62 protein-coding genes, 1 tRNA gene and 4 other annotated features (1 of these 67 running past the window's edge) are annotated in these 57671 nt (G+C 35.3%); of the genes, 9 read left to right on the top strand and 54 right to left on the bottom strand.

Features of this window, described 5'->3' with window-relative positions; all coding sequences use genetic code 11:
* The 3 genes from BMW29_RS04655 to zapA all read right to left on the bottom strand — a co-directional run.
* Nucleotides 1-264: the beginning of an endonuclease MutS2 gene (locus BMW29_RS04655; protein ID WP_092650844.1), read on the bottom strand. The gene continues 2100 nt to the left of window position 1, outside the view; 264 of the gene's 2364 nt are visible here — the first part of the coding sequence; its start codon is at nucleotides 262-264; its stop codon lies off the left edge, out of view.
* Between the two features lie 82 nt (nucleotides 265-346).
* Nucleotides 347-892: a CvpA family protein gene (locus BMW29_RS04650; protein ID WP_092650842.1), complete on the bottom strand. Its 546-nt coding sequence runs from the start codon at nucleotides 890-892 to the stop codon at nucleotides 347-349.
* 36 nt (nucleotides 893-928) lie between these two features.
* On the bottom strand, nucleotides 929-1234 hold the full coding sequence (zapA, locus tag BMW29_RS04645; protein ID WP_245706228.1) for a cell division protein ZapA: 306 nt from the start codon (nucleotides 1232-1234) through the stop codon (nucleotides 929-931).
* Between the two features lie 104 nt (nucleotides 1235-1338).
* Between zapA and rnhC the strand changes: the two genes are divergently transcribed.
* The gene (gene rnhC, locus BMW29_RS04640) at nucleotides 1339-2268 is read left to right on the top strand and encodes a ribonuclease HIII (protein WP_092650838.1); all 930 of its coding nucleotides are present in this window, start codon (nucleotides 1339-1341) and stop codon (nucleotides 2266-2268) included.
* Between the two features lie 77 nt (nucleotides 2269-2345).
* Here rnhC and BMW29_RS04635 read toward each other — a convergent pair whose 3' ends face one another.
* The 11 genes from BMW29_RS04635 to BMW29_RS04585 all read right to left on the bottom strand — a co-directional run bounded on the left by BMW29_RS04635 (nucleotide 2346) and on the right by BMW29_RS04585 (nucleotide 15537).
* The gene (locus tag BMW29_RS04635) at nucleotides 2346-3662 is read right to left on the bottom strand and encodes an APC family permease (protein ID WP_092650836.1); all 1317 of its coding nucleotides are present in this window, start codon (nucleotides 3660-3662) and stop codon (nucleotides 2346-2348) included.
* A gap of 138 nt (nucleotides 3663-3800) precedes the next feature.
* A complete protein-coding gene (pheT, locus tag BMW29_RS04630) occupies nucleotides 3801-6224 on the bottom strand; it encodes a phenylalanine--tRNA ligase subunit beta (RefSeq protein ID WP_092650834.1) in 2424 nt (807 codons plus the stop codon).
* Between the two features lie 6 nt (nucleotides 6225-6230).
* Nucleotides 6231-7277, bottom strand: coding sequence for a phenylalanine--tRNA ligase subunit alpha (pheS, locus tag BMW29_RS04625; RefSeq protein WP_092650832.1), 1047 nt, complete (start codon nucleotides 7275-7277; stop codon nucleotides 6231-6233).
* 59 nt (nucleotides 7278-7336) lie between these two features.
* Nucleotides 7337-7558 (bottom strand) — a binding site (T-box leader).
* A 69-nt stretch (nucleotides 7559-7627) separates the two neighbouring features.
* Complete coding sequence (locus tag BMW29_RS04620) at nucleotides 7628-7951, bottom strand: winged helix-turn-helix transcriptional regulator (RefSeq protein WP_425431587.1); 324 nt, start codon at nucleotides 7949-7951, stop codon at nucleotides 7628-7630.
* Nucleotides 7952-8060: 109 nt separating this feature from the next.
* Nucleotides 8061-9065 (bottom strand): hypothetical protein, encoded by a 1005-nt coding sequence (locus BMW29_RS04615; RefSeq protein ID WP_092650828.1) that lies wholly within the window; start codon nucleotides 9063-9065, stop codon nucleotides 8061-8063.
* Nucleotides 9066-9199: 134 nt separating this feature from the next.
* Complete coding sequence (locus BMW29_RS04610; protein WP_092650826.1) at nucleotides 9200-9706, bottom strand: HD domain-containing protein; 507 nt, start codon at nucleotides 9704-9706, stop codon at nucleotides 9200-9202.
* Nucleotides 9707-9812: 106 nt separating this feature from the next.
* Nucleotides 9813-10571 (bottom strand): TrmH family RNA methyltransferase, encoded by a 759-nt coding sequence (locus tag BMW29_RS04605; protein ID WP_092650824.1) that lies wholly within the window; start codon nucleotides 10569-10571, stop codon nucleotides 9813-9815.
* 139 nt (nucleotides 10572-10710) lie between these two features.
* Nucleotides 10711-11502 (bottom strand): DUF975 family protein, encoded by a 792-nt coding sequence (locus BMW29_RS04600; protein WP_092650822.1) that lies wholly within the window; start codon nucleotides 11500-11502, stop codon nucleotides 10711-10713.
* Between the two features lie 16 nt (nucleotides 11503-11518).
* Entirely contained in the window at nucleotides 11519-12598 is a 1080-nt protein-coding gene (locus tag BMW29_RS04595) for a M42 family metallopeptidase (protein WP_092650820.1), read from the bottom strand.
* A 148-nt stretch (nucleotides 12599-12746) separates the two neighbouring features.
* Complete coding sequence (locus BMW29_RS04590) at nucleotides 12747-14783, bottom strand: ABC transporter permease (RefSeq protein WP_092650818.1); 2037 nt, start codon at nucleotides 14781-14783, stop codon at nucleotides 12747-12749.
* Nucleotides 14770-15537, bottom strand: a complete 768-nt coding sequence (locus BMW29_RS04585) for an ABC transporter ATP-binding protein (RefSeq protein ID WP_092650816.1) — start codon at nucleotides 15535-15537, stop codon at nucleotides 14770-14772. The genes BMW29_RS04590 and BMW29_RS04585 overlap by 14 nt, the downstream gene beginning before the upstream one ends.
* Before the next feature lie 195 nt (nucleotides 15538-15732).
* On the opposite strand from BMW29_RS04585, the gene BMW29_RS04580 reads away from it, so the two are divergent.
* Together BMW29_RS04580 and BMW29_RS04575 are read left to right on the top strand one after the other, a co-directional pair.
* Nucleotides 15733-16410, top strand: a complete 678-nt coding sequence (locus BMW29_RS04580) for a response regulator transcription factor (protein ID WP_092650814.1) — start codon at nucleotides 15733-15735, stop codon at nucleotides 16408-16410.
* A gap of 12 nt (nucleotides 16411-16422) precedes the next feature.
* A complete protein-coding gene (locus tag BMW29_RS04575) occupies nucleotides 16423-17478 on the top strand; it encodes a sensor histidine kinase (protein ID WP_092650812.1) in 1056 nt (351 codons plus the stop codon).
* A gap of 154 nt (nucleotides 17479-17632) precedes the next feature.
* On the opposite strand, the gene nrdG is transcribed toward BMW29_RS04575, so the two are convergent.
* From nrdG to BMW29_RS04530, 9 genes are all read right to left on the bottom strand, one after another.
* On the bottom strand, nucleotides 17633-18199 hold the full coding sequence (gene nrdG, locus BMW29_RS04570; RefSeq protein WP_092650810.1) for an anaerobic ribonucleoside-triphosphate reductase activating protein: 567 nt from the start codon (nucleotides 18197-18199) through the stop codon (nucleotides 17633-17635).
* Between the two features lie 64 nt (nucleotides 18200-18263).
* Nucleotides 18264-20408 carry an anaerobic ribonucleoside-triphosphate reductase gene (nrdD, locus tag BMW29_RS04565; protein WP_177165672.1) on the bottom strand — a complete coding sequence of 715 codons (2145 nt, stop codon included), beginning with the start codon at nucleotides 20406-20408 and terminating at the stop codon, nucleotides 18264-18266.
* Between the two features lie 413 nt (nucleotides 20409-20821).
* Nucleotides 20822-21181 carry a 50S ribosomal protein L20 gene (gene rplT, locus BMW29_RS04560; protein WP_092650806.1) on the bottom strand — a complete coding sequence of 120 codons (360 nt, stop codon included), beginning with the start codon at nucleotides 21179-21181 and terminating at the stop codon, nucleotides 20822-20824.
* Between the two features lie 84 nt (nucleotides 21182-21265).
* The gene (rpmI, locus tag BMW29_RS04555) at nucleotides 21266-21466 is read right to left on the bottom strand and encodes a 50S ribosomal protein L35 (protein WP_092650804.1); all 201 of its coding nucleotides are present in this window, start codon (nucleotides 21464-21466) and stop codon (nucleotides 21266-21268) included.
* Between the two features lie 29 nt (nucleotides 21467-21495).
* On the bottom strand, nucleotides 21496-22017 hold the full coding sequence (gene infC, locus BMW29_RS04550; RefSeq protein WP_092650802.1) for a translation initiation factor IF-3: 522 nt from the start codon (nucleotides 22015-22017) through the stop codon (nucleotides 21496-21498).
* Between the two features lie 28 nt (nucleotides 22018-22045).
* Nucleotides 22046-22182: a sequence feature (ribosomal protein L20 leader region), on the bottom strand.
* 49 nt (nucleotides 22183-22231) lie between these two features.
* Nucleotides 22232-22780, bottom strand: a complete 549-nt coding sequence (locus BMW29_RS04545) for a cysteine hydrolase family protein (RefSeq protein ID WP_092650800.1) — start codon at nucleotides 22778-22780, stop codon at nucleotides 22232-22234.
* A gap of 24 nt (nucleotides 22781-22804) precedes the next feature.
* On the bottom strand, nucleotides 22805-23500 hold the full coding sequence (locus BMW29_RS04540; protein WP_092650798.1) for a 5'-methylthioadenosine/adenosylhomocysteine nucleosidase: 696 nt from the start codon (nucleotides 23498-23500) through the stop codon (nucleotides 22805-22807).
* A 14-nt stretch (nucleotides 23501-23514) separates the two neighbouring features.
* The gene (locus BMW29_RS04535; RefSeq protein WP_245706227.1) at nucleotides 23515-23781 is read right to left on the bottom strand and encodes a hypothetical protein; all 267 of its coding nucleotides are present in this window, start codon (nucleotides 23779-23781) and stop codon (nucleotides 23515-23517) included.
* Nucleotides 23774-24328, bottom strand: coding sequence for an NUDIX hydrolase (locus tag BMW29_RS04530; protein WP_092650794.1), 555 nt, complete (start codon nucleotides 24326-24328; stop codon nucleotides 23774-23776). Before BMW29_RS04530 ends, BMW29_RS04535 begins: the two co-directional genes overlap by 8 nt.
* Before the next feature lie 225 nt (nucleotides 24329-24553).
* On the opposite strand from BMW29_RS04530, the gene BMW29_RS04525 reads away from it, so the two are divergent.
* From BMW29_RS04525 to BMW29_RS04505, 5 genes are all read left to right on the top strand, one after another.
* Nucleotides 24554-25162, top strand: coding sequence for a 5-bromo-4-chloroindolyl phosphate hydrolysis family protein (locus BMW29_RS04525; protein WP_092650792.1), 609 nt, complete (start codon nucleotides 24554-24556; stop codon nucleotides 25160-25162).
* 48 nt (nucleotides 25163-25210) lie between these two features.
* On the top strand, nucleotides 25211-26398 hold the full coding sequence (locus BMW29_RS04520) for a toxic anion resistance protein (protein WP_092650790.1): 1188 nt from the start codon (nucleotides 25211-25213) through the stop codon (nucleotides 26396-26398).
* A 172-nt stretch (nucleotides 26399-26570) separates the two neighbouring features.
* Nucleotides 26571-26644: transfer RNA gene (locus BMW29_RS04515), tRNA-Arg, on the top strand.
* Between the two features lie 211 nt (nucleotides 26645-26855).
* On the top strand, nucleotides 26856-27176 hold the full coding sequence (locus tag BMW29_RS04510; protein WP_092650788.1) for a DUF898 family protein: 321 nt from the start codon (nucleotides 26856-26858) through the stop codon (nucleotides 27174-27176).
* Nucleotides 27177-27264: 88 nt separating this feature from the next.
* On the top strand, nucleotides 27265-27543 hold the full coding sequence (locus BMW29_RS04505; protein ID WP_092650786.1) for a hypothetical protein: 279 nt from the start codon (nucleotides 27265-27267) through the stop codon (nucleotides 27541-27543).
* 37 nt (nucleotides 27544-27580) lie between these two features.
* Here BMW29_RS04505 and BMW29_RS04500 read toward each other — a convergent pair whose 3' ends face one another.
* Entirely contained in the window at nucleotides 27581-27835 is a 255-nt protein-coding gene (locus tag BMW29_RS04500; RefSeq protein ID WP_092650784.1) for a hypothetical protein, read from the bottom strand.
* Between the two features lie 111 nt (nucleotides 27836-27946).
* On the opposite strand from BMW29_RS04500, the gene BMW29_RS04495 reads away from it, so the two are divergent.
* Nucleotides 27947-28423, top strand: coding sequence for a universal stress protein (locus BMW29_RS04495; RefSeq protein ID WP_092650782.1), 477 nt, complete (start codon nucleotides 27947-27949; stop codon nucleotides 28421-28423).
* A gap of 45 nt (nucleotides 28424-28468) precedes the next feature.
* On the opposite strand, the gene BMW29_RS04490 is transcribed toward BMW29_RS04495, so the two are convergent.
* The 30 genes from BMW29_RS04490 to BMW29_RS04345 all read right to left on the bottom strand — a co-directional run.
* A complete protein-coding gene (locus BMW29_RS04490; RefSeq protein ID WP_092650780.1) occupies nucleotides 28469-29659 on the bottom strand; it encodes an acetate/propionate family kinase in 1191 nt (396 codons plus the stop codon).
* 27 nt (nucleotides 29660-29686) lie between these two features.
* Complete coding sequence (locus BMW29_RS04485; RefSeq protein WP_092650778.1) at nucleotides 29687-30694, bottom strand: class I SAM-dependent methyltransferase; 1008 nt, start codon at nucleotides 30692-30694, stop codon at nucleotides 29687-29689.
* A gap of 336 nt (nucleotides 30695-31030) precedes the next feature.
* A complete protein-coding gene (rpmA, locus tag BMW29_RS04480; RefSeq protein WP_092650776.1) occupies nucleotides 31031-31315 on the bottom strand; it encodes a 50S ribosomal protein L27 in 285 nt (94 codons plus the stop codon).
* Nucleotides 31316-31344: 29 nt separating this feature from the next.
* Nucleotides 31345-31677 carry a ribosomal-processing cysteine protease Prp gene (locus BMW29_RS04475; RefSeq protein WP_092650774.1) on the bottom strand — a complete coding sequence of 111 codons (333 nt, stop codon included), beginning with the start codon at nucleotides 31675-31677 and terminating at the stop codon, nucleotides 31345-31347.
* Nucleotides 31678-31692: 15 nt separating this feature from the next.
* On the bottom strand, nucleotides 31693-32001 hold the full coding sequence (gene rplU / locus BMW29_RS04470) for a 50S ribosomal protein L21 (protein WP_092650772.1): 309 nt from the start codon (nucleotides 31999-32001) through the stop codon (nucleotides 31693-31695).
* A 15-nt stretch (nucleotides 32002-32016) separates the two neighbouring features.
* Nucleotides 32017-32100 (bottom strand) — a sequence feature (ribosomal protein L21 leader region).
* A 48-nt stretch (nucleotides 32101-32148) separates the two neighbouring features.
* Entirely contained in the window at nucleotides 32149-32880 is a 732-nt protein-coding gene (locus BMW29_RS04465; RefSeq protein ID WP_092650770.1) for an amino acid ABC transporter ATP-binding protein, read from the bottom strand.
* A gap of 10 nt (nucleotides 32881-32890) precedes the next feature.
* Entirely contained in the window at nucleotides 32891-33520 is a 630-nt protein-coding gene (locus BMW29_RS04460) for an amino acid ABC transporter permease (protein WP_092650768.1), read from the bottom strand.
* A 27-nt stretch (nucleotides 33521-33547) separates the two neighbouring features.
* Complete coding sequence (locus BMW29_RS04455) at nucleotides 33548-34339, bottom strand: amino acid ABC transporter substrate-binding protein (RefSeq protein ID WP_092650766.1); 792 nt, start codon at nucleotides 34337-34339, stop codon at nucleotides 33548-33550.
* A gap of 101 nt (nucleotides 34340-34440) precedes the next feature.
* Nucleotides 34441-34702, bottom strand: a binding site (T-box leader).
* Nucleotides 34703-34727: 25 nt separating this feature from the next.
* Nucleotides 34728-35522, bottom strand: a complete 795-nt coding sequence (gene minD, locus BMW29_RS04450) for a septum site-determining protein MinD (protein WP_092650764.1) — start codon at nucleotides 35520-35522, stop codon at nucleotides 34728-34730.
* Nucleotide 35523: 1 nt separating this feature from the next.
* Nucleotides 35524-36204 (bottom strand): septum site-determining protein MinC, encoded by a 681-nt coding sequence (locus tag BMW29_RS04445; protein ID WP_092650762.1) that lies wholly within the window; start codon nucleotides 36202-36204, stop codon nucleotides 35524-35526.
* Between the two features lie 14 nt (nucleotides 36205-36218).
* On the bottom strand, nucleotides 36219-36758 hold the full coding sequence (gene mreD / locus BMW29_RS04440; protein WP_092650760.1) for a rod shape-determining protein MreD: 540 nt from the start codon (nucleotides 36756-36758) through the stop codon (nucleotides 36219-36221).
* Between the two features lies 1 nt (nucleotide 36759).
* A complete protein-coding gene (mreC, locus tag BMW29_RS04435) occupies nucleotides 36760-37638 on the bottom strand; it encodes a rod shape-determining protein MreC (RefSeq protein WP_245706232.1) in 879 nt (292 codons plus the stop codon).
* Between the two features lie 145 nt (nucleotides 37639-37783).
* Complete coding sequence (locus tag BMW29_RS04430; RefSeq protein ID WP_092650756.1) at nucleotides 37784-38791, bottom strand: rod shape-determining protein; 1008 nt, start codon at nucleotides 38789-38791, stop codon at nucleotides 37784-37786.
* Nucleotides 38792-38971: 180 nt separating this feature from the next.
* Entirely contained in the window at nucleotides 38972-39649 is a 678-nt protein-coding gene (radC, locus tag BMW29_RS04425; RefSeq protein WP_092650754.1) for a RadC family protein, read from the bottom strand.
* A gap of 63 nt (nucleotides 39650-39712) precedes the next feature.
* On the bottom strand, nucleotides 39713-41011 hold the full coding sequence (locus BMW29_RS04420) for a bifunctional folylpolyglutamate synthase/dihydrofolate synthase (RefSeq protein ID WP_092650752.1): 1299 nt from the start codon (nucleotides 41009-41011) through the stop codon (nucleotides 39713-39715).
* Nucleotides 41012-41034: 23 nt separating this feature from the next.
* Nucleotides 41035-41469, bottom strand: coding sequence for a peptide-methionine (R)-S-oxide reductase MsrB (gene msrB, locus BMW29_RS04415; RefSeq protein ID WP_092650750.1), 435 nt, complete (start codon nucleotides 41467-41469; stop codon nucleotides 41035-41037).
* A 103-nt stretch (nucleotides 41470-41572) separates the two neighbouring features.
* Nucleotides 41573-42136 carry a Maf family protein gene (locus BMW29_RS04410; protein ID WP_092650748.1) on the bottom strand — a complete coding sequence of 188 codons (564 nt, stop codon included), beginning with the start codon at nucleotides 42134-42136 and terminating at the stop codon, nucleotides 41573-41575.
* A gap of 15 nt (nucleotides 42137-42151) precedes the next feature.
* Nucleotides 42152-44053: a DNA mismatch repair endonuclease MutL gene (gene mutL, locus BMW29_RS04405; RefSeq protein ID WP_092650746.1), complete on the bottom strand. Its 1902-nt coding sequence runs from the start codon at nucleotides 44051-44053 to the stop codon at nucleotides 42152-42154.
* Nucleotides 44054-44073: 20 nt separating this feature from the next.
* Nucleotides 44074-46671 carry a DNA mismatch repair protein MutS gene (mutS, locus tag BMW29_RS04400; protein ID WP_092650744.1) on the bottom strand — a complete coding sequence of 866 codons (2598 nt, stop codon included), beginning with the start codon at nucleotides 46669-46671 and terminating at the stop codon, nucleotides 44074-44076.
* A gap of 20 nt (nucleotides 46672-46691) precedes the next feature.
* Nucleotides 46692-47072 carry a YlbF family regulator gene (locus tag BMW29_RS04395; protein WP_092650742.1) on the bottom strand — a complete coding sequence of 127 codons (381 nt, stop codon included), beginning with the start codon at nucleotides 47070-47072 and terminating at the stop codon, nucleotides 46692-46694.
* Nucleotides 47072-47878 (bottom strand): TIGR00282 family metallophosphoesterase, encoded by an 807-nt coding sequence (locus BMW29_RS04390; protein ID WP_092650740.1) that lies wholly within the window; start codon nucleotides 47876-47878, stop codon nucleotides 47072-47074. Before BMW29_RS04390 ends, BMW29_RS04395 begins: the two co-directional genes overlap by 1 nt.
* Before the next feature lie 100 nt (nucleotides 47879-47978).
* On the bottom strand, nucleotides 47979-49541 hold the full coding sequence (gene rny / locus BMW29_RS04385; protein WP_092650738.1) for a ribonuclease Y: 1563 nt from the start codon (nucleotides 49539-49541) through the stop codon (nucleotides 47979-47981).
* Between the two features lie 251 nt (nucleotides 49542-49792).
* Complete coding sequence (recA, locus tag BMW29_RS04380; protein WP_092650736.1) at nucleotides 49793-50857, bottom strand: recombinase RecA; 1065 nt, start codon at nucleotides 50855-50857, stop codon at nucleotides 49793-49795.
* A gap of 139 nt (nucleotides 50858-50996) precedes the next feature.
* Nucleotides 50997-52244 (bottom strand): competence/damage-inducible protein A, encoded by a 1248-nt coding sequence (locus BMW29_RS04375; RefSeq protein WP_092650734.1) that lies wholly within the window; start codon nucleotides 52242-52244, stop codon nucleotides 50997-50999.
* Nucleotides 52245-52355: 111 nt separating this feature from the next.
* Complete coding sequence (gene pgsA / locus BMW29_RS04370; protein ID WP_092650732.1) at nucleotides 52356-52934, bottom strand: CDP-diacylglycerol--glycerol-3-phosphate 3-phosphatidyltransferase; 579 nt, start codon at nucleotides 52932-52934, stop codon at nucleotides 52356-52358.
* 34 nt (nucleotides 52935-52968) lie between these two features.
* Complete coding sequence (locus BMW29_RS04365) at nucleotides 52969-53859, bottom strand: helix-turn-helix domain-containing protein (protein WP_177165671.1); 891 nt, start codon at nucleotides 53857-53859, stop codon at nucleotides 52969-52971.
* A gap of 99 nt (nucleotides 53860-53958) precedes the next feature.
* On the bottom strand, nucleotides 53959-54684 hold the full coding sequence (gene ymfI / locus BMW29_RS04360; RefSeq protein WP_092650728.1) for an elongation factor P 5-aminopentanone reductase: 726 nt from the start codon (nucleotides 54682-54684) through the stop codon (nucleotides 53959-53961).
* 2 nt (nucleotides 54685-54686) lie between these two features.
* A complete protein-coding gene (gene yfmH / locus BMW29_RS04355) occupies nucleotides 54687-55979 on the bottom strand; it encodes an EF-P 5-aminopentanol modification-associated protein YfmH (RefSeq protein WP_092650726.1) in 1293 nt (430 codons plus the stop codon).
* On the bottom strand, nucleotides 55972-57240 hold the full coding sequence (gene yfmF / locus BMW29_RS04350) for an EF-P 5-aminopentanol modification-associated protein YfmF (RefSeq protein ID WP_092650724.1): 1269 nt from the start codon (nucleotides 57238-57240) through the stop codon (nucleotides 55972-55974). Before yfmF ends, yfmH begins: the two co-directional genes overlap by 8 nt.
* A gap of 231 nt (nucleotides 57241-57471) precedes the next feature.
* A partial coding sequence (locus tag BMW29_RS04345; RefSeq protein ID WP_177165670.1) for a transposase occupies nucleotides 57472-57671 on the bottom strand: 200 nt, incomplete at its 5' end.

The raw sequence follows: 57671 nt of genomic DNA, 5'->3' as shown, positions 1-57671 counted from the left end.
TTCAACACCACTTAATACAGCACCAATTTCTAATCGTTTAATATGAGGCTGAATATTATCCATTTTTGGAATGGGCATACCCCCTCTGATTCTTAATAACTTGACGCCATCTTCTGTTTCTTCTTGCCAATTTTGAATCTCTTCAAAGGTAGTAGCTGGCTCGAGTTTTACAATTTCCTCTTGTCCTAATGGTGAGGCTACATATTCTGTTAAATGCTGTTTGATTGTATCAAATGCTAATATTTGATTAATTTTCTTGTTCATTCCATTCACCTTCTTTTTGAACTTTTTTCTGCTACTTCCTAATAAAAGAGTCGCCTTCAAACAAATGAAGCACGACTCGACTTTATATCTTCGTTTGAATCCACCAATCATAGACTTGTTTAGATAAGATTGGGGTATGTTGAATCATAAATTTTGCTAAAAAGCTTTTTTCTAATGCATTTTGAAGGTCTGTAATCGGCAACATAGACATCAAATATAAAATGAGGAAAAGTCCAACATAAACGGTTATAAATCCTAATAATCCGCCACCAATCCAATTGATTTGCTTCAGTAAAGGTGCAAAGGTTAAGCGATTGAATAAGCCACCAACTAATCTGGTAATGAGCCAGCCAGCAAAGAGAATTAAGACAAAAGCTACACCATAGTAAAAGGCTTGGTCTAAGCTAAACTTTAGTGATTCATCAAAAAATGGCAATTGACTATTTTGTGTCGCAGATGGATAAGGAACATACATCTCTAACATAGGACCTAATTTCCCAAAATACATTGCTGCAACAACAAAGCTAATCGTATAACCAACTGTATAAACAACTTGTAACACAAGACCTCTTCTAGCCCCTGTGTAAATACCAATTAATAAAATAATCATTAATAAAAATGAAACCATTTACGTCATCCTTTTTGCATCAATCAAGTCTGATGATTAGTCTTGATTTGCTTTTATTTCTTGTTTCAAATAAAGCATTTCTTTTTCTAATGCTGCTATTTTTTCTTTATATTTTTCAGTTTCAATTTGTAATTCTAACAAATCTGAGGTAGCATTAACAGCGGTAAGTACTGCAACTCTTGTGGTATCTAAATAAGGGGATAATTCTGAGATTTCAGCCATTTGCTGATTCACTGATTTTGCCACTAAGCGCATATGTCCCATTGGGGCATCACCAATAATGGTATACTCTCTACCACCAATGATTGCCTTGTATCGATTCTTATTTTTATGAGGTTCCAATGGCTTCATCCTTTCTTATCATAGATACTATCTGTTATATTTTAACATGAAATGACCAAAGAGAAAACTACTTAAATAATTGATTCTTAGAAAAGAGTGAAAACATGTCTAATATTGTCATAGAGGTTTCAAATGCAACGATTGAAAAAATGAAACAAATGTATCAAAATGATTTAAAAGCTACAACACCTCCTGGTGCGGTTTTTGCGGCTAAAAAAAAGACGGTCAATATTACAGCCTATCGTTCTGGAAAAGTACTTTTCCAAGGAAATCAAGCTGAAAACGAAGCCAATCAATGGACTTCTCAACAAAAAAAAGGGGCAGCCTCTACAGCAAAGAAAAGCAAATCAGTGAGCAGTCTCCCAAGTGGCTTTGCTAGCTGGTCAGTGTTAGGCAGTGATGAAGTTGGAACTGGTAGCTATTTTGGCCCTTTAACCGTTGTTGCTGCTTATGTAGCTAAAGAACAAATCCCGTTGCTCAAGGAATTAGGTGTCAAAGATTCTAAAGACTTAAAAGATCCACAAATTATTGCCATTGCAAAAGATTTACTGACCTTTTTACCTCATAGTTTGCTAAATGTTATGCCTGAAAAATACAATCAAATTCAACCCGCTATGAGCCAAGGGAAAATGAAAGCTATTTTGCATAATCAGGCGCTGAAACATGTTTTAGATAAGATTGCTCCGATAACACCTGAAGCAATTTTAATTGATCAATTTGAACTTCCTAAAACTTATTTTGCGCATATTAGCGACCAACCATTCCAAATCAAAGAAAAAGTATATTTTGCTACCAAAGGAGAGCAACATCATTTAGCTGTTGCCGCAGCTTCTATCCTAGCACGCTATTCATTTTTAAAAGGATTAGATCAACTTACAGAGGATGCTGGCTTCAAAATTCCTTCTGGTGCTGGTGGAAATGTAGACCTTGTCGCTGCTCGGTTAATTAAGCGTGGAGGAACAAAACTTTTAGGACATTATGCTAAATTACACTTTGCCAATACTGAAAAAGCTATGAAAATTGCTAATAAATAATGCCTTTAGTATCGCATTAAGATTAGTAGAATAAAAAATCTAACAACTAATTCCTCAAAATTAGTTGTTAGATTTTTTTATTCATTCATTTTCTTAGCCCAAAAATAAATAGGAACACCTAACAAAGTGAGACAAACACCTAAAAGTGCATTTAAGGGTTGCGTCCATAAAGTATTTAGAACAATATAGCAACCACCTAAAACAGCTACTAAAGGCACAACAGGATAAAGGGGTACATGATAAGCACGCTTCATATCAGGCTTTGTTTTTCTTAAAATAAAAACACCAATAAAAGCTAAAATATTAAAGAGCCAAATCACAAAAATCAACATATCTGTTAATTGGTTAAACTGCCCAGAACAAATCATCATTAAAGAAATACCTAGCATAATCAAGCCCCCATTAACTGGCATTTTTGACTTTTCGCCTAATTTAGTAAACCAGCTAGAAAATGGTAATAAACCGTTTAAGCCCATTGCATAAGGAATCCTAATGCCTGCCATTGTATAGCCATTAATCCCACCAAAAACTGAAATTAAAATACCGATTGTCACTAATTTTCCACCAAGACCTGAAAATAAGATTTGAGCAACATCAGAAGCTGGCGTTGCAGTTTGACTGAGTTCTGGTGCCGACATTGCAAATAAATAAGCCACATTAATCATTACATAAACAGAAATAACAACCGATAACCCACCAACAATTACTTTTGGTAGGACCTTTTCTGGTGATTTCATTTCACCAGCTAAAGCCCCCACATTCATCCAACCATCATAAGCAAAAATCGTCGCAACTAATGCTGATCCTAAGCCTGTAACGACAGGATGACTTTCAACTGATAAAGGCAATAAACGAACAGAACTAGCATGATCTGACAAGAAGCCACCAATAATAATCACAGCTAATGGCACCAATTTTAAAATCGTCGAAACCGTTTGTACAGCTCCACCATATTTGGTTCCTAAAAAATTTAAGCCCATCACTATTGTAGCAATCAGCAGCGCAATTGGAATTAACCATTGATCTGACATGCCAAGTAAGCTAATGGCTTGAGTAGCAAAAATAATCGAGAGCGCCGCAATATTGGCTGGAAAATAAACAATAAATTGTGCCCATCCAACTAAAAAACCAATAAATTTTCCATAAATTTTTTCCAAATAAACCATTAATCCACCAGTTTCAGGATAAATTGTTCCTATTTCCGCAATGGTTAAACCACCTGCAATCGCAATCATTCCCCCAAGAATCCAAGCCAATAATCCTAAGCCAGGTGCGCCTGCAGCACCAAATACCGCAGTTGGTTTAAAAAATACCCCTGCACCAATTACCGTTCCAATGACCATCGTTAGTGCTGTCAGTCCACTAACATCTTTTCTTAAATGCGATTTACTCATCAACTTCCTCATTTCATTCAAAACTTTATTCAATGTTAAAAATGTACTATAAATTATTCCTGACGACAAGTATCTTTCCTCTAAACTTAGTATATTCCAATAAAAAATGAGTTGCTAGCAGCTAGCAACTCATTTTTTCTATCTGATTGTTACAGCAAATACTTCAATTAAAGCTTTTTGTACTTTATCAAAAGCAAGTGTCACTTCTTCATCCGTTAAAGTCGCTTCATTATTTAAGAACGTTAAGGTATAGGCCATTGATTTTTTACCCGCTTCAATTTTCTCACCTTGGTAAATATCAAAGAGTTTGACATCCTTTAAGAATCTACCACCTTTTTCATAAATAAATTGACTCAGCTCTTGATGCTGAATGGCTTCATCTACTAATAACGCAATATCTCGTTTCATTTCTGGATATTTAGGAATTGTTTGATAGACGACAGCTTCTTTTGCTGCGTCAATGATTGCTTGTAAATTCATTTCAAAGACATAGGTTTCGCCCACTTCATACTCTTTTTGAGCGAATGGATGAATTTGTCCTAGGAAACCAAGCTCTTTTTCGCCTAAATAAATGGCAGCTGTTCTCCCTGGATGCATGCCTTCTTTTTCAGTCATTGGCACATATTTCACAGCTTCTTTTAAGCCATAAGATGCAAGTAAACCTTCTACGACTCCTTTTAAAACAAAGAAATCAGTTGCTTTTTTCGCATGCTGCCAATCATTTTCAACTGTTAATCCAGTCATCACACCTGCTACATGCTCTTCCTCATGTAATAAGGTTTGTGAAGGATCTTCTGATTGGTAGAATACACGGCCAATTTCATATAAAGCAACATCTGTATTTTTTCTAGCCACATTATAATGAACATCATCTAATAAACCAGAAAGCAGGTTCATTCTTAAGGTGCTACGATCTTCACTCATTGGCATCAATAATTTGGTTGGTTCACTTGCACGCATCATGTAAGCTTGGGCTTTTTTAGGTGTCGTTAAGACATAGCTAATTGCTTGAGATAAGCCTGCACCCTCTAAATAGCCACGCGTATTTCGAATGATTTGTTGTTGCTGGCTCAGTTTACCTGGTTGACTTTCCGTCACTGGTAAATGAGAAGGAAGACGATCATACCCATAAATTCGTGCAACTTCCTCAACTAAATCTGCTTCAATACTAATATCCCAACGTCTAGGAGGAATACAAACTTGGAATAAGCCCTCTTGCTCTTTTGTCGTAAAACCTAAGCGGTCAAAGATAGCGACAACTTCCTCTGCTGTGATGGCCGTTCCTAAAATATGATTGATGCGTTCCAGTGTAATATCTAATTCAACTGGACTTGTTTTTGCTGCACCAACAGCTTCAACACCTGAAACCACTGTACCTTCAGCTAATTCAGCAATCAAACTAGCAGCATGACGGCTGGCTTCCTCAACAGTTCCTTGATTAATGCCTTTTTCAAAACGTGAACTTGATTCACTACGCAAATTAAATGCTTTTGAAGTTTTTCTAACAGAGGTTGGATTAAATAACGCAGCTTCTAATGCAACCGTTACCGTTTCATCCACAATTTCAGTTGTTAAACCGCCCATTACACCTGCTAAAGCAACTGGCTCTTGACCATTTGTAATCACAATATTCTCAGACGATAAGCTTCTTTCTTCCCCATCTAAAGTTAAGAATTTTTCCCCTGCTTGAGCACGTCTCACAGCAATTTCTTTTGTAGCTAAACGATCATAATCAAAGGCATGCAAAGGTTGACCATATTCTAATAAAATATAGTTTGTAATATCCACCACATTATTAATCGGGCGAATGCCTGCATGCATCAGTTTATTTTTTAACCAAGCCGGACTTTCCGCAATTGTGACATTTTTAATCACACGCATGGTATAAAATGGGGCATCTTCAGCATTTTCAACTGCAACTTTCACATAATTTTGCACAGAATCATCTGGTGCTTCATTTAACTCAACTGCTTTAAATTGTGGCTTTTTATCATAAATCGCACCCACTTCATGGGCAACACCACGCATACTTAAAGCATCTGCTCGATTTGGAGTAATGGACAATTCTAAGATTGCATCATCCATTCCTAAATAAGGAAAAACAGAATCTCCTGGTATAGCATCCTCAGGTAAAAGATAAATGCCTTCTGCATAAGCTTTAGGTATCACTTTATCATCAAAGCCTACTTCTTGTAAGGAACAAATCATACCATTAGATACTTCCCCACGCATCTTCCCTTTTTTAATTTTGACATTACCAGTAATGCGCGCTCCTGGAAGCGCCACAATCACATGTTGGCCAGCAGCAACATTGGGTGCACCACAAACAATTTGACTTGGTTCTTCTTCCCCAACATTTACTTGGCAAATATTTAAATGATCAGAATCTGGATGTGGCACTGCAGACAAGACATGTCCAACCACGATTTTTTTCAGACCTTCACTTAGTGTCACAACATCTTCTACTTCAATTCCTGTACGAGACATTTTATCACCTAAAGCATCAGGCGTAATCCCATCCATTGAAAAATATTCTGTTAACCATTGATACGATACATACATATTTGATTACCCCTTTACCTTAAATTGATTCAAGAAACGGACATCATTTTGATAAAAATGACGAATATCATCAACACCATATTTCAGCATTGCCACGCGGTCTGGTCCTAAGCCAAAAGCAAAGCCACCATAAACGGTTGAATCAATTCCTGCCATTTCTAAGACATTTGGATGTACCACACCAGAACCTAAGATTTCAATCCAACCAGTTCCTTTGCAGACGTTACAGCCTTGACCATTACATTTAAAACAGCTCACATCTACTTCAACTGATGGCTCAGTAAATGGAAAATAACTTGGACGAAGTCTGATTTCACGATCTTCACCAAATAATTTTTTCGCAAAAACTTCTAAGGTTCCTTTTAAATCAGCCATGGTAATATGCTTATCAATCACTAATCCCTCTACTTGATGGAATTGATGTGAATGGGTTGCATCATCGCTATCACGACGATAAACTCTACCTGGACTTAACATTTTTAAAGGTCCTTTAGAAAAGTCATGCTGCTCCATGGTTCTAGCTTGCACTGGCGAAGTATGGGTACGAAGCAATAATTCATCTGTAATATAGAAAGTATCCTGCATATCACGTGCGGGATGATTTTTAGGCAAATTCATCATTTCAAAATTATATTGATCTTGTTCAACTTCTGGTCCTTCAATAATTTGATAGCCCATACTGATAAATAAATCTTCAATTTCTTCAATAATTTGTGTCAATACATGACGTTCTCCAATTGAAACTGGATTGCCAGGTAAGGTCACATCAAGTGCTTCATCAGCTAATGCTTGATTGATTTTTTCAAGCTCTAAGCGTTCTTTCTGTGCTTCAATCAAAGCCGTAATGCTATCACGAACCTCATTTGCTAAAGCCCCTACTTTAGGTCTTTCTTCGGCACTTAAATCTTTCATACCACGTAACACTTCTGTTAAAGGTCCTTTTTTACCTAAATAACTGACACGTAGCTCATTTAAGGCAGTTAAATCATTCACTTCTTCAATTTTTTTCATTGCTTGTTGCTTTAATTCTGCTAATTTACTTTTCAAATCCATGCGCTCTACTCCTTATGATTCATTTGTTTTTAGACAACATAAAAAGACCCCAAATCCCAAAAAGGGACGAGGTCTATTCGCGGTACCACCCTTGTTCAACTCAAATAAGAGTTGCACTTCATTTAGGATAACGGCTTTCACCGGTGCTTATTGATTCAGATAACACAAGCCAACTCAGGAACTGAAATTTCATTTGGTTATTTAAGAGGATACTTCCAGTCTAAGGTATCCCTTCCCTTGTTAAATAAGGACAAATTACTTGTTTCCTTCAACGTTTTTATTGATATACTTTGCTTCTAGTTTACCGATTAAACCCTTTTAGGTCAAGTCTTTTTCTTGATTGAGCCGACTTAGAGCCATTTTTCTCCCCAAGTCTTCACTTCACCCATTGCTTTTTCTAAATCTCTGCCTTTTTCTGTTAAGCTATACTCCACACGGACTGGTGTTTCAGGGTAAACGGTTCTATCAACTAGCTCTCTTTCTTCTAACTCTTTTAAGCGTTCTACTAAGACACGGTCACTTACATTTGGTATACTTTCAGCTAAATCTTTAAAACGTTTAGGTCCATCAAGTAAAACATCAATAATTAAGCCCATCCATTTTTTCCCTAGAAAAGAGAAGGTTTCTTCAAACTTTGGACAAATAACTGATAGTTCTGCCATTTTCACTTTCATCATGATCACCTCTTCGTGAAGTATTATACCATTATTACTTCTTTATTGTAAGTAACTTTGCTTTATCTTTGGTAGAAAACTTTCATTAGTGGTTCAAATACTGTTTCAATTAGGCAACTTTAACAATAAATTCCTTATGATGGCGGTGCAGACATTCTTCTATTAATAAATAAAAAGCAGCATATTCTGGAAACAAGGTTTTTTCACTATTTTCCAGTGTTGCTCCATCAAATTTCAATGTATACTTTTTACCATTTTCAAAGATTTTTAAGACTTGAGCATAGGACTTTGAGGCTGGATTCATTTCAATTTTTTCGATATTTGCAAATATAAACTCTTGATTTCCATAAATAATTTTTTTCTCATCAACCAATATTTTATCAGGTATTTTAGCAGCTCTTAGTAGTGTTCGAACAACAATAATGATGGCAATCGCTAGCATGGTACCCCAAACAATTACTTGCTCACTCATCTCCAAATCTTTAAAAATAAAATAGAGAATCACACCAATGATCACATAAAAGAAAAGCATGGCTCTTATTCTGCCACTAATAAAATGATTTTTATGCAGTTGGAAGACCGTTTGAGGAATGGCTTCTCTTTCTTCACTTTTTCCAATGACTTCTTGTTCCTGCACATCACTTAATAGGTTTTTTTGATACTTTCTAATCGTTGAAATTAATTGATTAAATCCAGCTTTCCCAAGAAAGCTACAATCAATTGAGCGCTCTGTTCCATCTCTTTTTAGTACAAGTGAATAACTTGTATGTGTTGGAATTCCATTATAATATTGCCTATAAACATATGTATCAAATAAATAAGAAAGGATATTCACTTCGTCTAAGATTTTATCTCCTTTTTTAACAAATAATGTGTTATTTTCAAGAACAATCTTTTTTTTGAGCAGGCTGATTACACTGAAGATAACCCATAAAGCACCAAGTATGATGTAACCAAAATCAACCATCATCATTGTTTCAGGTGCATCCTTAAATAGCGTTGTAGACAACACACCATAAACCACAATTCCTATTAAACCAAATCCTACTATCCTCTTGAACAGTTGACTCACTAATTTTCTTATTTTAATCTTAAATATCACTTGTTGATTCAATTTGACTCCTCCTAACTTTGCTACATTTTATTATAGTACATCCTTTGTATCTATTGTTTAAAATATCAAAAAAGGAAACAATTTTTTATTTAGCTTTTATTTGCTAAATAAAGATTTGTTTCCTAAGATAGTACTTATGAGGCAACTTTAAGTTTGAGCCATATTTTTTTTAACCACACTTGTGATTTTGAAACGGTTGGCGATAAGACTTCAGCAACTGCACAGTATTTATCAACAATTGTGACAATGTAGCTTTCTTTATATTTTGGAAAAGCAACGGTTGCCAACCACATATGCTTCACAATAATATCTATTTCTAATGCTGATAAAGAAGTAATTTTTTGTGCATTCTTCACAGCAATTTTTGGATGCATAAAAGCATGGGTTCCCTCATCAAATTTAGTGGTTCGCCAGTCATAATAAAATAAATCATGTAATAAGCCTGCTCTTGCTGTTGCAACTTCATTACAGCCTAATTTTTTGGCAATGCGGTAACTACGATAAGAAACACTAATTGAGTGAGACAATCTAGTTGTATAATGATGCTGTGTATAATTTGCTAAAGCTTGAACTTCTTTTGTTTCCAGTAAGCTTTCAATAATAGAGAGATACTCTTGGTCTTCATTCCATTTAGTGGACATCTAACGACTTCCTTTATATTGAACTTTTAATAAATGTTATTATACGCTCTTTTAAAGGAGTTACAAGTGTTGTTGTTGAATTTAACCTTAACTTAATCTTTTTGTTTTATGCTTTTAATGTGAACAAAATAATTCCTGCAGCAATTGCCACATTTAATGATTCAGCTTGTCCTTTAATTGGAATATATAAGTTTTGATCAGTTTGTGCCAATAGCTCTTTTGCAACGCCATTGCCTTCATTCCCCATGATTAAAGCAAAGGCACTTTGTTTGCCAATTTGGTCATAAAGCACCGCCTGTTCATTTAATTCTGTTCCATAAACGGGCACTTGTTTTTCTTTGAGTAATGAAATCCATTCAGATAGATTGCCACGATAAATGGGGAGGTGAAAATGGCTCCCTTGCATAGAGCGTAGCACTTTTCCATTATATAAATCTACGGTTCCTTCACCTAATACCACACCATCAAGGCCTGCAGCATCTGCTGTGCGAATCATTGTTCCTAAATTCCCTGGATCTTGGATAGCATCTAATAATAAATAGCTTTGTTTTTCATTTACTTGCGGTTGCGTGCTTTGTAGCTTGATGGTCGCAAAAATACCTTGCTCTGCTTCTGTATCTGCTAATGCCTTAGCAATTTCAGGTATAATTTCAAAAATGTGATGCACTTGATGCTGCCAAGTTGCTGGGACTTTTTTGCCAGAAACATATATCAATTCATGAATGGCTGCTTCATGCTTGATAGCCTCTTCTACCAAATGAAAGCCTTCAATTAAATAGTAGCCTTCTTTTTCTCGTCCTTTTTTTGTATGCAATTTTTTCCAATTTTTAACACGTTCATTTTTTAATGAAGTAATTTTTTCCATTCCAACACGACCTTATTTTTATTCTTTCTACATGTTACCATATCTCAGTTGAGCAAACTACTTGCTCAGTCATTTTTTGAGCATAAAAAAAGGATAAATGAGCAATTTATCACTCATTTATACCTTTTATGGTTTATTTTTAATCCACCCATTGGTCTTCTTGTTCACCATTTTTCATCACATCATAAAATGTAGATACGGCTACGTCTTGGTAAGGAATGATCCATAGATAGGCAATACATAGTGTGAAAACACCTGCAATATACAGCCAAATAAATGATAATTCTAATTTAAGGAGCTGTCCCCATTTACCCATTAATAAACGGTTGGTTTCCCGATAAACTTCTCCTAAAGATAGGTTTGGATGGTCTAATCTGACTAATACGAGCATTTGGAAATAAGCACTTAAAAGTAGGGCAACAACCAAGAAAAGCAACATCACAATCAAAAAGATGAACACAACAATTCCTGACATCCCTGTAATTAACCTCGCAACATATCTAGCCTCTGTAATATTTCCTGCTGAGACGGTGTATAGACTGATAAAGCTCACACCTGCCACAATCACAATTGGTAACATCAAAATAAAAGAAACAACTGTATCAATGATTTTAGTGGTCATATTCAATAATACTGCTGGAAGATATCTTTCTTGTTTAAAAATTACAAATAACATTTCAAAATTAGCTTTTCTTCCTCTGACTACTTCTAAACTTGCATAAGTTAAGCCATAGCTAAATCCAAATGTGATGAGTAGGCCCACAATTGTTGAGACAGCACTTCCTGATCCTTCACTCGTATTAAATGGTGCAAGCAAAACAGATGAGATGAGGATACTAATTACGATTGTAATAAGCTGCATACCAATCATTGTTCCCCACTGTCCCGTTAAAGACTGTCTTGCGCTTAATTTATAATCAGCACTTTTCATTTCTATTCCTCCTTGATTACCCAAAAGTAATCTGCTCTACTGTTTTTGCATCCAGTCTTTTCACAACTTCTGTGACTAATTTGACTGTATTTTCATAATCATCGCGGTGAATAATGGAGGTATGGGAATGTAAATATCTTGTTGCGACAGTTATCGCTAAAGCAGGAATCCCATTTTTAGTTAGATGTTGGCTCCCTGCATCTGTTCCTCCACCAGTAATCACGGTATATTGGAAAGGAATTTCAAGTTCTTCAGCCACACCTACCACAAAATCACGTAACTTTTTATGCGCAATCATTGACGCATCATAAATAATAATTTGTGGACCTGCACCTAATTTTGAATCTGCTTCTTGTGGGGTCATTCCAGGTGTATCCCCAGCTGTACCAGTATCTAGCGCAAAAGCAATTTGTGGATCAACTAAATGAGTAGCGGTTTTCGCACCACGTAAATGCACTTCTTCTTGAACATTTCCTGCACTAAATAAAATATTAGGGTGTCCAGTTTGGTTAACATTTTCTAGCACTCTTAATGCAACAGCTAAACCAATGCGATTATCCCAAGCTTTTGCTAATAAAAATTTTGAATCATTTAATTCTCTAAAGGAAATATGAGGTGTAACCATATCACCAGGTTTAATGCCCCAATCAGCAACTTCTTGATTGCTTGTTGCCCCAATATCAATAAACATTTGATTGATTTCATAAGGCTTATTACGCGCTGCTTGACTTAAAACATGAGGTGGCTTACAACCAATGACACCATGAACGACTTTACCACTACCAGTTGTGATATCCACTTCTTGTGCAAGTAAAACTTGTGACCACCAACCGCCTAAGGTTTGGAAAGAAAGAAATCCTTCCTTAGAAATTTTGGTTACCATAAAACCAACTTCATCTAAATGACCAGCAATTAATACCTTAGGTCCTGCTGCATCACCAGTGTGGCGTGCAATAATACTTCCTAAACCATCATATACGATTTCCTCAGCATAAGGTGTGGCATATTTTTTAAAAACATCAGAGACTGCTTTTTCATTTCCAGGTACGCCTTTAGCGTCTGTTAAAGCTTTTAACATATTTAATTTAGCATCCATTCTTCTCTAATCTCCTTATGATTTATTTCTCATAATTATAGCATGTTTTTGCAAAGTAAGGCAAAGACTGCTTTTTTAGTGAGTTGCGCCCAAATAAAATAGACTAAGCTAAAACAAACGAAATGTTTTAGCTTAGTCTGTTTTGGCTTTATGATTGAACCATACTGCCATTAACAATTTTATTATAGGCTCTTGCAGTAAAGAGGAAGAAAACAGCATAAATGAAGATAAACATGCCACAAGCGAGGAAAGTTAATAAAATTGAAGGATTCATAAATATGGAGCTAGCTAAGCGTAAAGCAAAAATTGCATGGGTAATCCCAACAATAATTGGTAAGGCAAAGACAAACCCAGTTTGTTTATAGACCGTTTTTTTAATTTCCTTACGATTGACACCAATTTTTTTCAAAATACGATAGCGTCCAATTTCTTCTTGTGCTTCTGATAGTTGTTTTAACATGATAATGCTTCCTGTTGCAACCATAAATACTAAGCCTAAAAAGGCGGCGACATACATGATTAAACCAAAGACAGCAAAGACTTCTTGGCTGACTTCATATTTAGTGATATAAGCTGCACGTGTTGCATCATTAAAAGCTGAAGCTTCCGTTGTTTGAGTCCGATTATCCTGTAAGGGAATACGCTGATTCTCAGAAACTTTTTCTGTCACTACTTTTCTAATCGCATTGGCTAAAGCTTTCATATCTTTCGCATTTGTCACATTGACAGCACGATAGTGATATTCTGGTTCAATCCCTTTGATTTTTTGGTAAGCCACATCACTTACAACCAATAGATTCATATTATAAGTGGTTACGGATGAAACCGGTGCCTCTGTTGCAATATCTTGAATGTCAAAAGTTTCATTTGAATCCTTTAAGGTAATGCTATTTCCTTTAGGTGAGTCGAAAAATTCATCAGAATACATCATTGAAATCAACAAAGTTTGCTGATTATTTTCTAATTGAACTTTTTTTCCTCCCTTATTTTTTTCAATCGACTGATTATAATCACTTTCTGAAATCACACTATAATAATCATCGACCTCTTCGCCATTGCCTTGTTTTACAGTATTTTTAGTTGTCGCCTCGACGGTTTTATAAGAAATCTCTGTTTCCGCTGTTATCTTGTGATCAGGATTTTGTGCAATCAATGCAGCAATTTCGCTCGCTGCTGCTGGATTTGATTCATCATAAACAATATCATAAGTTGTTGTTCTATCAACTTGATCTGACACATAAGAATAAACAATTGAAGCACCACCTACTGCACTTAAAGTTGTTGCACTTAGAATCGCAATGGTAGCTAAAGTGCTCGCATTTTTCTTGATTCTAAATAATAAGTTGCTAGTAGTAATTAAATTCATTCCACGATAATAGGTTTTCTTATTTTTCATTTTCATTTTGATAAAAACAACTAAAAAGGCGTTAAAGAATAAATAGGTTCCTATTATTGTAGAAAGAAAAATGACAATTGCGGCCATAAAGAAATCATTATGAAACAACTCAACTCCATGCATAAAATCATTGGCTAAATAATAACCAAATAACATCATACCAAGGCCAAGAATTCCAAAGAAATAGGAGAAAAATCCTATTTTTGGTAATTTATTTCCATCACTATTTGCTTTAAATAAATCAATTAAACGATAACGATAAACTAATGATGCATTTTGAATCGATGTAAACAGAAAAATGAGCACAAAGATGATAATGGTTTGGAACACTGCATTCATTGAAAAGCTAAAGCTTGCTGTCACATCAGATTGCATCATTCGTAATAAAATCAGCATAAACAGCTTGGATAAAATAACCCCTAATACAATCCCTGAGGCTAAAGCAACAACTCCAACAACCATGTTTTCCATAAAAAATAATTTAGAAATTTGAAGTTTTTTCATACCAAGTAAATTATATAAGCCAATTTCCTTTTTTCTTTTTTTAATGAAAAAATTGTTGGCATAAATCATAAATAAAACAGCAAAAACGAGAATCATGACACCAGAAAACTGTAAGGCTACATCTAATTTGGCAGATTTTGATGCAGCTGCTAGTAACGCCTCATCATTTGCCATACTCACAAAACTGAAATAAATCATAATAGAAAATGAGATAGAGAAAAAATAAATAACATAATCTGAAAACTGTGATTTTACATTTTTATAAGCCAGTTTAAATAACGTCATGACTAACCCCTCCACCTATAGTGGCTTGCATATCAATAATTTTTTGGAAGAATTCTTTTCTTGTTCCTGTTCTTCTAATTTCAGAGAATAGCACACCATCTTTAATAAATAAAATACGATTACAATAGCTAGCTGAAAAAGCATCATGAGTGACCATTAGGATAGTTGCCTGTTCCTTTGTATTGATTTCAGTTAAATATTGCAATAATTCTGTTGCCGATTTTGAATCTAGTGATCCAGTCGGTTCATCTGCTACAATCAATTGTGGCTTTGTAATCATCGCTCTCGCTGCTGAAACTCTTTGTTTTTGTCCAATAGATATTTCATTTGGATATTTTTTTAATAATTGATCAATCCCTAAAATTTTTGTTACATAAAGCACTCGACCTTCCATATCAGAAACAGGCTGTTTGTCTAAAGCTAATGGTAATAAAATATTTTCTTTCACAGTTAAGGAATCCATTAAGTTAAAGTCTTGGAAAATAAAGCCTAACTCATGACGTCTAAAGGTGCTCAGCGCAGCATCCTTCATTGTTGTTACATCTGCCCCACCAATTTTAATATCGCCACTAGTTGGCTTATCAATGGTTGAAAGAATATTCAACAAAGTGGTTTTACCTGCCCCACTAGGTCCCATAATCCCTATAAATTCACCTTGCTCAATAGTAAAACTAATATTTTCTAGAGCTGTATATAAATTGCCTTTTTTACCATATGTTTTTTTCAAATGATTGACTTCTACTAAATTTGTCATTTGTCTCTCTCCTTTATTAATGATCTAACGTTATCATACCAAAATTTATTCCCCTACAAAATGGAAACTCCTTACAATTTATTTGTGTATCTTACAAAATTGTTAGCTGAATTTTGCTCTTCATTAGAATAACAGTTGCATCTGGCTTTTATTTTGTTTACCATGAGGATGAATGCGAAAGTGAGGCTAAATCATATGCAATTTAAAATTATGACAGTAGAAGATGATCGCGCAATTAGAGAAATGATTGCAGAAAATTTAACAAAGTGGCAATTTGAAGCTTTCACTACCACTAATTTTTCAAATGTATTAGAAGATTTTTTAGCAGAAAAGCCCCATCTGGTTTTATTAGACATTAATTTACCAATCTATGATGGGTTTTATTGGTGTCAAAAAATAAGAGAAGTTTCTAAAGTTCCTATTCTTTTTATTTCCAGTCGCAATAATAATATGGACATGGTCATGGCAATGAATATGGGTGGAGATGACTTTATTAGCAAACCATTTTCAATTGAAGTCTTAATTGCTAAAATCAATGCTACCTTGAGACGTTCTTATGATTATGTTGATTTACAAACAGATATTTTAGAACATCAAGGGATTATTTTAAATTTAGATAGTGGAACATTAAAGATTAATGAACAAATTATTGATCTGAGTAAAAATGAATATAAATTATTGCATATTTTAATGAAAAATCATGGGAAAATCGTCAGTAGAGATAAACTTTTACGTAGCTTATGGGATGATGAGCGCTTTGTAGATGATAATACCTTAACTGTAAATATTAATCGCTTAAGAAAAAAATTTGAGTCTGCTGGTGTGGGCCATTTTATTGAAACAAAAATTGGACAAGGATACATCATTCCTTAAAGGAGTCTGACGATGAATATATTGAAATATTTAAAAGATCAATTACTACTTATCACTTTTTGGTGCTTTCATCTGATGATTATTTTACTGATTTTATTTTTAGATCATCATCTGACCTTTCAATTAAACAATGTTATTTACTTAACGCTCCTCTCCCTTTTCTTTTTCATTATTTTTTTAACAGGCTTTTACTTCTATAAAAAAAGCTGGTATCAAGCGATAAAAGAAAGAAAGTCTAGTCAAAAAGATGGTTTATTTTTACCTTTAGAAGAAGCACGTAGCGAAGAACAAAAAATGACACAAGAATATGTAAATAAGCTACTGCTTTACCATCAAGAAGCAATTGCTCAGCTTGAACATGAACAGATTGAACGAAAGGATTTTATTGATAGTTGGGTTCATGATATTAAGCTTCCTTTAACTGCAACTGGGCTTATTTTAGAAACCATTGAAGAGGATATTTCAGAAAAAAATTTCCTATTATTAGAAGAAGAAACGAGAAAAATCAGCTATTATGTAGAACAAGTGCTTTACTATTCACGGTTAGATGCATTTTCTAAAGACTATTTGATTCAAGAAACACCTTTACACAAAGTAATCAACACAGTTATTCGTGAAAATGCCCCTTATTTTATTCAAAAAAAACTTACCTTCAAGCTGGTTGGTGAAGATTTTCAAGTATTAACAGATGAAAAATGGCTACGATTTGTTTTAGCTCAAATTGTCTCTAATGCCATTAAATATACACCAGCTCATGGGGAAATCTCTATTTCGTTGGAACAAAATCAACAAGGTATTTGGCTAAGTGTAACAGACACAGGCATTGGGATTCCTCCTGAAGATCAAAAAAGAATTTTTGACAAAGGTTTTACAGGCGCCAATGGCCGAAATGAACAGCATCATTCGACCGGCATTGGTTTATATCTAGCAAAAAATTTAAGTAAAAAATTAGGGCATGAACTGTTTGTTACATCTGAGCTAGACAAAGGAACAACGATTCAAATCCTCTTTCCATTCCTCACCTTTTATAATGATCACCAAGGTAACCAATTAGAGATTCAGCATTAAAAATAAAAGCTTTTCACCTATCTAACGGATAGCGTAAAAGCTTTTATTTTTATTTTATTGATAAATGATGTCCTCGTAAGAATTATCTCAGACAAAAACGAAAGAAAAAGTGCTTCTGTAAACGGTGGTCAAAAATCAGGCTCTCACTACTTTACTAGTTTCCCTCTATCATTTTTCCCCATAAAATCACACGATTCTCTGCTAATGATTTTTGGACATCAATAATGCGTTGATTGCTACTCCCTCTAAATTGTAAGGTTAAATCCTTTTTAGAAAGCTCAAAACGGCCATCTACTAAAATATCTATTTTGTTTAATAAGGCTAATTTATCCTCAGTTTCAAGCATCATTTCATCCCAAGTATAACCTGTCCAAGACCAGATATCTTTGGTATTGCCAAACTCTGCTCTCATACGATTCACTATTTTTAGGGCCACTTCTGTATTTAAGAAAGGCTCTCCACCTAATAGGGTTAATCCCTGGACATAAGGTTGACTTAGGTCTGCAATGATTTGATTTTCTAATGCTTCTGTATACTCATAACCATAATTAAAGGATTGAGCAACTTTATTATAACAGCCCTCACAGGCAAATAGACAACCACTTAAATATAGACTACAACGTACACCTTCGCCATCAACAAAGTTAAAGGCTTTATAATCAGCCACTTTATTTTTGGTCAAATCTTTAGATTGCCATTCTTTTGGTTTTGGATCACGCATGACATTCATCTTCTTTCTTTTAAAAAAAACTGCCCAATTTTCACTGGGCAGATTTACTTTTCTATTACATATGCTTCACACGGGCTGAAATTTCTTTGTGTCTCCCATGAACCATTGGACGCGCTTGAGGGTTTCCTAAATAGCCACAAGTACGTTTGACAACATCACAAGTTTTTGGATCATGATTGCCGCACTGAGGACATTCAAAACCTCTTTCTGTTGGATCAAAATCTCCATCAAAGCCACATTCATAGCAGTGATCAATCGGTGTATTTGTTCCTAAATAGCCAATACGATCATAGGCATAATCCCATACGGTTTCTAAAGCTTTTGGATTTTGACGCATATTTGGATATTCACAATAATGAATAAAACCGCCAGAAGCATAAGCTGGATAATCCTTTTCAAAATCTAATTTTTCGAATGGTGTTGGATTTTTTCTGACATCATAATGATAGCTATTTGTATAGTAATCTTTATCTGTAATATTCTCTACAACCCCAAATTTTTCTGTATCTAAACGACAGAAGCGATCCGTCAAGCTTTCACTTGGTGTTGAATAGATACTAAAATGATAATCAAATTCATCTGACCAAGCATCTGTTTGTGCTTTCATTAATTTTAAAATATCTAAAGTAAAGGCTTTTGCCTCTGGATTTGTTTCCCATTCTCCACCATAAAAGACTGAAGCAACTTCATATAAACCAATATAACCTAATGAAACAGTTGCACGACGGTTTTTAAATAGTTCATCAACAGACTCGCCTTTTTTAAGGCGTTTACCAAATGCACCATGCATATATAAAATAGGCGCATTTTCTGGCATTGCTTCTTTGACACGTTCCACACGATAAACTAAACCATCTTTACAGATTTCTAAACGATCTGCTAAAATTTTCCAGAATTTCTCTTGACTGCCACCAGATTCCATTGCAATTCTTGGTAAGTTCAAGGTTAGTACCCCAAGATTCATTCGACCTGAATTGACTTCATTACCTGCTTCATCTTTCCAGCCTTGTAAAAAGGAACGACAACCCATAGGTGTTTTAAAGCTTCCTGTTAATTCAACGAGCTTATCATACATCAATACATCTGGATACATTCTTTTGGTTGCACATTCTAATGCTAACTCTTTGACATCATAGTTTGGATCTGACTCAGCTAAGTTTAAGCCGCGCTTGATTGCAAAAATTAATTTAGGGAAAATCGCAGTTCTATGTTCAATCCCAATCCCTTTGATACGGACTTTTAAAATAGACATTTGAATTTCACGTTCAATCCAGCTTGTGCCTAATCCAAAGCCTAGTGAAGTAAATGGGGTTTGACCTTGAGAAGAATAAAGGGTATTAATTTCATATTCTAAGCTTTGCATGGCATCATAAATATCTTTTTTAGTGCGAGATTTAGCAAATTCAAGCTGTTTTGCTTCGCCTTCAATCCATTCTTTTGCGGTCTCTAAGTGCTTCGCATAATTGCGTTCTGCAAATGGCGCTAATACTTCATCGACACGGTCAGCACTACAGCCACCATATTGACTTGAAGCCACATTGGCAATGATTTGTGCCATTTGTGCTGCAGCTGTTTGAATAGATTTTGGACTTTCTACTTCTGCATTCCCAATTTTAAAGCCTTCTGTTAGCATCGATTTAAAATCAATCAGACAACAGTTTGTCATTGGTTGATAGGGTTGATAATCCAAATCATGATAATGAATATCCCCTTTTTGATGCGCATTCGCAACATGTGGTGGTAACATCTTTAAACCAATTGATTTCCCAACAATTCCAGCAGTTAAATCACGTTGCGTATTAAAGGCCTCACTATCTTTATTTGCATTTTCATTGACTACTGTTTGGTCTTTTTGGATTAATTTTTCAATACTAAAATTAATATCAGTGGCTTTATTTCTTTCAAAATCACGATTTGTCCGATAATTAATATACTCTTTTGCTAAGGCAAATTGTTCTTCATCTAACAAGGTATGCTCTACAATACTTTGAATTTCATATATTTTTATATCAGAATAGAAACGCGTCTCAATCTCTTCATTAATTTTGTTCATGATTTCTTTTAAGTTTGCAGTTGTTTCATCTGTTAATTCAAGGTGAATGTTTTTACTAGCTTTTAGTAAGGCTTCATATATTTTTTGATCATCAAAATCAACAGATCGACCATCTCTTTTAATGACTTTAATTGTTTTTACCATCATCTTAATCTTCCTCCTTGTTAGCTTTCGCACTTACTATTCTACCTTATCTCCAAGAAAGAAACAACCAATATCTAGTGATTTTTAAACTTTTTTTCAAAATATTAACTATATATTGTGTCTACCACATTTTTCTTATTTTGTAAATTATTATCTTCATTTCTCATTAAATACTTTTTTCACTAAGTTTTCCCTCATCTTTTATTCTTGTTTCTATTTTTGGCTCTTAATTTGGCTCCCTACACCTTATTTACCTTTCTGCAGTTTAGCCTTTTCCCCATTATTTTCATTTTTTTCGTTCAATTTTTTGAAAACGACTGTTCTTCATCCTATCTTAAGTCAAGTTATGCTATTATTGTAAATTGCACAAAAAAAAGACCAAGAAATAAAACTTATTTCTTGGTCTTATATGAGACTTATTTGTTTAAAGCAGCTTTTGCTTGATCAGTTAAAGCTGTGAACGCAGCAGGATCATGTACTGCCAAATCAGCTAACATTTTGCGGTTAATATCAATACCAGCAACTTTTAATCCATGCATTAATACACTGTAGCTCAAGTTATTCATACGAGCACCTGCATTAATACGTGCAATCCATAGTTTACGGAAATCACGTTTCTTTTGACGACGATCTCTGTAAGCATATTGATATGATTTCATTACTTGTTGGTTCGCAACCTTGAAAAGAATGCTCTTTGAACCATAGTAACCTTTTGCTAATTTAATAATCTTTTTACGGCGTTTACGGGTAACTGTTCCACCTTTAACTCGTGGCATAGTAAATTCCTCCTCATAAGTAGTTCTCTATTATTGAAAACTCTTCTTCATAATTTTTATAGTCATTGGCTTTTCAAATAAAGACTACTTCATTTGAGATAATTGTTGACGAATACGTTTGAAATCGCCTTTTGAAACCATAGATGCTTTGCGTAATTTACGTTTTTGTTTAGTTGATTTGTTCGCAAACATATGGCTTGTAAAAGCGCTATGACGTTTTAGTCCGCCGTTACCTGTTCTTTTGAAACGTTTCGCAGAACCGCGGTGTGTTTTTTGTTTTGGCATTTGTATTTCCTCCTCAAAATCAATCGATATTACTTATCATTCTTTGGTGCTAAGACCAAGAACATACTACGTCCATCCATTTTTGCTTTTGATTCAACAGTTGAAACATCAGCTGTTTCTTCAGCTAAGCGATCTAAAACACGTTGGCCAATCTCTTTATGAGTAATAGCACGACCTTTAAATCGGATAGATGCTTTCACCTTATCTCCTTTTTCAAGGAACTTACGTGCATTACGTAATTTTGTATTAAAATCATTCACATCAATTGTAGGGCTTAAGCGCACTTCTTTAATGCTTACAACTTTTTGATTCTTACGTGCTTCACGTTCTTTCTTTTGCTGTTCAAAACGATGTTTACCGTAGTCCATAATTCTAGCTACAGGCGGTTTTGCAGTCGCTGCTACAAGTACCAAATCAAGATTCGCATCTTCAGCAATCTTTAAGGCTTCGCTTTTAGACTTAACACCGAGCTGTTCTCCATCGCTACCGATTAGGCGCAATTCACGAGCACGAATGCCGTCATTTACCATCATATCTTTTGCTATGATCATCCACCTCCAAATAAGTTTAGAGAAATTAAGGCAGAAAAAAAGGCAAGTTCATTACTGAACCCGCCACTATACGAACTTACACGAATGTGTAAGATAGTTTCGTTATCTAGCCCAGTAACATCATTTGTTACTAAGGCGAGAAGCGGGTAGCTTCTGCTTTGTTTTCTCAACTCTCTTAGTATATAATCTTTTCACTTTAATGTCAAACTTTTTTTTACATAATGATGGTTGCGCCTAATGTTTCTTTAAAATGACGCAGTGCCCAATCATGTCCAATAGGATCAAAGCTTGCAACTGCATGAGCATGAATCACAATTTGATAGCCTAAGTTGTAAGCATCAATCGCTGTATGCAGGACACAAATATCTGTACAAACACCTGCTAAGTGAATTTCTTGAATGCCACGCTCTCTTAAACGGCTATCTAAATCAGTTCCACTAAAGCTAGAATAGTGTCGTTTATCTAGCCAATAGACTTGAGGTAAATTTTTGATTGCTTGATAAACTTGATTAAGTTGACCATATAACGCTCTACCAGTTGTCCCAATTAAATTATGTGGAGGAAATAGCTTGTTTTCCGGATGATAGTTATCATTTTGATCATGACCATCAACTGCAAAAACAAGCAAATCTTCTTGCGCAACAAATTGTTGTGTCAAGGCAACCAGTTCAGCTTCAATCTTTTGTCCTGCTTCCCCAGTTATTAACGCACCATCTGTTGCAACAAAATCATTGGTATAATCAATTAAAATAAGAGCTTTCATTTTAAATACCTCCTATTGTAATGGTTAAGCTAGATGGGTTAATAGCTGACAAACAAAATTGGCTGAACGTTTTCCAGCTTCAATAATGAATGTATCGAAATCAACCGTTGCTTCTTCGCTAGCAGTATCTGACATGGCACGAACAACAACAAAAGGTGTTTTGAAACGATGGGCAACTTGAGCAATAGCAGCTCCTTCCATTTCAGAAGCGTAAACATCTGGAAAATGTGCCAAAATCCTTTCACTTGCTTCTTTACTGGCAATAAATGAATCGCTTGAAACAATCAATCCAACATGTGATGGTAAAGCTGTTTCTGCCGCTGCTAGTTGCGCCTGTTCAACTAATGCTTTATCTGCAAGATATCTTGCTGGCATTTGTGGAACTTGTCCCATCAGATAACCAAAGGCGGTTACATCTACATCATGATAAGCCACTTCATTTGAAATCACAATATCACCAATTTCCATGCCTGATTTTAAAGCACCTGCTGACCCTGTATTAATGACTGCTGAAAAATCGCCTTGATTTAACAATAATGTTGTTGTTAAGGCTGCATTTACTTTACCAATTCCACAAAGAACTACCACGACTTCATGATTTTCTAGCAATCCCTCTGTGAAGGCTGCACCTGCAATTGTATATTCTTTGGTAATCGTCATTTTTTCTCTTAAAATCCGTAATTCTTCTTCCATTGCACCAATAATCCCAATCTTAGCCACACTATTCCCTCTTTCTATACAAAAAATAAAATCAACATAACAATCACAATTAAACTGGCCACAATGATAATTGCTTTATCTAAAATGGCACCCGCTTCTCTGCTTTTTGATCGTTCTTCTGTTCGACTAGTTGTTAATCTTCCCTCTTTTTTTAATTGCTTTTTATATTCTTTTTCTGCCTGTCTTCTTTTACGGTCACGTTCAATCAATTCTTGCTCTTCTTTTTCTTTCTGTGCACGTATTTCTGCTCGTGTTAAGCCTTCTTCTGACAATTTATTCACCTACTTTTTCTCGTTTCAATTTCCAAAACATCAAAGCATAAACTGTTTTAGCATCAATGATTTCACCATTTTGGTAGGCTGCCCAAGCTTCATTGAAATCCCATTCCAGTAGTTCAATAAACTCATCTTCATCCTGTGCTAATGGCTGTGCAACTTGATGTAAGCCTTCTGCAACATAGACATGTAACAATTCATCTGCAAAACCAGGTGAGGTATAAAAAGAAGTATCATAATAAAATGCTTTTGCTTGATAGGCTGTTTCCTCTTCTAATTCACGTTTTGCGGTTTCTAAATGATCTGTATCAGTTGGATCAATTTTGCCAGCTGGGATTTCAACAATCGTTTTTTCTAAAGCTTTTCTATATTGACGCACAAAAATCATTTTATCTGCTTCTACAAATGCAATAATCGCCACGGCTCCTGGATGCTTTACCAGCTCACGCTTTGCTGCTTTTCCATCAGGCAATTGCACATCATCCAAGAATAAATCAATGATTTTCCCCTGATAAATGGTTTCTCTATGTGTTGTTTTTTCTTCAAATTTCATCTTGTCACTCCTTCTGCTAGCTAGATTCAAATTTCTCTTCTATATCATACCGCCCACTACGAATTTGTGCAATTAGTTAACGAAAAATTAAAGAATCTAGGTTATACTAATAAAAAATCAATCTTAGGGCTGATAGCATTTCATCAAACAATTATGCTAATATAAGGGCATGATAAAGAATCGCAACTAGCAACTTTATAAACTGGAAATTAGGAGTGATCCACTATGAATAAAATAAAAAAAATGGCGATTTACTTACTTATTGTGACAACTGGTTTCTCTGTTTTCTACTTCTTTTTCGATGGCATCAGTGAAGATTTTCTTCCATTTTTTATCATTAGTTTGATTCTCTTCATTATCATCCTTCCTGATAAAAAGAAAAAAGCTTCTATCAAAAAGCAAGAACAATATGCAGCTTTAGGGTTAGATAAGCAAGAAATTGATTTTTTTAGAGAAACAATGTCTACAGCGAAAGAACAAATTGTCGCAATTGAAAAAAATATGATCTATACAACCAAGCTTCAAGCCATTGAAAGTCGTAACAATACAGTGAAGATTATGCATGGTCTATTCAAAGGGATTACCAATCATCCGCTTCGTTTACATGAAGTCGATCAATTCCTTTATGTGCATCTACCTTCCTTATTAGAATTAACCACGCACTACCTTGAGATCAATCAGCAAGAAATTAAAAATAAAGCAGTTTATGAAGCCATTAATGAGAGTGCTGAAGGAATTGATCAATTGTGTCAGGATATTTCACAGGACTATGCTACTTTCTTTACTGAAGAAAATGAAGAAGCAGTAACTGATGCAGAACATGCGAAAAAGTAAGAGCTTCATGATAAAATAAAGAGAATATAAACTAAGAGGTGTATCTATATGGAAGAAAAAGATAATTTAGTAGAATTAAAGGTTAAAGATGTGAGTAGTGAATTAGATGATTTATTAAACAACCCATTTGATGTTGAAAATCCAAAACCAGCAATGACTAAAAAAGAAATCAAAGCAGAAATGAGCTCCTCTTTATTAGATAAGCTCCCTATTGAAAGACAGCAACAAGCTAGAGAATTAGCTTCACAAATTAATGTTGCAGATGCACAATCTGTGATGTCATATGGTGCGGCTGCTCAGCAAAAATTGGGAGAATTTTCTCATACCATGTTAAATCATGTGCAAAATCAAGATACAGGTGATATTGGTCGTTCTCTTAATGATTTGATGTATCGTTTAACTGAAGCGAAGCCAAGTGAGTTACAAGCGCAGGAAAACAGTATGTTGAGACGGTTCTTTGGGAAAGCAAGACAGTCTGTTTTTGAAATGACTGCAAAATATCAAAAAATTGGGGCGCAAATTGATAAGGTTGCCTTTAAATTGGATAAAGAAAAAGAAGCTTTATTGAGTGATAACACTCTATTAGAACAGCTTTATGATAAAAATAAAGATTATTTCAATGCATTAAATATCTATATTGCAGCTGGTGAAGTGAAATTAGAGGAGTTACACCAGGAATTAATTCCAGCAGCTAATGAAAAAGCAACCGCATCAGGGGATCAAATGGATGTCCAAGCCGTTAATGATTTAAATCAGTTTGCTGATCGTTTAGATAAACGGACCCATGATTTAAGATTGGCAAGACAAATTACGATTCAACAAGCACCGCAAATTCGTTTGATTCAAAATACCAATCAGGCTTTGGCAGAAAAAATTCAATCCTCTATTCATACAGCAATTCCTTTATGGAAAAATCAAATTGCGATTGCCTTAACCTTAATTCGTCAAAAAGATGCGGTTACGGCTCAACGACAAGTCTCTGAAACAACAAATGACTTAATGAAGAAAAATTCAGAAATGCTGAAAACTTCCGCTATTGAAACAGCTATTGAAAATGAGCGTGGTATTGTTGATGTGGAAACCTTACAAAAAACACAAAGTGATTTAATTGAAACCTTACAAGAAACCTTGAAGATTCAAGAAGATGGTCGTCATAAACGTAAGGCAGCTGAACAAGAATTAGCTGTCATGGAAAATGATTTACGTGATAAATTATTAGAAATTACCACTAAATAAGTAAGAAAACCCTCTTTTATCTAATGATATGAGAGGGTTTTGGTATTCTTTTGTATATTTTATCAAAATTATCTTGAATATTTACACTGAACTATGTATAATTAGAAACGTAGTCATTTGAGTGACTCATTTATTTGCTACAACGACTTTGGTCAGTGTACAAATTTAACAGGTGTCCGTAGCTCAGCTGGATAGAGCACTCGCCTTCTAAGCGAGCGGTCGTGAGTTCGAATCTCCCCGGACACGTTATTTTAATCAGGAACTATTAGCAGAATGGAATTCTTGCTAATAGTTTTTTTGTGCCACATTATCTAAAATCATTTATTTCTGTTTAATCGACAATATAACGATATCTGCTACTAAAAAGCCCCCACTTTTTAAGATTACATTTGGAAAGCCTATCAAATCATGATAGAATAAAAATCTAATGATTATTTTATAAGGAGATTAAAAGTTTATGGAAATGAGAAATGGGAGAACATCATTTTTTGATGGGGGATTATTAAGTTTTATCGGTTGGTCATTATTAGGGGGAATCATTACAATCTTTACACTTGGTATTTGCTATCCTTGGGCTTTATGTATGGTATATGGTTGGAAAATTAATCATACCGTAGTTGAAGGAAAAAGATTACAGTTTAATGGGACAGCCGTTAGCTTATTTGGTCACTGGATTAAATGGTTGCTATTAACCATTATAACACTTGGTATTTATGGTCTTTGGGTAAGTATCAAACTAGAGGATTGGAAAGTCCGCAATACTACTTTTTCAAATTAATGCATTCTGAGGTCTTATTTTTTAACTAATTTTTATTATGTGCTATAATAAAAAAATAGTAACGCTTCAGAAAGTATGGTGTATTGATATGATTTATTATATCTTAATGGGCATTCTTGCCTCAATCTTTTTTATTATGGCCTGGTATTTATTAAGTGGCCGTGGTAGTAATATTTTACTTCAAAATCAAACCAATGAAAAAAATAAACAATTTTTTAAAATCAATGGATGGATCATGTTATTTTTTGGCGTCGCTTCTTGTGTCCTCATTTTTATTGATTCAAAAATGATTTGGTATATTTTCTTAATCTTAATTTGCTTATTTATTTTTCAATTTGCACGTGGGATTACTAAAAGATTATCATAAAAATAAGTAGTTTGCTTCGTATTTAAACAGGAGCAAACTACTTATTTTTTATGTCTCTTTCAGGAAATAATTCTTCTTGAATATAATCTAATGGACCTGCTAGTCTTTCTATTACAGAAAACATTTTAACTGAACCAACACCCTTTTTTTGTGAAAATTCTTCTAAGGCAGCCATATCAATCTCTCCTACATAGCGTATGCCTTTTTCTTTTGCAAAAGCTAAGAACATTTTAAAGGGACCTTTTCTAAAGGCAATTTCAATCAATACCTTACCTTTTTCCAATTTTCTCACCTACCTAGCTCCATTCTATCATTTTCAGCTTTTAATAACTATTATTTTAAAAATTCTTTTGAGTGTGTTAAACTCAAGGTGTAAAGAAGTTCAATAAAAGGGGTGTTTTCTATGTTAAACCAATATCACCACATTCTTGTAGCAATCGATGGTTCAGATGAATCAGAACGCGCTTTTCAAAAGGCTGTAGAAGTTGCTAAACGAAATCAATCAACCTTATTGCTCACTCATGTTATCGATACACGCGCCTTCCAAAGCGTTACGAGCTATGATGGTGCAATGGCAGAACAAGCAACTAAATCTGCTGAAACCACTTTAGCTGAATATCAAGCCTATGCCAAGAAGCAAGGAATTAAAAAAGTTGAAGTTTCTATCGAATATGGTTCTCCAAAAGCCATTATTGCCAAACAATTACCAGAGGAAAATAATATTGATTTAATTATGCTAGGTGCAACAGGGTTAAATGCTGTAGAACGTTTATTTATTGGTTCTGTTTCTGATTATGTCATTCGACATGCACATTGTGATGTACTCATTGTTCGTACCGGCTTAGATAATCAACCGATTGATGAAAAAAAAGAAGCATAAGCAAAAGGTAGTGAAGAACATTCTTCACTACCTTTTTTTACTTAATTATTTAGATAGACGCTCTACATCACGCGCAATCATTACTTCTTCATCTGTAGGAATCAGTAATACTTTAACTTTTGAGTCAGCTGTTGAAATTACACGTTCATCACTACGAACATTGTTTAATACCTCATCCATTTCACAACCTAAGAATGTTAAACCATCAATGATTTCTTTACGCATATTGATATCATTTTCACCAATACCAGCAGTGAAAATAATCGCGTCAACACCATTCATTGTTGCAGCATATGAACCAATGTATTTTTTGATACGATCTGCAAAAATACGTAGGGCAATATTTGCATCTTCATTTGTTAATTGTGCAGTTTCTAAATCACGCATATCACTTGAAACACCTGATAAACCAAGTAAACCAGATTGTTTGTTTAAAATATTAATGAATTCGTTAATATCAGTGATGTTTAATTTACCCATTAGGTAAGCAATCAATGAAGGATCGATATCGCCTGAACGTGTTCCCATTGTTACACCTGCTAATGGTGTGAAGCCCATTGAAGTATCAACAGATTTACCACCATCAATTGCAGTGATTGAAGCACCATTTCCTAGGTGAGCAGAAATTAATTTTAATTCTTCAATTGGTTTACCTAACATTTCAGCAGCGCGTTCTGAAACATATTTGTGGCTTGTTCCATGTGCACCATATTTACGTGCAGCGTATTTTTCATAGTAATCCATTGGAATGCTATATAAATAGCTTGTTTTTGGCATTGTTGTATGGAATGAAGTATCGAAAACTGCTACAGCAGTTACATTTGGTAATAATTTTTTGAACGCTTTAATTCCTGTTGCATTAGCTGGATTGTGTAATGGTGCTAAATCAGCTAATTCTTCAATTTGACCTAAAACTTCGTCTGTAATTAAGGCAGAATCTTTAAAAATTTCTCCACCTGCAACTACACGGTGTCCTACACCAGTAATTTCATCGAAGTTTGCAATGATGTTTAATTCCACTAATTTTTCTAATAATAACTCAATCGCTACTTCATGGTTATTCATATCTTGAATGACTTCAAATTTTTGATCTTCACCATATTTAATTGTAAAAATAGAATCATTTAAGCCAATACGTTCTACGATTCCTTTAGCGATTACTGTTTCTGATGGCATTTCAAATAGTTGCCATTTTAAACTTGAACTACCTGCGTTAATTGCAATTGTTTTTGTCATTTGTATTCAATCTCCCTTAGTTCGTTTTTATTTATTTTCTTTATGCCATTCTTCAACTTGTTTCATAAATTGAAGCATTCCTTGTTGATTTTTTAAATCTGGAATCTCAGCAAGCAACACTTGCTTAACAGGTAATATCTCTGTTCCTTTTTTCTGCAAGACATAAATAGATTTACGTGATGCTTCATTTTTAAACAGTCCTATAGGCAAATGGAAAATCCCTTGTAAATTACTTTGTGCAACAATTAGTTTTTGTAAAGCAGGTGCTTCTACAGAATCAAATAGGTTGCTAGGTGCCAGAAATATCCCATAACCACCTTCTTTTAAATACTGAAGGCTTTGTTCTATCAAAAGGTGATGTGCATAAGAGTGTCCTTCTGTTGCGGCAACTTCAAAATTTTTCGCACGATCATCATTAGGATAATAACCAACTGGCAAATCTGATACGACAATATCCACTGGGTCTACTAATAAGTCTTGCAAACCATCTTGATGGAATAATTGAATATTTTGTTGTTGCAAAGTTGTTCCTGAAGCGGCTAGTGCTAATAATAAATCATCAATATCTACACCAATTCCTGCAACTTGAATTTTCTTTGCTTCAAACAAATTGTAAATTGTAGACAATAGGTTTCCAGTTCCAACAGCTGGATCTAGTATGCGCAACTGCTCAGCTTTAACACCTACCATTTTTTCTGTCAAATAGCCCATCATAAAGCCAATTGCATCTGGTGTCATTTGATGATTGGGTTGTAGTTGGTCTTCTTTTGCACCTTTCAATAAGGCCAGTTGGTAGCTTTTTCTGATTTCTTCTGCAGGCATCTCATTAAAAGCATGCTTAGCATACAGCTCTTTTAACTGTATGACTGTTTGTGCATTTGGTAACCCGTCTTGAACATGAGGTACACCATCATTCAACATATTTTCACCAGTTTCCGCTAAGGCTTCTAAATAAGAAACACCTAATGCATTCTGTAGTATTTTTGTTGATTGATCAAAGCAACTAAAGAGTTGTTCAACAGCTGTATTTGTCACAAGTTCCACCTCATTTTCCCTGCATTTATATTGTGTTTATTTCCACAATATCTCTGTTCTATCATTTTACTCTACCTGTATCATTTTAACGAACTTTCCTTAAGGTTTCAAGCTAGAATTGATCTTTTTGGATATTTTAAAGAGATTCATTTAAAATTCTCATCAAGACATTAGGATGTCTCTGAAAACTCCTGTGGCAAATTTTTTCAGATACATCCTAGATTTTTTTTAATTCTCTGATAAATCCATAAAGAAAGCGCTTACTTATCCTGTTAAAAAAAATCCATTCTACTGTAAAAATAGAATGGATAAACGATTTGTTTAAATAATAAGCTCTTATTGAGCTACTGGATAAACAGAAACTTGTTTTTTGTCGCGGCCTTTACGTTCGAAACGTACAACACCGTCAACTTTTGCAAATAAAGTATCATCTCCACCAATACCTACGTTTACACCAGGGTAAATTTTAGTACCGCGTTGACGATAAAGGATTGAACCACCTGAAACAGTTTGACCATCAGCACGTTTAGCGCCTAAACGTTTTGATTGTGAGTCACGTCCATTGGCAGTAGAACCGCCCCCTTTTTTGTGGGCGAACATTTGTAAGTTCATTTTCAACATCTTGGATTGCACCTCCTGTTTTTATTCATTTACGATTTAACATCAATAAATGATGGATATTCTTTTACAAGGTCTTGCATCGTTAAATACAAGCTTTTTAAAAGAATTTGCGTAGTGGATAATTGCTCTTCACTTAAATCCTGAAGAATCTCTAGATAGAGGTAGCCACCTTCAACTTCATCCACTTCTACAAGCGGCTGAAACTGAGCTAACTTCTCCAAACTATTGACTGTTCCGATTGTTACTGCTGAGACAGCAGCACAGACAAGATCATATCCATACGGGCCAGATCCTGCATGTCCTGAAACCTCAAAAGAAACAATTTGTTTATCTTGATTGTGTTTAAAGGATACATGAATCATGACGCCACTTCTTTCTTACGCGTTAATTGCGTTAATAACAACTTTTGTATAAGGTTGACGATGACCTTGTTTACGGTGAGTGTGTTTTTTAGGTTTGTATTTGTAAGTAGTAACTTTCTTCTGCTTACCATGCTTCTCTACAGTACCTTCAACAGTAGCTCCTTCGATTGTTGGAGTTCCCACTTTAGTGCTTTCGCCACCTACTAGGATGACTTCATCAAATTTGATTGTTTCACCAGCTTCAACGTCAAGTTTTTCAACGTAGATTGCTTGCCCAACTTCAACTTTAACTTGTTTACCACCTGTTTTAATAATTGCGTACATTCTTTCGCACCTCCTCATTAGACTTAGACTCGCCGTTGTGAGTGACTTATTTTCTCAAATAAATGCTCAGGACTCATTTTCGTGCGGTTGTAGTTGTGGTGCTACACATTTACAACAAGAATATCATACCAAATATATCCGCTAGAGTCAATTCATTTCTGAAATGTCTTTGGTATTTGCCAGACTTGATTTTTTTAAAAATGTAGTAGCATCAATTGTTCTTGTACTAAATTTTTCGGCAAATGCTAAATCATGGGTTACAAGTAGGATGGCTGTTCCTGTCTTGGCTATTTCTTGGAGTAAGATACCTATTGTTTTGCTGGCTGCTTGATCTAGTGCTGAAGTGGGTTCATCAAAGCAAAGAACTTTTGGGTTTAACATTAATGCTCGTGCGATTGCTACTCGTTGTTTTTGACCACCTGATAAGGTATGTGGCATGACATGTATTTTATCTGCTAACTGAACTTGTGTTAATAAGGCTGTTGCTTGTTGAATCAGGTTTTGTTTTGAATCAAGTTTTTGGGCTAATGGTGCCTCAAGACAATTTTCTAAAATACTGAGATGGGGAAATAATTGAAAATCTTGAAACACCAGTCCAATTTGCTGTAAATAAGCTTTGATTTGTTTTTTGTGTGCATATTGACACTCGTTTTCTTTTGTCTCACATAAAGCAAGCTGGTCGATTTGAACACTTCCTTTATCAGCGCGTTCTAATGCTGTTAGTATGCGCATAAAGGTTGTCTTACCTGAACCAGAAGCACCTACTAATGAAACAATTTCATTTTTCTTTAAGCTAAAATTGAAATTGTTTAGAAGCACTTTTCCATTAAAGGTTTTACTGATATTTTTAGCTGTTAATATTGTCCTGTTTTCTGTCATTTTTTCCACCTCACTTGATCATTGACTTTTCAATTCGATTTAATCCTAGTGTAATCACACCTGTAATGATGAGATAAATAGCACCTACGAGAACAAAAGGTAAAAGTGACGCATAAGTATTTACCGCAATTTGCCCCGCACGAAGCAATTCTCCTAAGCCAAGCACATAAACCAACGAGGTATCTTTGACTAAAGAAATGACCTCATTTCCAACAGATGGTAAAACAATCCGCCCAACCTGCGGCAATATAATTCGCAGAAAACCTCTTATTTTACCAATTCCTAAAACCTGTATTGCTTCAAACTGCCCCTTTGGGATGGCTAAAATTCCACCACGATAAATTTCAGCAAAATATGCTGTATAATTTAAAATAAAGGCTAAGAGTGCAGCCGAAAATCGATCAAGGGTGACGCCAACAAGTGGTAGCCCAAAAAATGCAACCATTAATTGAAGTAGCAAAGGGGTTCCTCGCATGAAATAAATATACATTTGAAGAAGCCTAGAAAGTACTTTTGGCGCATAAATGCGGCTGATTGCAACAAGTATTCCTAATGGAATCGTTAGCACAGCAGTTAGACTAAATAATAGTAAGGTCATTTTTAAACCATCCATTAAAGATGGTAAGATTAATTGTAACATGGGTTCACCTCTCATTTTTTCCTTAAGCTATTCTCCAAACCATTTTTGATAGATTTTTTGATAGCTGCCATCTTCTTTTAGCTCAGTTAGAGCTTGATCTACTTTTTCTTTGAGTTTTTTATCAGACTTACGTATGCCAACACCATACTCTTCTTTGCCAAAATGATCTGTTAAAATACGATATTTGCTCTCTCCTTTTAATTGGATATAGTAACGTGCCAAAACTTCATCCGCCACTGCGGCCTCACTTCGTTTTGCTTCCAAATCGTTAAATACATCATTATTTGAAGGATATTGCAAAAGCTCTTTTAGCTGGTCAGCTGCAAGGTCTTTATCGTGATTCACAGCATCTACAGCACTTGATGATTGTTGTGCGGCCACAATTTTCTGCTTTAGTTCTATTTTTGTCTGAATTGGACTATCCTTTAAAACAATAATTGCTTGGGTGTTGTCTAAATAAGGTATTGAAAAAGCTACTTTCTCTTTTCGTTCATCAGTAATGGTATAGCCATTCCAAATTAAATCAATGTTCCCTGCATTTAATTCTGTTTCCTTCATTGACCAATCAATCGCTTGAAATGTCACTTTTAAATCTAATTTTTGAGCAACTGCCTTAGCTAAATCAACATCAAAACCAACAATTTCTCCCTGATCATCACGATAACTCATCGGGGCAAAGGTATCATCTAGGCCAATCACTAGCTCTCCTGATTGTTCAATTTCAGGATAGGAATCTTTTGCTGCCCTTTCATTTTTACCACATGCCGTCAGCATGAGTACACTTAACAGGGTTAACATGAACACACCGATTTTTTTCATTTTTATTTTCTCCCTTTCTGATATCAAAATAATTCCAGTGACTTGCTAAGGCTGCAGTCCTTAGACAACAAAAAAAGTCCCTTGATTTTCTTTATAGAAAATCAAAGGACGATATCAGTTATCACCGTGGTTCCACCTTTTTTCACAGTCATTTCACAATAACTGCCTCTTCACGTTCAAAACAACTAAACGCTAGTACTGTAACGGGTACACCCGGAATTGTTTACTAGGTATTGATCTAATTCACTGTTCAACAATCTGCTCTGAGCTGTGTGTTCAACAATAGGTCTTTAGCTACCTTCCACCAATGGTAACCTCTCTTTAAAAGCCACAAAGTTTACTTTTGCTCTTCCTTGCATTTCAATTAATTTTTTAAACTATAACATATTTATTTCTTTTTGCCAAACAATTTTGCAAAAAAGCTCTTTTTTTCTTCGTGAATCGTCATTAATGGAACTGTTTCACCTAAGATTCTTCTGACAATATTACGATAGCCTTGGGCAGCCTGATTTTTTGGATCTAAAATAACAGGCTCTCCTTGGTTTGATGAACGAATGACTGTATCATCATCGACTACTATTCCTAGTAATTCAATCGCCAAATGTGTTGTAATTTCATCAATATCTAATACTTCACCATCTTGCATCATCTTAGAACGAATGCGATTAATGACTAATTTAGGTGGTGCCATTTCTGCTTTCTCTAACAAACCAATCACTCGATCTGCATCTCGAACAGCAGAAATTTCTGGTGTTGCTACTACAATTGCTTCATCAGCACCTGCAATTGCATTTTGAAAACCACTTTCAATACCAGCTGGACAATCAATTAAAATATAATCAAAATCTGATCGTAATTCATCAATAATTGCTTTTACTTGTTCACCATTTATGGCTGTTTTATCTGCATGTTGTGCTGCTGGTAACAAATAGAGTTTATCATCAAAGCGTTTATCTTTAATTAAGGCCTGATGTAATTTAGCACGACCTTCAATCACATCGATAATATCATAGATAATACGATTTTCTAAGCCTAACACCACATCTAAGTTTCTAAGACCAATATCCATATCAATTAAGCAGACTTTCTTTTCTTGTAAAGCTAGCCCAGTACCTAAATTCGCGGTGGTCGTTGTTTTTCCTACGCCACCTTTTCCAGATGTTACAACAATTGAAATTGCCATTTTACAACAAACCTCCTGTTTGATTGCCCAGTTTTGGCTTAATAGCTCTAATCTGGTCAAGTTGATCAAAACTTAAAATATGCAAATCATTCACATATGCAAAAGTTGTATCTTCTAAGGGTTCATTTTTCCCCTTACCTTCAATAATTTGGACCTGCTCTCCAATTCTAACTTGAGCATCATGATTAAATTTGGCAAAAACAACTTTATCCTCGTCGCCAAGATAACCCGCATGAACAATCCCTTTTAACTCACCAAATAAATAAATATTGCCTGCTGCTTTTAATGTACCACCTTGATGAATGCTGCCAAGCAACATCACATCCCCTGGCATGGTCACCACTTGCCCATTTCTAACTGTTGTTACAAGTGTTGCCACATTTTCGGATTCTTTCCATAATGTGGCTGCTTCTTTAGTGAGTACATTGGTTTGAACTTTGCCTATTTTCATTGTGCTATGTTGCTCAACTAGCTGATAAACTTTGGCTAATTGTTCATCTGAGAGTAGTCGATTCTCTGTATCTACATGCACTGAAATCTCAGTACTCGCATTATTTTGTTTACTAATATTTAACAGTAGCTCTTCTAAATCAATGAGAATTTCTTCAAAAGAAGCCACATCATGCAAAACAATTGTATAGCCTTCTTTCGTTCCTTTTAACTTCACATTTTTTGTAGACATGATGTCCTCCTACTTTAAAAGTTTCTAGCTGTATGCTGAGTTGTTTTATCAATCATTTTTCGAATTGGATAATATAAAATAATAAATAAAACAATATTTAACATTAACGTTGGACCTAATCTTACTGATAAAAACTGAGAAACATCCATATTTAAACTAAATCTTGGAACTGTACGATAAAAAAGATACAAGCCAGACTCAAGTAAGCTGATATTAATAATCAACATCATCCCAATAACAAAAGCTGAAGCACTTAATAAGTTTTTCATTTTTTCATTAATATATACAATCACTGGGAACAAAGCAATGTGCAGACCTAATATATCCGTATAATAAATATCATAAAATAACCCAAATAAAATAGCATAAATCATCATCTGTCTTCTTGGTAAGAAAAAGGCTAACATCGCAAGCAAAATTACAATTAAACGTGGTGTCATATAGTAGTCAGCGGTATGCAGTGTACTTGAAAAAGCTTCACTGAATATGCCATCTAATAAAAAGAAAAGAATTAAAAGAAATGGAATCGCTAATTTTTTCCAAATTTGCTTCATATTATTCACCACTCTCTACCGTACGTTGAATAATAGATACGCTTGAAATATCATTTGTATTAGCTGCTGGTTTAATATACGCTTCTTGTGCCAAGCCAAAAGAATCCATTTTAACTTCGGTAATTTCACCCACAACTAATCCTTTAGGGAAGACACCGCCTAAGCCAGAAGTTGTGACTTTTTCGCCGACTTTTGCTTTTGAGTTAGTGGATAATTGCTTCATGAGTAATTGATCATTTTTTCCTTTGTTTTCTTCTTTGTCTTCTAAACCATGAACCACACCAAAGACAGCCTGGCCATCCTCACCTTTAGTTTCAACTGAAATACGGTTTGTCGCACCGCCTGAGGTTAATAATTGAACTGTACTACTAGTCATACTGACCTCTGTAATACGACCAATCATTCCACCATTAGCCATCACGGCCATATCTTTCGCGACACCATCTTTTGAACCACGATTGACAATTACCTTATCAACCCAGCCATCAGGATTTCTTGAAATCACAACACCATTAATGCTTGTATAATCTCGTAATGTTTCATTTAATGCTAGTTGCTGTCTTAATTGTTCATTTTCAGCTTGAATACCAGCTAATTTCACTTGATTTTCAGTTAATTTATCCAGTTGTTCTTTTAATTTCTCATTTTCATTATAAGTATTTTTAATATCATCGATTGATTTGAAAAAGTTGGTTACACCACGAATTGGTGCACCTAACACATTGTTCGTCACAGCAGATACATCTTTTCCAATTTGCTGTATAATCGGTGTTTCATCTTTGTCTCTTATGGAGAAACCGATTAATCCAACACAGATAATGACACTCACAAGTAAAATAAGAAGTTTTTTATTTGAAATAAATTGACGCAAATCCGTCACCCCACCCTTGTTCAAAATGATGCACTTTATGACTCATTGTCAAAAATTGACATTCACTTTATTCTACATGAAAATTAGCGGGAAGTAAAAGACTTCCCGCTAACTTTTATGAATATTTAATAGTTTCTTTTATTAAAAAACAAAATTACCCTTGTTTTTTAAAATTCCCAATATTTTCTAGGGCTTTTCCTGTACCAATCGCCACACAATCAAGTGGTGCTTCTGCTTGGAAAACAGGAACTTTAGTTGCATCTGAGATTACTTCAGCTAAGTGCTTAAGTAAGGCACCGCCACCTGTTAAAACAATTCCTTGATCAATGACATCAGCTGAAATTTCTGGTGATGTTTCTTCTAAGGTTTCTTTCACTGCTTCAATAATGCCTTCAATCACTTCTTGAATCGCAATCGATACATCTTCAGCTGAAATTTCAATTGTTTTTGGTAAGCCAGAAACTAAATCACGTCCGCGAATGCTCATGCCTGCCATTTCTTTGGCACGCTCAATAGAAGCAGAGCCAATTTCCATTTTAATGGTTTCAGCTGTTCTTTCACCAATGAGTAGATTGTAATGTTTACGAATATAACTGATGATATTGTCATCTAAACGATCTCCAGCTAAACGAATCGAACGACTACTTACAATTCCACCTAAAGAAATCGTTGCGACATCTGTTGTTCCACCACCAATATCAATAACCATACTACCCGCTGGATCAAATACAGGAAGTCCTGCCCCAATCGCTGCCGCAAAAGGCTCAGTAATAATATAAGCATCTTTAGCGCCTGCCATACGAGTTGCATCAATGACTGCTCGTTGCTCAACTTCTGTTACACCACTTGGCACACAAACCATCACAAGTGGTTTAGAAGTAGAAGACCCTAATGAAGATTTAATGTAGTGCTTCATCATTGCAGCTGTTGTATCATAATCAGCAATCACACCATCTTTCATTGGTCGAATGGTGACAATACTACCTGGTGTACGTCCAATCATACTTCTTGCTTCTTCCCCAACTGCTACAATTTCCCCAGTACTCACATTTTTTGCAACAACTGATGGCTCTCTTAAAACAATCCCTTTGCCACTCACAAATACCATTGAATTTGCTGTCCCTAAGTCTATTCCTATACTTTTATTACCGAATCCGAACACACTATTCACCCTTTCATATCTACACAACTAATGTTTCATTAATCGTTTCAGCTTCATCATTTTATTTAACATTTAAAACTCACTTGCTATTATAACATAAATTATAGGAAATGTTCTTTGCCTAGAGTTGTATTTAGCATTTCTCCATTTAAATTTTTATTAAGTTTTCATTTTTCTAAATTAAATTACACCTGATTCTTTCATACTATAATATCCACTACTTGCAATAATGACATGATCAAGCAATTCAATTCCAATAATTTGTCCAGATGCTGCTAACTTTTTTGTAAAAATAATATCAGCTTTAGAAGGAGATGGGTTTCCAGATGGATGATTATGGCAGACGAAGATTCTTGCAGATGCATAGCGAATCGCTGCTCGAAAAACTTCTCTTGGATGCGCAACAGCAGAGTTTAAGCCACCGACAAAAACCGTTTCCTTTTTGATAATTTCGTTTTTAGTATTCAAAAAAAGCACCATTAGATGTTCTTGCTGTAAGCTTCTTAATTCAATCCCAACTAGCTTTTCAACATCTTCTGCACTTTTGATTTGACCATGCTTTATTTGGCTTGCTTGAGCGACTCGTGCACCAAATTCAATAGCTGCTCGCAATTCAATGGCTTTGACTTTACCAATCCCTTTTATTTTCATTAATTCCTCTATTGAAGCCGTTTTCAAAAAGTAAAAATCTTCAAAATGGTTCATTACTTCAAGGGAAAGTTGCATCACTGGCTGTTTTTTTGAACCAGTTCTAAGTAAAATCGCTAATAATTCTTGTGTGGATAAATTGGCTTCACCTTGTTCATAGAGCCTTTCTCTAGGTCGTAAATTTAAAATGGTCTTTGATTGCTGTTTCATACAATTCCTCCCCTTTAGAAGATACTATACGTCACAACATCCAAAAACCATTTTAGCTTTTTATCACTGATCAAAAAATAAACGTCTGACCTCTGAAATAAAATAAAGTGAGCCTGTTATCAACAAAATACCTTCACTACCAACTTCATTTAATAAAGTGGCTAAAGCTGTTTTCCAGTCATCAATCACTTCAATTGAATGGCTCGTTTGGGCAGCAATTTCCTCCGCAGAAGCTGCTCTTGGATACTCAAAGCTCGTTGCTGTTAAGGTTAATTCAGGAACCGTTGCAAACAAATCCAGCATCTCACTGATTTCTTTATCCTTCAATGCCGCAAATAAGACTTGAATTGGCTGGCCTTTAAAATCATCCTTCAGAGTCTGAACAAGTGCTGTTACAGCAGGCTTATTATGTGCACCATCTAAAACAATAAATGGACGATCTGAAATTTTTTCCATCCGACCTGCCCAAAAAGTTTGTTTTAGTCCTTTAGTTATTTGGCTATGGGACACTGCTAAACCAAGTGTGTGTGAAAATTGCTTGACTGCTTCAATTGCAACAGCAGCATTTTCTACTTGATGTCTACCTAGCATTTGAATTTGCTGTTGTTTTAAGAAAATATCATCATCTTCAAAATTGAATTGTTCACCCCAATTTGGAGTTGTCTGCCACTTACTGATGGTAAAGCTGGTTCCTAAGCGATAAACTTTTGAGCCAGTTTCTTGAGCAGTCTGTGTAATGCTTTCAAAGGCATCATCTGTTACCTTGCCAACGACCACAGGAACCCCTGGTTTAATAATCCCTGATTTTTGTTGTGCAATTTTTGGTAAGGTATTGCCTAAGATATCCATATGATCTAAGCCAATGGTGGTAATCACGGAAACAACAGGTGTTAACACATTCGTAGAATCTAGTTGCCCGCCAATTCCTACTTCAACTAAGACAACATCCGCATGACCTTCACCAAAATATGCATACATCATTGCTGTAACAACCTCAAATTCAGTTGGACTACCTAAATCCGTCTCAGCTAGTTCCATACATAATGGATAAATTAAATTGACTAAACGCAATACTTCTGCATCTGAAATAGGTTCACCATCGATGCTGATTCTTTCATTAAAGCTTTCTAAAAATGGTGAAGTAAAAGTCCCCACTGATAAGCCAGTTTCTTCTAAAATATGACGGATAAAAGCAACCGTTGAGCCTTTACCATTCGTTCCAGCAACATGAATCGCCTTGATTTTCTTTTGTGGATGATCTAATTTTTTCATAAGCCAGCCCATCCGTTCAAGTCCAAGCTTCATTCCAAACTTTAAGCCACTGTGAAGCCATGATAGGGCTTCTTCATAAGTGTTAAACAATGATGTATCCTCCCTTTTTCGCTTTATTCAAATAATGAGGTAAAACGACCATATCCAGCTTCAACTAATTGGTCTTTTGGAATAAACCGAAGTGCAGCTGAATTAATACAATAACGTAAGCCACCTTCACTTGTCGGTCCATCTGGAAAAACATGACCTAAGTGGCTATTCCCTTCATAACTTCTTACCTCAGTCCTTGTCATCCCATGCATCTGATCTTTCTTTTCAACAACCTGCGCTTCAGCTATTGGCTTTGTAAATGCAGGCCAGCCACAACCAGCATCATATTTTTCTTTTGATGTAAATAAAGGTTCGCCACTCACAATATCCACATATAACCCTTCTTCATAAAAATCATCATACTTTCCCGTAAAAGGATGCTCTGTTCCATTTTTTTGTGTGACTTCATATTGAATCGGGGTTAGTTTTTGTCTTAATTCTTCATCTGAGCCTTTCATTTCAATCACCTCTTTGAATAATTTTCTTTTATTATAACAAAGAGTCGACCTGTAAACTGTTATACTGCTTACTAAATAAATAATAGACAAACATTTCGCTTGATTAAACGGCTTCCTCTAATGCATGTAACATCCGATAAACCTTTGCTAAAGGAAAGCCCATGATCGTGTAGTAATCTCCCTCAATTTTTTCAACAAATAAAGCAGCATAGCTTTGAATTCCATAAGCACCAGCTTTATCCTGATAATCCTCTTGATCTAAATAGGACTCAATTAATGAATCTGTTAAGGGATAAAAATAGACTTTTGCGGTTTCTAAAGTAGAAGATATTGCGCCATTTTTAATGATTGTGACAGCTGTCAATACTTCATGAACATCATCACTCATCGCTTGTAACATCTGCTTAGCTTCCACACGATTTTTTGGCTTTTCTAGTACTTGATTTTGAAAGACAACAATTGTATCACAGCCAATCACAGTCTCAGCTGGATGCAGCTTTGCAACAGCTTGTGCTTTTTGTTTTGCCAAGTCAGCAACATATTCCTGTGGGGTCATTGTTTCATCTAAAACTTCTTCCACCTCTGATACAACGACAGTAAAATCAGTTGTGAACATCTTTAATAATTCTTTTCTTCTAGGAGAAGCTGAGGCTAAAATTAATGACATCTGATTCGCTCCTTTTTAATGTGGATCTTGAATTCTTTTAAACATCCGTTCCATATCTTTATTTGAATAATGAATCAAAACAGGGCGGCCATGTGGACAATTAAATGGATTTTGCGTGTGTCTTAAATCTTCCAGTAAGGTTCTTGCTTCTAAATCATTCAAATGATGATTGGCTTTAATCGATTTTTTACAGCTCATCATAATGGCTGTATCTTCTCTAAATTTTGCAATATTGACCTTACCACTTTCAAGTAAGATATCAATTAAGTCACGTAGTATTTCTTCCTCTTGACCTTTAGGGAACCAGCTTGGATGAGAACGAATCAGGAAGCTATTTTGACCAAAGGGTTCTAGAAAAACACCCACTTCTTCTAGTAGTTCCTTATGTTCTGATAGTTTAATAAAATCACTATTTGGAAAATCTAAGGTAATGGGCACTAATAAGTCTTGTAGTTGGCGCCCAACTTCTCCGATTTTTTGACGATAATATTCATATTTAATACGCTCTTGTGCAGCATGTTGATCAATGATGTATAAGCCTTCTTCATTTTGTGCAAACAAGTAAGTACCATGCATTTGACCAACATAATCCAGCATTGGCATTTTTAAATTGACTTCATCCGTTATCACTTCACCACGATGCGGTATTTTTTCTTTTTCACTTGGTACATAAGCCACGTCTTCTGCCAAGGTTTCATGGACAACGGTATCCGTCGTGCCAATCAATTCCTCCAACTCTGTTTCAGGATAAGAAATAGCTGAAGCTTGTGGCTCACTAGGTGCATTGTTTTCAACTGATTGTGGCATATAAGGTTGTTCTTTCACAGATTCTTTCACAGCATCTAAATAAATGCGCATTTGTTCTGGTTTTTCTCCTTGGTCAACAGATCGTTTCTTGGTTGCCAAGTTATCAATCGCATTGGGAATTAATTGTTCCGTGCTTAGTCGCTGATGAATCGCTTCTTGAATCAGTACCATTAATTCTTTTTCTTTACTAATGCGAACCTCTTGTTTTGTTGGATGCACATTCACATCAACAAGGAGTGGGTCCATTTTAATTTCAATGGCGACAATTGGAAAGCGTCCAACCATTAATTTTGAACGATATCCCTCCACAATGGCTTTGTTTAATAGAAAGTTTTTGATATAACGACCATTTACCATAATGGACATATAATTTCGACTGGCTCTTGTAACTTCAGGAAGAGAGATAAAACCATCAATGGAAAAATCTAAATTTTCACTATGAATTGTTAACATTTTTTTTGCAATGGCAACACCATAAATACCTGCTAAGGTTTGTTTTAAATCACCATTTCCTGTTGTTTCTAGCATTTTATTGCCATCATGGATCAGTTTAAACGCAATTGTTGGGTGGCTCATTGCTAAACGATTGACGATATCCCCAATATTGGCTAATTCTGTTTGTAAAGATTTGATGTACTTTAATCGTGCAGGAGTATTGAAAAATAAGTTTGAAACAGTGATATCCGTTCCTTTTCGCATACTATGTGCATGCTGTTCTTCAATTTTTCCACCTTTTAAGGAAATAGAGGTGCCCTGATTTTCCCCTGTTGACGTCATCAATAGAATTTCTGAAACTGATGCAATACTTGGTAAAGCTTCTCCTCTGAAACCCAATGTTCTAATTCTAAACAAATCATCTCTAGAATGAATTTTACTTGTCGCATGGCGTTTAAACGCATTGACCACATCATCTGGCGCAATCCCAAAACCATTATCAATAATCTGAATTTTTTTTAAGCCAGACTCTTCAATAATAATATCTATTTGTGTGCTGCCAGCGTCAATGGCATTTTCAATTAATTCCTTTACGACTGAAGCAGGTCTTTCAATCACTTCACCTGCTGCAATCTGGTTTGCGAGCTGTTCTGAGAGTTCTTGAATTTTCCCCATCTGTCACACTTCTCTCTAAATTATGATTTTAATTGTTCCTGTAATTCTGATAAAAACATCATCGCTTGAAGTGGCGTCATATTCATCACATTTTTTTGTTTTAATGCTTGAACAACGGCCTCTTCTTCGACACTAAGCTGACCAAATAAGGACAGTTGTTGTTCTTCTTCAATGAGATATTCTTCTTTTTTCTGAATAACGACTGGGTCAATTTTTCCAATAATAGGCCCTTGATCTTTTTCTTCTAATGCTGTCAAAATGGTATTTGCACGCGTTAATAATTCATCAGGTAAGCCTGCCAGTTTTGCAACATGAATCCCATAACTCTTATCTGCTGGACCTTCCATGATTTTGTGTAGAAATACCACTTGTCCATCTTCCTCTACTGCACCAACATGAATATTTTTCAAGGCAGGTAAAGTATCCTCTAAAACTGTCAGCTCATGATAATGGGTAGAGAATAAAGTTTTTGCATGAACATGTTGTTGGATATATTCTATGATGGCTTCAGCTAACGCCATCCCATCATAGGTTGCAGTACCACGGCCAATTTCATCAAATAAAATTAAGCTATTTGGTGTCCCATGCATTAAGGCTTGATTGGCTTCCATCATTTCTACCATAAAGGTACTTTGACCTGATATTAAATCATCTGCAGCACCAATTCTAGTAAAGATTTGATCAAAAATTAAGAGTTTTGCTTTACTTGCTGGTACAAAACAGCCCATTTGTGCCAAAATAACGGTCAAAGCTAATTGACGCATATAGGTACTTTTACCAGACATATTTGGTCCTGTAATCAGCAGCATAGAAGTGGCTTTATCCATCACGACACTATTTGGCACATAACTTTGTTGCCCTAACACCTTTTCAACAACTGGATGTCTGCCATCAATCAGTTCAATGACTTGCTCAGTATCCGTCATTTCAGGTTTAACAAAATGATACTTTTCACTAACAGTTGCAAAGCTTTGCATCACATCTACAGCAGCAATGGTTTTAGCTAATTTTTGTAAACGGTCAATATATTGTTTAACCACTTCTCTTACTTCTAAAAATAGTTGATACTCTAAATCCATACTTTTTTCTTCAGCTTCTAAGATTAGGGTTTCTTTTTCTTTTAACTCAGGTGTAATAAAACGTTCTGCATTGGCTAAAGTTTGTTTTCTTTCATAAGTACCTTCAGGAAGGTTGACGAGGTTGGCTTTTGTAATTTCAATATAATAGCCAAAGACTCGGTTATAGCCTACTTTTAATGTTTTAATGCCTGTTTTTTCTCTTTCTTCAGCTTCCAATTGTGCAATCCAAGTCTTTCCATTTCGCATTGCATCTCGGTATTGATCCAATGTCTCATGATAGCCATCTTTGATGACACCGCCGTCTTTAATTGCAAGAGGCGCATCTTCACTAATCGCTGCTTCGATTTTCTCAACAACCTCACTGACTGGGTCTAGCTCTGTTAAAATCTGATCTAACTCACCATCATTCATTAAGCTAAGGATTTCAATTAAATAAGGAACTTGATTGAGTGAGGTTTTTAATTGAATTAAATCGCGACCATTCACATTCCCAAAAGCAACTCTTCCTGCTAGTCTTTCTAAATCATACACTTTTGTGAGGGCTTCATTTAAATCCATTCGTTCAAAAAAGTGATTTAATAAGTTTTGGACAATTTGTTGTCTATTTTCAATTTTTTTCTTTTGTATTAAAGGACGATCAATCCATTGTTTTAGTAAACGACCACCCATTGCCGTTTTGGTTTCATCTAATAGCCAGAGCATGGTTCCTTTTTTACTTTCACCACGAATGGATTCTGTTAATTCTAAGTTACGTTTAGAATAATGATCTAGCTTTAAAAAGTGATCAATTGTATATTCTTCTGCTCTTTGTAAATGATCCAAGGTTCTTTTTTGCGTCACATTTAAATAATTCAGTAAAATTTTCAGACTATCTTTCATTAAATTATGGGCAATATTTTGTGTTAAAAATTGAAAGGTGGCATTCTCTGCTACCTGATCATCATAAGATATCATACAATTTAGACGCTGCTTAATGATATTTTGTTGGGCAACTTCAAAATCTGAATGAACAACCACTTCTTTGGTTTGAAGTAAGGATAATTCATTAATCACATCTTCAAAATCTGATAGTAAGGTACATTTTAGTTCCCCTGTGGTTAGATCGGCATAGGCTAAGCTATACTGCTGACCATCAGTTGCCAATGCCGTTAAATAATTATTATTTTTGGCTTCTAAACCTTTGGCATCCATAACTGTTCCTGGCGTAATTAATTGAACAACTTCTCTTTTAACCATTCCTTTGGCTGTTTTAGGATCTTCAACTTGTTCACATAACGCCACTTTATAGCCTTTTTCAATTAAGGTATCAATATAACCTCTTGCAGCATGATAGGGTACACCACACATTGGAATTGGGTCATCAGCATTTTTATTACGGCTTGTTAGTGTTACTTCTAGAATTTGTGACGCTTTAATCGCATCATCATAAAACATTTCATAAAAGTCGCCTAACCTGTAAAAGAGAAAGGCATCTTGGTATTGAGCTTTAATTGCTAAATATTGTTCCATCATGGGTGTATGTTTCGTTTTTTGTGGCAATATTTTCACCTGCTTTATTTTTATTTTTCATCATCATTTTTTTGAATTTCTTCATTCACTGTTTCTTGAATTTTTTCTACAATATTTTGGAGTAAAGCATTTGCTTCAACTAAGTTTTCTTGGTAAGTGCGCACTAAAAAATGTTCTTTAAATTGTGTTGTCAATTCATCTAGTTCTTTAATCACAACTTTTTCAGCTTCTGGTTTTTCATAATGAGAAAAAGCAACAGCTTCTTTTTGTTTGTCTTTAATTTGTTCAATTAATTCATTTAAACGTTGATTTTGTTGAACATTTTCTTCTAAGGCTTGATACTCTTGAATGACCTCATGGGCTTTAATCATCTCTGTTAATGAGGCTAATGCCTGAGCCGTTGCTTCATCCATTTTTGAAATTGGTTCCATTAAAAATCCCCTCCAAAGGGTCGGTCATCGTTAATCATGAAGTTTTGAATAGACTTAGCAGCACCCGTTTGATCATTTAATTCAATGAGACATGCGGATAAAACTTTACGTCCTATTTTAGGTACTTCAAACCTAGTTGGCATCTGACTTAAGAATTTTTGAATCACTGCTTCTCTGCCCATACCAAGAATCCCATCATAAGGACCAGTCATTCCAACATCTGTTAAATATGCAGTTCCTTGCGGCAAAATACGGGCATCATTTGTTTGAACATGGGTATGTGTCCCGACAACCGCTGAGGCACGGCCATCTAAATACCAAGCTAATGCTTGCTTTTCGCTGGTTACTTCAGCATGGAAATCAACAAAGATAAACGGTGTCCGCTGTCTTGCTTCATTCACTAATTGATCAGCTTTTCTAAAAGGATCATCTAAATCATTTAGAAACACACGCCCTTGTAGATTAATCACTGCTAATTCTACTTGATTCACTTTTACATAAACAATGCCTTGTCCTGGCGTTGTATCTTCTGGATAATTTGCAGGTCGAATCATTTTTTTTGCATCCTGTATAAAATCAAAAATTTCCTTGTTATCCCATGTATGGTTTCCCATTGTTACCACGTCTACACCATCACTGAGAAAACCTTTATAAATTTTTTCTGTAATGCCACGGCCACCAGCAGCATTTTCACCATTCACAATGGTCACTTGTGGCTTGTATTCTCTTTTCAATTTTGGTAGGTAATCATGAAGCATTTCTCGTCCCATTTCGCCTACCACATCACCAATAAATAATACTTTCATATTCTGCTCCCTCTCTCACTCTACGCTACCTTCTATTTTACCAATATTTAACCATAAAGAAAAGCAACTATTCCAAAAAGAATAGTTGCTTTTACGCATTTTATTTTGCATACTCCACGGCACGAGTTTCTCTAATAACCGTAATTTTAATATGACCTGGATAATCCAACTCTTCTTCAATACGTTTACGAATATCTCTAGCCAATCGATGAGATTGTAAATCATCAATTTCATTTGGTTTTACCATAATACGAACTTCTCGACCTGCTTGAATCGCAAAACTATGCTCAACACCATCAAAGCTTTCAGAAATTTCTTCTAGTTTTTCAAGTCTTCTAATATAGTTTTCAAGTGATTCACTTCTTGCGCCTGGACGAGCAGCAGATAATGCATCAGCAGCGGCTACTAAGACTGAAATCACAGAAGTCGCTTCAATATCGCCATGATGTGAAGCAATGGCATTAATGACTGTCGCGTTCTCTTTGTATTTAGCAGCAAGTTCTGCTCCAATTTCTACGTGTGAGCCTTCGATTTCATGATCTAGTGCTTTACCAATATCATGAAGTAATCCTGCACGTTTAGCCAATGTCACATCTTCGCCTAATTCCGCAGCTAAAATACCTGTTAGTTTTGCTACTTCAATTGAGTGATTTAAGACATTTTGTCCATAACTTGTGCGGTAACGTAAACGGCCTAAAATCTTGATTAAATCAGGATGCAGGGAATGAACACCCACATCAAAGGTTGCTTGTTCCCCAATTTCGCGAATGCGTTCATCCATTTCTTTACGTGATTTTTCAACCATTTCTTCAATACGAGCTGGATGAATACGACCATCTTGAATTAATTTTTCAAGTGTCATCCGTGCAATCTCGCGTCTAATCGGATCAAATCCGCTTAAAATAACTGCTTCAGGTGTATCATCAATAATTAAATCGATTCCTGTTAAGGTTTCAAGTGTGCGGATATTTCTTCCTTCACGCCCAATAATACGACCTTTCATTTCATCACTTGGTAAAGTTACCACTGACACAGTTGTTTCTGAAACTTGATCTGCAGCACAGCGTTGGATTGCAAGAGACAGTAAGTTTTTCGCTTTCTTATCTGCTTCTTCTTTCGCACGTTGTTCACTTTCTTTGACCATTACAGCAAGATCATGAGACAACTCTTCCTCTGTTTCTTTCATAATAATGTTTTTGGCATCATCACGTGAAAGAGCGGCAATTTTTTCAAGTTCTAATTGTTGTTTTTCAAGTAAAGCAGCAGCTTCGCTTTCTTTTTCGTCAATTAATTGTTGTCTTGAACTTAGTTTTTCTTCTTTAGCTTCAAGATTTCTTTCACGTTTATCTAAGCCTTCATCTTTACGATCAAGGTTTTCTTCACGTTGAATGATGCGATTTTCTTGTTTTTGAACTTCACTTCTTCTATCTTTTAGCTCATTTTCAATTTCAGTTCTGTATTGATGATTTTCATCTTTCGCTTCTAGTAACGCTTCTTTTTTTAACGTTTCAGATTCTTTTCTCGCATCATCTAAAATAGCTGTTGCAGTATTTTTAGCACCTGCAATTTCTTTTTCATGAGTTGATTTGCGAACCATGTAACCAACAGCTATCCCAACAATCAAACCAACGATAGCGAAGGCTATAATCAACAAAATTTCCATTCTTTCACCTCCGTATCATATTTAATTTTTTATTTTTCAGTGTATGCAAGTACATTGCATCTCTTCATTTGAATTCAATATACAGCATTGTGTGTAAGTTAATCATGCACACTCTCCTATTCTAAATCTCATTTCATAACATGTCAACTTAAAAAAGAAAAGAGAAAAGGTTTTCTTTCTTGATTTCATCAGAATTTCTGACTTTAGCTCATAAAAAAAATACCACTCCTATTGAGTGATATTTTTGATTGTTATTCTTTTTCTGCTGTTTCTGCCTTCTCTTCTTTTTTTGCTTTGGCTTTAGGCTCTGCTTTCTCTTCAACAAGTTCACCAATGCCATAAGCACCACGAACAATTTTTTCAATTTCAATTCTTAATTCTGGATGGTCTTTAAAGTATTGTTTCGCATTTTCACGACCTTGTCCAATACGTTCTCCATTATAAGAATACCAAGCACCACTTTTATTAACGATATCTTTATCAGATGCCATATCAAGTAATTCTCCAACTTGAGAAATCCCTTCACCATACATCACATCAACTTCTGCTACTTTAAATGGTGGTGCTACTTTATTTTTAACCACTTTAATTTTTGTACGGTTCCCAACAATATCCGTTCCATTTTTGATTTGCTCTGCTCTTCTAACTTCCAATCGAATGGTTGCATAGAATTTTAGAGCACGTCCGCCAGGAGTAATTTCAGGATTTCCAAACATTACACCAACTTTTTCGCGGATTTGGTTAATAAATAGTGCAATTGTTTTTGTTTTGTTAATTGAACCTGATAATTTTCTTAAGGCTTGTGACATTAAACGAGCTTGTAGCCCAACATGGCTATCTCCCATCTCGCCCTCTATCTCTGCACGAGGTACTAATGCTGCTACTGAGTCAATCACGACAATATCAACTGCACCACTAGAAACCAATGCATCAGCGATTTCAAGTCCTTGTTCACCTGTATCTGGTTGAGATAAAAGTAACTCATCAATATCTACACCTAAGTTTTTTGCATACTCTGGATCAAGGGCATGCTCTGCATCAATAAAGGCTGCAATTCCACCATTTTTTTGAACTTCAGCTACTGCATGTAAAGCAACAGTTGTTTTACCTGAACTTTCTGGCCCATAAACTTCGATAATTCTACCTTTTGGAAAACCACCTACGCCTAATGCCACATCTAGTGCTAATGATCCACTTGGAATCGTTGAAATTTGTGTATCTATTTTTTCTCCCAGTTTCATTACTGAGCCTTTACCAAAGTTTTTTTCTATTTTTTTAAGTGCCGCATCTAATGCCGCTTTGCGTTCGTCTGCCACAAATATGCCTCCTCTAATTTCACTCGCTTTTTATTATCTAAATTTCTTATATGTTTATCATACTGGTTATTCTTCAAAAAATCAAGAAAAAACCGAACAAACATTCGCCTTTTTTGTCATTAATTTTGGAAACCTTGATTTAACAGTGTTTTTCTAGATATTTTCGCACTAGATCAAAAGCTGTTAAGACTGCTCGTTCTCGATTGCCATTGCGTTGATGTGCAAAATGATACAGATAGGCTGTTGGTTCTTTGCCTTTGCTAGCTAAACCAATCCAGACTGTACCAGCTGGTTGTTGCTCTAGCTCATCTGGCCCTGCTACACCTGTTAATGAAACACCAATATCGGTTGCCATTTTTGCTCTTACATGCTCTGCCATCGCTTTCGCACAGGCTTCGCTTACCACTCCTTCCTGCTCAATGATGTGAGGAGAAATAGCCAATAAAGAACTTTTTGCTTCTGGACTATAGGTAACAAAGCCACCCGGAAAGATTTTTGAGGCCCCTGGAATACTGGCTAGTTCACTTTGAAATAGCCCCCCTGTTAAGCTTTCAGCTGCTGTAATGGTTAACTGATGCTTCTGTAAGGCTTGCACAACTACTTGAGGTAAACTATTTTGATCGCCATATCCATAGAAATAGGATCCAACTAGGCTTTGGACTTGATTTTCTAGGTCATCTAATAAGAGATTTGCTTCAGATTCGCTGTTAGCCTTTGCCGTTAAACGCAACGTCACTTCATAAGTCCCTGCATAGGTCGCAAGCGTTGGGTTTGTTTGATTTTCAATCAGATCATCTAATAAAGTTGCCAGCTTTGATTCTCCTATCCCATAAAATCTTAACACCCGAGATAACAGGAATTCTTGCTGGCCTAATAGTGGCAGTAATAGCTGTTTTCCTGTATTTAAGAACATCGGATATAATTCATTTGGCGGGCCTGGAAGCAATAATAAGCATGTATCCTGGTGCTGTAAAAACATCCCGGCTGCTAAGCCTGTTGTATTGGGTAATACAGTTGAGCCTTCAATCACCATCGCTTGCATTTTATTATTCTCTGGCATCTCTTTTTTTATTTTCTGGTGGTAAGCCAATACTTGATCCATAGTTGGTTGATCAAGTACTAAATCTTTCCCAAGGTAGTTGGCAATTGTTTGTTTCGTCATATCATCCTTTGTAGGACCTAGGCCGCCTGAAAAAATAATAAGGTCACTTCTCTTTTCGGCAACGCGAAGTACCTCCTTAAGTCGTTCAGGATTATCTCCTACAACGGTATGATGAAAAACATCGATTCCTAATCCAGCTAATTCTTTTGATAAAAAAGTAGCATTTGTATTCGTAATTTGTCCTAGTAAAAGCTCTGTACCGACTGCAATAATTTCTGCTCTCATTGTTGTTCACTCCTCATTTATTAAAATACGTTAACTGTTTTAAAAGTCATTTTAATAAAAAGCACCTACATGAATTAATGAATCCATTAATTTTTGTAGGTGCTTCAGTATTTACATAGAATCTTTAAAAATCTCTTTATTTTTTACAAAATAATCATACCCAGAATAAATCGTGAAAAATAGACACACATAAAGCATGATCATATCTAATGGAATCCCAATCCCTGCAAAAGGAAAATTATTCAATAGCAGTAAGATAATGGCAACCATTTGTGTCGCTGTTTTGATTTTCCCTGGCATTGCTGCTGCCATCACTTCTCCGTCTCCCACTAATAGTAAACGCAGTCCTGTTACCGCTAACTCACGACAAACGATAATCGCAACGACCCATGATGGCACCATTCCTTTTCCAACTAGAATAATAAAAGCTGTAATGACCAGCATTTTATCAGCTAATGGATCAGCAAATTTCCCAAAATTAGTGACTAGTCCTTTAGAACGGGCAATTTGGCCATCAAGGAAATCTGTATAGCTTGCAACTGCAAAAATAATTGCAGCAAGTAATTGTGTAATTGGAAGTGTTGTTCCTAACAAAGTCAACGACCCCAATTGGATAGGTGCTAATAAAACAATCATAAATAAAGGAATCATCATGATTCTTAGCACAGTTAATTTATTTGGCAAATTCAAACTTTTTTCTCACCTTTCAATTGTTTCATCATTATTATGGTGCAGCTGTTACAAGTTTTAATTGAACATTTTGTGTTGCTAAAGGATTTGCAGACACAAAATCTTCTCCATTAAGTTTAATTTTTGTATTTGCAGCATTTCCCAAAATAAGGGTTATGGTTTGAGCACCCTCTATTTTAATTTCTTCTGTTTGTCCAGCCACCATTGTTCCTGCAAATAAACTGGCACCAGCTTCATCATTCACTTGAATCCAGGCTGGATTTGTAGCAGTTAGAGTTAGACTTGAAGAAGCAGGTGCATTTTGAACCGTATAAACGGAATCGCGTCCAGACACACTTTCATTGGTAATGGTTTGCTTTTTCTCTTTGTCTTTCTCTTTATCCTTCTTCTCTTCTTTACGTTCTGAAGTGCTTGATGCCGTACTTTCTTCCTTCGATTCAGTTTCAGAAGTTGCTTGACTTTCTGCTTTTGACACAACAATTCCTGAACTTGTATCAATCATACGGGTTTCTTTATTTGCTTTATTATTTGAAAAGGCTAGCCAAATACCAACCATTATTGCAAGCACGATGAGTGTCACAATAATTGTAGGCAACAGACTAATCAGCTTATCTAAAATATCATTACTTTTTTTTGTTCGGACCCGCGTCTGACTTGTATTTAATTGTTCTGTATATGCTTCTTCATGTGTTTCAGGAACCTCATTGTTGTTTTCAGATAGCAATTGATCCCCATCTAACCCCACTGTATCAGCATATTGTTTAATAAATGCACGGGCATAGAATTTACCTGGCATCACATCCAAGTTACCTTCTTCAATGGCTTCCAAATAACGTTTTTGAATTTTTGTAATTTGTTGCAAGTCATCTAAAGAATAGCCTTTATCTTTTCTAGCCTGCTTTAATTTTTCTCCAATTTCATTCACTGACATTCACCTACCTAATCTACTTATGAGGAATTTTTTTGATTCCTACTCTCAAAAATATTATATCACATTAAGAATAGAGAATTCATTAATTTTTCATTAATGTAGCCAACCACCACTGATAACAATACCCTGTCCTGTTAAATAGCTTCCTTGTTTGCTTAAAATTTGTTTGACCCAAAAAGCGATTTCAGGTGGTAATGCCAGTCTCCCCATTGGAATTTCTGCGATTAATTGTGCTTTTTCTTCTTTGGTAAAGGTCGCTAACATCTTTGTATCAATTGCTCCTGGTAACAAAGCATTAACTGTAATCCCTAAGCTGGCAACTTCCTGACTATAGCTTTTAACAAATGCCAATTGCGCGCCTTTTGTTGTACTATAAGCCACTTCCATTGGACTACCACTTACTGCATAAACTGAACTAATAAACAAAACTCTGCCCCGTTGACTTTTGGCAAGCTTAGATTGTAAGCCTTGTAATAGCTGAATTGGTGCTCTCACATGGATTTTCCACATTAAATCTAACGTATCTAAAGGAAGATCTACCAACAAATGATAATCTGCTAAACCGCTCGCAAACACCACTGCATCGATTGAAAAAATACCCCCTAATAGCTGCTCAACGGTTGCTTCATCTGTTAGGTCTTGTTTAAGGGCAATAAATTCTTGCTTTGGATAAGCTTCATGATAAGCCTTTACTTGTTCTAACACACTTTTTTCATCTTGATAATAGTGTAAATATAAAGACCAACCATCTGCTGCAAGATCAGCAGCGATTGCTTTTCCAACATCTCCACTGGCTCCAATAATGAGCGCAAATTTCATGGCTACACCTCTTTTGGTAGCATATGACAGACACTCATACGATCTGCTTGCATAAAAGCAGAGATGGTTTGCTTAATTTGCGCTAAGGTAATACTTTCAATAATCGGTACAAGGTCAAATAAATTACTATCTTCAAAGGCTTCTTGGCTATATTGATTGGCAATATACTCAAGTGAATTCATTGATTGTAGCACATGCCCTATCATTCTTTTTCTAACAAGTGTCAAGTTTTCATTGGTTAAATCAGAACTAGTTGCGACATTTAATAAGATTTCCTTAACAGCATCAGATAACGCCGTTGGATCTTTTGCATCCCCACCAACATCCACAAAGTTAAAGGTACGATCAAGATTATATTCATAAGAAAAGCTATCATCAATAATCCCTTCATCGTATAAACGTAGATAATTGCTTGAGGTACTTCCAAATAGCATAGATAAAGCCAGATTCATAGTGACCTTATGGGCAAGGGCTGATTTACCTGTCAATAAGAATGGCTGACCTTTAATCCCAACAATACTTTTACTGCGTTTAATCGGCATCTCAATGCTGCTAAATGGTGTGATGACTTCTTCCTGATCAGCTGGGAAAAAGCGTTCAATTGGTTGTGTTGGCTCAAATTGCTTACTGGCTTGATTTTCTTTAATCAATGCCATCATTTCCTCTGGATCCATTTTACCAACAACAAATAAATTCATGTTACTTGGATGATAAAAGGTGTGATAGCATTCATAGAGCCATTCTGCTGTAATCTCTTGAATACTCTCTACGGTTCCTGCAATATCAATATGAATTGGATGCAATGGATAAAGGTTGCCAATCAGCCCAAAATATAAGCGCCAATTTGGTTCATCATCATACATCTTAATTTCTTGAGCAATGATTCCTTTTTCCTTATCAACGGTTTCTTTCGTAAAATAAGGAGTTTGGACAAAATCTAATAGGGTGCCAACATTTTTTAAGACATGATTGGTACTTGAAAATAGATAACTGGTTCTGGTAAATGAAGTAAAGGCATTGGCTGCTGCACCTTGTTTTCCAAAGATTTGAAAAACATCCCCTGTTTCTTTTTCAAACATTTTATGCTCTAAAAAATGGGCAATACCATCTGGAACAGTGACTTTTTCAGATTTCCCTAAAGGAACAAAGATACGATCAATGGACCCATAATTGGTTGTAAAAATACCATAAGTTTTATGAAATTCATTTTTAGGTAAAAGTGTGACTTTTAAACCATTTGGTAAGGTTTCTTTATAAAGAGTTTCATCTAATTGTGCATAATATTGTTTATCCATTATTTTTCTCCTCCCCACTTAAGAAGAAACTTGCTTGTAAGTGGACTTGATTTGCTACTGAGATAACGTCCTCACGAGTTACTTGATCAATCCCTTCAAACCATTCAGAAGGCGTTAAAGGCGCTTTTTTAATCAAATCGTGACTATAAGCTTTTTCAATCACTGCAATTCCACTATCTTCAGATTGAAGCACTTGATTTTTCAGCATTTCCTTTGTTTGAACAAAGTCTTCTTCACTAAAATCGCCAGCTTGTAAAGCGCTAAGCTGTGCTGCAATAATGTCTTTTACTTGAGGCATTTTTTCAGTCTCAATACCAGTTTGAACAACCATTGTTCCTCTAAATGAATCCAATTGGCTTGAGGCATAGTAAGCTAAACTAGCTTTCTCTCGCACATTCATAAAGAGTTTTGAATGTGGGAATCCGCCAAATAAGCCATTAAATATTTGCCCAGCAAAATAAGCGTCTTGATGATAATAAAGCCCTGTCTGATATAACAAATTGAATTTAGCTTGCGTAATATCTTGGACTTCATTCTTAGTGACGATTTCTTCTGATACCTTTTGGTTGTAAAAAACAGGATTTGAAATTGTCTCACGGTTCTTAAATGGTAATTGTTTAAATAATGCTGCCATTTTTGCAGGATCAATATCCCCAAGCACATAGATATCCATTTCATCATTTTGCAGCATGTCTTGGTAATAGGCGTATAAGGAAGCTGCATCTATTTTCTCTAGTTCCTCTAAGCAGCCAATACTTGGTATTTTTTGCACACCATCATAGTATAATTCTTGTAGCTGTAGGCTAGTATAAGCCTGTTTATCATCAAAAATAGAGAGATAATAATCTGCTAAGTTTTCTTTTTCTCTTAAGAAAGTCGCTTCATCAAATGCACCATTTTTTACATGAGGAGCAAATAAAATTTCTTGTATAAACTGAACAACTTCTTCCATTAATTGTGCTTCTGATTGTAAATACTTTTCATTGACCACACTCATTGACAAACTTAGAATATGCATATTGCCTTTTTTACTAATGCCAGTACTTAAAGAAGCTCCATAAAGATCAGCTAATTTACTTCTAAAGCTGGTTTGTGTTGGATATTTTTCGCTATTGGTTTCTAGCAAACTGGAAATTAATGTTCGTTTTGTACTATTTTCTGCAGATAAAGTCGTTTTAAACTTTAACACAATACGAACTGTTTTATATTTTTTAGTTTGAATCATATTTAAGTGAATGCCATTTTTTAAGTCACTATTCATTCGTTTATCCCTCCACCTTTTCTTATCTATTCTATGATAATTTATAATCACAAATAATACAATCAATCCCCTTTGTTTTCTTACTTTTTCTAATCAAAACCACCCGTGTGAACGGGTGGTTTGCTCTTTGGCTGAAAGCCAATGTTACTGACCTTAGCCTAAAGGCTTACGAATAAGTCCGCCAACTGTACTACATTCACGCGCAAATCCTCAAGGATTTGTTTTATTTTATCATCTCTTCGTTTCTTTCCCAGTAAAGGGATCTACATACTCCATCAAACTTAACTGTTCTGCTACTACGTCTTCTTGTATCTGGTTTCTTATATACTCTGCTATCGCTTTTTTATTTCTGCCTACTGTATCCACATAGAATCCTTTACACCAAAATTTTCTATTGCCATATTTATATTTTAAATTGGCATGTCTATCAA

The sequence above is a fragment of the Isobaculum melis genome (assembly GCF_900111355.1).
In the GTDB taxonomy this organism is placed as follows: Bacteria; Bacillota; Bacilli; order Lactobacillales; family Carnobacteriaceae; genus Isobaculum; species Isobaculum melis.
The sequence above is the reverse complement of the archived record's forward strand: the minus strand, read 5'-3'. Positions and strand labels throughout refer to the sequence as shown.

What these genes read in the sequence shown, in the direction of transcription:
- BMW29_RS04650 (WP_092650842.1), bottom strand. Translation starts at nt 892, where the DNA reads ATGGTTTCATTTTTATTAATGATTATTTTATTAATTGGTATTTACACA.
- rnhC (WP_092650838.1), top strand. Translation starts at nt 1,339, where the DNA reads ATGTCTAATATTGTCATAGAGGTTTCAAATGCAACGATTGAAAAAATG.
- BMW29_RS04635 (WP_092650836.1), bottom strand. Translation starts at nt 3,662, where the DNA reads ATGAGTAAATCGCATTTAAGAAAAGATGTTAGTGGACTGACAGCACTA.
- pheT (WP_092650834.1), bottom strand. Translation starts at nt 6,224, where the DNA reads ATGTATGTATCGTATCAATGGTTAACAGAATATTTTTCAATGGATGGG.
- pheS (WP_092650832.1), bottom strand. Translation starts at nt 7,277, where the DNA reads ATGGATTTGAAAAGTAAATTAGCAGAATTAAAGCAACAAGCAATGAAA.
- BMW29_RS04620 (WP_425431587.1), bottom strand. Translation starts at nt 7,951, where the DNA reads ATGAAAGTGAAAATGGCAGAACTATCAGTTATTTGTCCAAAGTTTGAA.
- BMW29_RS04610 (WP_092650826.1), bottom strand. Translation starts at nt 9,706, where the DNA reads ATGTCCACTAAATGGAATGAAGACCAAGAGTATCTCTCTATTATTGAA.
- BMW29_RS04605 (WP_092650824.1), bottom strand. Translation starts at nt 10,571, where the DNA reads ATGGAAAAAATTACTTCATTAAAAAATGAACGTGTTAAAAATTGGAAA.
- BMW29_RS04600 (WP_092650822.1), bottom strand. Translation starts at nt 11,502, where the DNA reads ATGAAAAGTGCTGATTATAAATTAAGCGCAAGACAGTCTTTAACGGGA.
- BMW29_RS04595 (WP_092650820.1), bottom strand. Translation starts at nt 12,598, where the DNA reads ATGGATGCTAAATTAAATATGTTAAAAGCTTTAACAGACGCTAAAGGC.
- BMW29_RS04590 (WP_092650818.1), bottom strand. Translation starts at nt 14,783, where the DNA reads ATGACGTTATTTAAACTGGCTTATAAAAATGTAAAATCACAGTTTTCA.
- BMW29_RS04585 (WP_092650816.1), bottom strand. Translation starts at nt 15,537, where the DNA reads ATGACAAATTTAGTAGAAGTCAATCATTTGAAAAAAACATATGGTAAA.
- BMW29_RS04580 (WP_092650814.1), top strand. Translation starts at nt 15,733, where the DNA reads ATGCAATTTAAAATTATGACAGTAGAAGATGATCGCGCAATTAGAGAA.
- BMW29_RS04575 (WP_092650812.1), top strand. Translation starts at nt 16,423, where the DNA reads ATGAATATATTGAAATATTTAAAAGATCAATTACTACTTATCACTTTT.
- nrdG (WP_092650810.1), bottom strand. Translation starts at nt 18,199, where the DNA reads ATGCGTGATCCAAAACCAAAAGAATGGCAATCTAAAGATTTGACCAAA.
- nrdD (WP_177165672.1), bottom strand. Translation starts at nt 20,408, where the DNA reads ATGATGGTAAAAACAATTAAAGTCATTAAAAGAGATGGTCGATCTGTT.
- rplT (WP_092650806.1), bottom strand. Translation starts at nt 21,181, where the DNA reads ATGCCACGAGTTAAAGGTGGAACAGTTACCCGTAAACGCCGTAAAAAG.
- rpmI (WP_092650804.1), bottom strand. Translation starts at nt 21,466, where the DNA reads ATGCCAAAACAAAAAACACACCGCGGTTCTGCGAAACGTTTCAAAAGA.
- infC (WP_092650802.1), bottom strand. Translation starts at nt 22,017, where the DNA reads ATGATCATAGCAAAAGATATGATGGTAAATGACGGCATTCGTGCTCGT.
- BMW29_RS04545 (WP_092650800.1), bottom strand. Translation starts at nt 22,780, where the DNA reads ATGAAAGCTCTTATTTTAATTGATTATACCAATGATTTTGTTGCAACA.
- BMW29_RS04530 (WP_092650794.1), bottom strand. Translation starts at nt 24,328, where the DNA reads ATGAAATTTGAAGAAAAAACAACACATAGAGAAACCATTTATCAGGGG.
- BMW29_RS04525 (WP_092650792.1), top strand. Translation starts at nt 24,554, where the DNA reads ATGAATAAAATAAAAAAAATGGCGATTTACTTACTTATTGTGACAACT.
- BMW29_RS04520 (WP_092650790.1), top strand. Translation starts at nt 25,211, where the DNA reads ATGGAAGAAAAAGATAATTTAGTAGAATTAAAGGTTAAAGATGTGAGT.
- BMW29_RS04510 (WP_092650788.1), top strand. Translation starts at nt 26,856, where the DNA reads ATGGAAATGAGAAATGGGAGAACATCATTTTTTGATGGGGGATTATTA.
- BMW29_RS04505 (WP_092650786.1), top strand. Translation starts at nt 27,265, where the DNA reads ATGATTTATTATATCTTAATGGGCATTCTTGCCTCAATCTTTTTTATT.
- BMW29_RS04495 (WP_092650782.1), top strand. Translation starts at nt 27,947, where the DNA reads ATGTTAAACCAATATCACCACATTCTTGTAGCAATCGATGGTTCAGAT.
- BMW29_RS04490 (WP_092650780.1), bottom strand. Translation starts at nt 29,659, where the DNA reads ATGACAAAAACAATTGCAATTAACGCAGGTAGTTCAAGTTTAAAATGG.
- rpmA (WP_092650776.1), bottom strand. Translation starts at nt 31,315, where the DNA reads ATGTTGAAAATGAACTTACAAATGTTCGCCCACAAAAAAGGGGGCGGT.
- BMW29_RS04475 (WP_092650774.1), bottom strand. Translation starts at nt 31,677, where the DNA reads ATGATTCATGTATCCTTTAAACACAATCAAGATAAACAAATTGTTTCT.
- rplU (WP_092650772.1), bottom strand. Translation starts at nt 32,001, where the DNA reads ATGTACGCAATTATTAAAACAGGTGGTAAACAAGTTAAAGTTGAAGTT.
- BMW29_RS04465 (WP_092650770.1), bottom strand. Translation starts at nt 32,880, where the DNA reads ATGACAGAAAACAGGACAATATTAACAGCTAAAAATATCAGTAAAACC.
- BMW29_RS04460 (WP_092650768.1), bottom strand. Translation starts at nt 33,520, where the DNA reads ATGTTACAATTAATCTTACCATCTTTAATGGATGGTTTAAAAATGACC.
- BMW29_RS04455 (WP_092650766.1), bottom strand. Translation starts at nt 34,339, where the DNA reads ATGAAAAAAATCGGTGTGTTCATGTTAACCCTGTTAAGTGTACTCATG.
- minD (WP_092650764.1), bottom strand. Translation starts at nt 35,522, where the DNA reads ATGGCAATTTCAATTGTTGTAACATCTGGAAAAGGTGGCGTAGGAAAA.
- BMW29_RS04445 (WP_092650762.1), bottom strand. Translation starts at nt 36,204, where the DNA reads ATGTCTACAAAAAATGTGAAGTTAAAAGGAACGAAAGAAGGCTATACA.
- mreD (WP_092650760.1), bottom strand. Translation starts at nt 36,758, where the DNA reads ATGAAGCAAATTTGGAAAAAATTAGCGATTCCATTTCTTTTAATTCTT.
- radC (WP_092650754.1), bottom strand. Translation starts at nt 39,649, where the DNA reads ATGAAACAGCAATCAAAGACCATTTTAAATTTACGACCTAGAGAAAGG.
- msrB (WP_092650750.1), bottom strand. Translation starts at nt 41,469, where the DNA reads ATGAAAGGCTCAGATGAAGAATTAAGACAAAAACTAACCCCGATTCAA.
- BMW29_RS04410 (WP_092650748.1), bottom strand. Translation starts at nt 42,136, where the DNA reads ATGTCATTAATTTTAGCCTCAGCTTCTCCTAGAAGAAAAGAATTATTA.
- mutL (WP_092650746.1), bottom strand. Translation starts at nt 44,053, where the DNA reads ATGGGGAAAATTCAAGAACTCTCAGAACAGCTCGCAAACCAGATTGCA.
- BMW29_RS04395 (WP_092650742.1), bottom strand. Translation starts at nt 47,072, where the DNA reads ATGGAACCAATTTCAAAAATGGATGAAGCAACGGCTCAGGCATTAGCC.
- BMW29_RS04390 (WP_092650740.1), bottom strand. Translation starts at nt 47,878, where the DNA reads ATGAAAGTATTATTTATTGGTGATGTGGTAGGCGAAATGGGACGAGAA.
- rny (WP_092650738.1), bottom strand. Translation starts at nt 49,541, where the DNA reads ATGGAAATTTTGTTGATTATAGCCTTCGCTATCGTTGGTTTGATTGTT.
- BMW29_RS04375 (WP_092650734.1), bottom strand. Translation starts at nt 52,244, where the DNA reads ATGAGAGCAGAAATTATTGCAGTCGGTACAGAGCTTTTACTAGGACAA.
- ymfI (WP_092650728.1), bottom strand. Translation starts at nt 54,684, where the DNA reads ATGAAATTTGCGCTCATTATTGGAGCCAGTGGAGATGTTGGAAAAGCA.
- yfmH (WP_092650726.1), bottom strand. Translation starts at nt 55,979, where the DNA reads ATGGATAAACAATATTATGCACAATTAGATGAAACTCTTTATAAAGAA.
- yfmF (WP_092650724.1), bottom strand. Translation starts at nt 57,240, where the DNA reads ATGAATAGTGACTTAAAAAATGGCATTCACTTAAATATGATTCAAACT.